The organism is Streptomyces sp. NPDC091376 (assembly GCF_044757085.1).
Classification (GTDB): domain Bacteria; phylum Actinomycetota; class Actinomycetes; order Streptomycetales; family Streptomycetaceae; genus Streptomyces; species Streptomyces pratisoli.
On sequence record NZ_JBIVUF010000022.1, the window covers coordinates 57,444 to 99,774 of the forward strand.

Genomic DNA, 42,331 nt, shown 5'->3' on the forward strand with positions numbered 1-42,331 from the left:
TGCCGACCGTGACGGCCATGTAGTACGTACCGCGCGCCTCGGGCGGCAGGGCTCTGGCGATGATGACACTGGCGACCACTCCCATGACGAGGGCGCCCGCGCGGGCCGCGATCATCCGGACGAACTGCAGTCTGCTGTCGGCCATGCCGCCGGATCTCCTCAACTGACCGTTCGCCGCCGGGCCGCCCCTGCCACTACGCCGTGAACCGGCGGTCCAGCAGCTGGTGGTAGAGCGCTACGTACCGGTCCACCATGACGTCGGCGGTGAGGTTGGCCAGGGCCCATTCACGTGCCCGCCGTCCCAGGAGGGCGGCGGCTTCCCGGTCGCAGAGCACCGACTGGAGGCCGTCGGCCAGGGCGCCCGCGTCGGCGGGGGCGACGAGCACGCCCCGTCCGTCCTCGAGGAGTTCCGGTGTGCCGCCCACCGCGGTGGCGACCACGGGCCGCCCCGCCGCCATGGCCTCCATCACGGCATTGCTGGAGCCTTCGTACAGGGACGGGAGGACGACCACGTCCGCCCGGGCCAGGAACCCGGCGACATCGGTGCGGAAGCCGAGGAAACGTACGTCGATCCTCAGGCACGCGGCCAGCTGTTCCAGCGCGTGGCGCTCGGCGCCGTCCCCGATCAGGACGAGGGTGCACGGCTTTCCTCTGCGCCGCAGCTCCGTGCACGCCTCCAGGAGGTGCCGGTGCCCCTTGTGGGTCGCGAGATTGGCGACGCACAGCACGACGGGCAGCGACGTGGCCACCTCGGCGGGCCGGGCGAGCTCGAACTCCTTGCGGGTCATCCCGTTGGGAATCACCGTGAGCTTGGTGTCGGGCACGCCCTCGTCCCGCCGGACGTCGTCGGCGACCGCCTGAGCGTTGGCGACCAGCAGATCCGTCCACCGGGTGGCGATCCGCTCCAGGGCCAGCGCCACCCGGTGTCCGCGCTTGAAGAAGCCGAGGCTGCGCCGGCCCGCCACCAGCACGGGTACACGGGCCAACCGTGCGGCGGGGGCTGCCAGCACGTAGGAGTGCAGGAGGAAGGCCTGCAGAACCTGCGGCTTCTCCCTCCTCAGCAACACCAGGAGGCGGGCGAAGGCGCGGGCGTTGCTCATCAGCGACTTCCAGTGCAACGTCACGCGCTGGAATCCGAGATCCACCAGGATCACTCCGGAGTCCCGCAGCTCAGCCTCCCGCGGGCCCTTGTGGAACAGGACCAGGAGATGGGTGCGGACACCACGCTGGCTTAGTCCCCGGGCGAGCAGGACGAGCTGCTTCTCCGCGCCCCCGAGCCCGAGCTGGCCGATCAACAGGCAGACCCGGGAGAGGGATTGTCGCGAGGGTGCGACAACGGAGGACTGGGCGAGTGGTGCTTGAGTGTGATCCATCATGTGCATATAGGGTGAAACTCGCTATTCGGCGTTAATCGGGTATGTCGTGGTTTAGTGTATGCCTGTGTTGATCACGGCCGCAGCTTTGACGGCCGCCGCATCCGCGTGTCAGGCCTGAGGAGGCCTGAGGTGAGTCGATCTTGCCACCACGTCGCCGCCCCGGACCCCCGACGCACTCCGGCTCCACGGCGCGATGGCGCCGACACACCCGCGAGTGTTGACGGAAGGAACGCCGAAATGAAGAACCGGCTCATGGTCTGGGGTGTGCGTTGCTTCTACAAGCTGATCGGCCAGCGGCTGCACTGGCGCACCCCCGGCGCCCGACGGCTCCGCGGCTGGTGCGCCCGCAAGATCTGCGCGGACGTGCAACTGCCGGTCACCATCAACGCCGGAGTTGGGCTCCCACCCACCCTGAGGATGGGGCCGTACGCCGGAATCGGGCAGGGCGCGATGTTTCTCGGCCTGGGCACCGTGTCCCTGGGCGCGCATCTGACGATGGGTCCGGAGTGCCTGTTCATCACGGGAGACCATCCCGTGCCCAAAGCAGGGGGAAACTTCCGCGACCACACGCCGGTGCACGCCGACATCGTCGTGGAGGAGGACGTCTTTCTCGGCGCCCGCGTGACGATTCTGCCCGGCGTGACCATCGGCCGTGGTGCCGCTGTTGGCGCGGGCAGCGTGGTGACGAAGGACGTTCCCCCCGAAGCGGTCGTCGCCGGAAATCCGGCCAGAATCGTTCGTGCCCGCGAGCAGGTATGAAAAGCACAGTGTTGACGGAAGGGACGCCGAGATGAAGAACCGGCTCATGGTCTGGGGTGTGCGTTGCTTCTACAAGCTGATCGGCCAGCGGCTGCACTGGCGCATCCCCGGTGCTCATCGGCTTCGTGCCTGGTGCGCCCACAAGATCTGCGCGCATGTGGAATTGCCGGTCACCATCCTCGCGGGCGTATGCCTGCCACCATCCTTGCGGATGGGGCACCACGCGGGAATCGGGGAGGGCGCCAGGTTCCTCGGCCCGGGCGCCGTGTCCCTGGGCGCGCATCTGTCGATGGGTCCGGAGTGCCTGTTCATCACGGGAGACCATCCCGTGCCCAAAGCAGGCGGTAAGTTCCGCGACCACACTCCGGTGTCTGCCGACATCGTCGTGGAGGAGGACGTCTTTCTCGGCGCGCGGGTGACGATTCTGCCCGGCGTGACCATCGGCCGTGGTGCCGCTGTTGGTGCGGGCAGCGTGGTGACGAAGGACGTACCCCCTGAGGTGGTCGTCGCCGGAAATCCAGCCAGGATGATCCGGGCTCGTGAGAGGGCGTGAGGAATTCGGGCGAATCCCGGACCGACGTCTCGGCTACTTCTCGAGAACCAGGGTGATGGACGAGACATGGCGCAGTGTGCAGAAAGCCAACCAGTCGATCACGGCACGCCTGGAACGGCGGTAGCCGGCCATGCCGCCTTGACCGAGCATCGCCGAGATCTTCTGCTGGTAGAGCTCTTGTGTGTACCGGTACGAAAGCTTCAGGCCCGCACGCTTCGACTCCTGCGAGAACTCCTCGAAGTAGCGGTAGGTTGTCCCCAGGTGTAGATAGGTCGAGATGCGCTCGGCCGTTTCCCTGATGTCCCCGGACCTGTTGTTCCCCACCCTCATCTGTCGCCACATGCGTGCCATTGCTGCACGCTGCTCATGACCGCGAACGCGGTGAATCAGCGGCATGAGGACGTGACCGTCGCACAGCGCGTTCCGCAGCGGGAACACATGCATCGAGCATCCGCGCGGCCCGAGTACGCGGCTGAGCTGAGTCAGGAACGAAGGGAGGCTGACAACGTGCTCCAGTACCTGGTTCGACACCACGATGTCGAACGCTCCGTCAGGGTATGGCCAGGCCTCATGCTGGGACACTGACGTGATGCGCTCGGCCCACGGGACACCCGGCATCAAACTCTCCAGTCGATCCACCGTCGATCCGGGGAATTCTGGGTACTCTGCCAAGGTGTCGGTGACGTCGAATCCGTGGACCTCGATATCGGCTCCGGGGTTCAGGTCGGTCAGCCCGGCCTGGAGAAACGCGATGAGGTCCCCTTTGCCACATCCCACGTCAAGAACTCGAAAGGTTTCTTGCCCTGCTCGGCCGGACAACTCGGTGTTCGCCGCCGCCAGAAGGTGCTGATGTGTGAGACTCTTCGGCGCCAGAGAGATGCTCATGCTGCCGTACTGTACATGCGCTATGGCGCGAAGTGGACGTGAAACGCCCCAGGTCTGCAACTGCTTGCGCGTTCCTCCAGCTCCGGGTTTGTGGCGCCGCTACCGATTCAAGCCCGTCGTGCCTCGTGCCCTTGACGAATACTTGGGTGCGCGCCACCTAGTATCTGTTCCATGTCGACCGCCACGTACCGAGCCGCAGGTTCGGAATTCCGTCGCCTTCGTGTGATGAGGGTGATCACGCGAATGAACATCGGCGGACCGGCTGTTCAGGTGTCGGCCCTGCTGCGAGGGCTGGATTCCGAGCGATTCGAGCATCGTCTCATCGCCGGATTCGTGGCACCGGACGAGGCGGACCATCTGGAGCAGCGGGCACCCGATCTCCCGGTCCAGCGGATCAACGGACTGGGACGCGCCGTGCGGCCCACGGACGACGCCCGTTGTCTCTACGAACTCGTCGCCGCCATGCGACGGTTCCGGCCCCATATCGTCCATACGCACACCGCGAAAGCCGGTGCTCTGGGCCGGACCGCCGCGGTACTGGCCCGAGTGCCGTCAAGGGTGCACACCTTTCACGGCCATCTCCTGCACGGCTACTTCTCCCCGGCGAGAACCAGAGTCGTGGTGGGCGCCGAACGCGGGCTCGCCGCGCTCACGGACCGGCTCGTCGCCGTCGGCGGACGGGTACGCGACGACCTCGTCGCCGCAGGAATCGGGAGGGCCGGCCAGTACACGGTGGTCCCGCCCGGCACCAGTCTCGCCCCGGCACCCGACCCCGCGAAGGCCAGGAGCCTCCTGGGACTGCCACAGAACTGCCCCGTGGTGGCGTACGTCGGACGCATCACCGGGATCAAGCGCCCCGACCGGCTCCTGGCCGTGGCCCGCGAGGTGCACCGGGTCGTACCGGAAGCGCACTTCGTGGTGTGCGGCGCGGGCGACCTGCGGCCGGACCCGGAAGCCGTCGCCGAACTCGGCGACCATCTCCATCTGCTGGGCTGGCGCGCGGACGTGGAGACCGTCTACGCCGCCGCCGACATGGTCCTGCTGACCTCGGACAACGAGGGCATGCCGGTCAGTCTGATCGAAGCCGGCCTCGCCGGGCTGCCCGCTGTCGCCACCGACGTCGGGAGCGTCGCGGAGGTGGTGCAGGACGGTGCGACCGGACTTCTGGCCGGACCACGGACCACGGAGATCGCCGGCCACACGGTGACCCTGCTGCGCGACGCGAAACTGCGCGAGGAGATGGGCGCACGGGCGCGCACGTTCACCGGGCGGCGCTTCGGCGAGGAGCGCCTGGTGGCCGACACACAGGCCCTCTACACCTCCATCGCCGTCGCCCGCGGCTGGTGGACCGCACCCCCGTCCGAAAGGTGAGCACAGTTGAACGTCCTTGTTACCGGAGGCGCCGGGTTCATCGGCGCCAACCTGTGCCAGGAGCTCGCATCACGTCCGAACGTGGGCCGGGTCATCGCCCTGGACGACCTGAGCACGGGCTCCGCGGCCAATCTCGCGGGAACGGACACCGAACTGATCGAGGGAAGCATCCTCGATCCCGCGCTCGTCGACAGCGTCGTCCCCCGAGTGGACGCCGTCGTCCATCTGGCGGCCCGTCCCTCCGTACCGCGCTCCCTTGCCGACCCGGTCGCCAGCCACCACGTCAACGCCACCGGCACGGTCAACGTCCTCGAGGCATGCCGACGCGCGGGCGTCCCCGTCGTCGCCGCCTCCTCGTCCTCGGTCTACGGCGCCACCGCGGTCCTGCCGAAGCACGAGAACCTCGCGACCCGGCCACTGAGCCCCTACGCCGCGAGCAAACTCGCCACCGAGGCATATGTCCTCGCCTATGGGGCCTCGTTCGGCCTTCCCACCCTGGCGTTCCGGTTCTTCAACGTCTACGGGCCCCTGCAGCCGGCCGGACACGCCTACGCCGCCGTGGTCCCGGCCTTCATCGACGCCATGCTGCGCGGCACCCCCGTACGGATCTTCGGCGACGGACTGCAGACCCGTGACTTCACGTATGTGGGCACCGTCGTCCGGGTGCTGGCAGACGCGGTGCTGCGCCAGGTGTCCTACGCCGGGCCGGTGAACCTTGCCTTCGGGACCCGGGTGACCCTGCTCGACCTCGCGCGGGAACTCGCCGACATCACCGGACTGCCGGCCGGCATCCGGCACGAGGCGCCGAGGGCGGGCGACGTACGCGACTCCCAGGCGGCCGACGGGCTGGTTCGCGAGCTGTTCCCCGACATCGTCCAAGTGCCCCTGGAGCAGGGGCTGGAAAGGACGGTGAACTGGTTCCGGGCGCTGCCCGACTACGCGAAGCGGCCGGCAGCCGCCGCAGCGGTGCCGGCCGACGTGGGCTGACAGTGATCTGACGCGGTACCGAGGGCGGTCACCCCCGACGGGCGGTGTCCGCCCTCAGTGCTGTTCGTCGGCGACCGCTCCGTAGACGGGGACTCTCAGGAGCCGCAGCCAGACGACGGCGGTCACCGCGACCACGGCGATCAGCACGGCGCGCTGCGGGACGATCTTGAACAGGACCAGGACGGCCGTGAGACTCGTCAGCGCGGCGAAGCCTCCGATGGCGACGGTCACCTGGCGGACCGTGAGGCCGAGGCGCCGCAGCCGGTGGGCGATGTGGTCCTTGCCGCCCTGCATGACGGGCCGGCCCTCTCGGCGCCTCGCCACCATGACCAGGCCGGTGTCCGCGGTGACCACCAGCGTGATGAGCAGCAGGCTGCCGTACCCGGACAGGGCGGTGCTGTCCCGGTGCAGGGTCATGCTCGCGGACGACACGAGGAAGCCGACGAACAGCGCGCCCGCGTCGCCGAGGAAGATGCGCGCCGGGTGCCAGTTGTGGAACAGGAACCCGGCACAGGCACCGGCGAGGGCGGCGGCGACCGACGCGGTGCCGACCAGACCGGCGGACAGCGCGGCGCAGCACAGGAATGCCGCGATGACCGCGGTCACCGTGGACACCACCCCGTCCATGTTGTCCAGCAGATTGAACGCGTTGGTGGTGAAGAGGATCCAGATCACCGCGAGTACCGCGTCGACCCATGTGCCGAAGAGCACGGGATGGCCGCACCAGGCGACGACCACGAGCGCTGCCGCCGCCTCGACGGAGAGCCGGATCCGGATGCTGAGCGGACGCAGGTCGTCGACGAGGCCGAGCACGGCGATGACCGCGGCACATCCGAGCACCACACCGAGGGTGGAGTCGGTCGCGCCCGCGCCGAACACCACCACACTCGCCGATCCGACGGTCGCCAGCGCGACGGCCATGCCGCCGAGGTAGGGGGTGGGGGAGGCGTGCACCTTACGAATGCCTGGCTGGTCCGTGTATCCGCGCCGCACAGCGAGCAGACGCAGGGGCTCGGTCAGCAGCGCGGCGACAGCCAGGGCCACCAGCCCGGCGAGTGCCGTCACCATCCACGGGCTCAGACCGGACATGGACCCGCCGCCACCGCCCGGCCGTCGGCGCCGCCGGCGTGCCCTTCGTCCGGGAGCCCGGAAACGGCGACGGGCGCCTGCTGAGGCACTTCGGCGCGGGCGTCCGCCACGGCGTCGATGAGGATGTCGCCGAGGTCGCGCCCCGGCAGCCAGCCGGTGAGGGCCCGCAGTTTCGTGGTGTCCGGGACCCTGCGGTCCATGTCCTCGAACCCGGGTCCGTACGCCTCGGTGTACGAGACACGGTGCACGGTCGACGTGCTGTTCGCGCAGGCGATGATGCGTTCCGCCAGATCGAGGATGCTGATCTCCTCGTCGCTTCCGATGTTGAAGGTCTCTCCCTCGGCCTCGGGACGGTCGAGCAGCGACACGAGCGCCGCGACCACGTCGGTGACGTGGAGGAAGCAGCGGCTCTGCCGACCCGTTCCGTAGACCGTGAGCGGTTCTCCCAGAACCGCCTGCCTGGCGAATCGCGGAATCACCATGCCGTACGCCGGGCTCTGCCGGGGGCCCACGGTGTTGAAGAAGCGCACGACGGTGGCACGCAGCCCGTACTCGCGTCGGTACAGCTCGGCGAGGATCTCGTCCACCGCTTTCGCCGTACTGTACGACCATCGAGGCACCGACGGACTTCCCAGAACGCGGTCGGACATCTCGGTCAACGGCCCGGAGGAGTTCTTGCCGTAGATTTCCGACGTACTGGCGAGGGTGACGTGACGGCCATGGCGGTACGCCGCCTCGATGACCGTTTCCGTTCCCTTGGTGTTGATGGTGAAGGACCTCAGCGGCTGTTCGACGATGAGCTTCACTCCGACGGCCGCCGCCAGGTGCACGACGCGATCGCATTCACCCACCAGTTTGTCGACCAGCGGCTCATCCAGCACCGAGCCGTGGACGAATTGAAGATTTCCCTGCTCGCGTGCGCCGGCGAGGTTCTGCAGACGTCCGGTGCTGAGATCGTCGAGTACGACGACCGGCCCGCCACGCGCCAGCAGCGCATCGACGAGGTGGGAACCGATGAAACCGGCTCCTCCGGTAACCAGGTACTTCGGATGGTCCGTCACGCCGTCACTCCGTGTCTGTGGGTGGGGCATTGCCGGGGTCATGTGCACCGGCGACGCACGGCAACGATATCCGGGAACAACATAAATACAGTGAATTGATAGATCAGTTAGTCCACTTGCCCCGCCGCTCGAAGGACGGGATGACGCTGTTTGCCTGAAGAGCCGTCACTCAGCAGGAGCACCGGGAGCGAACCCTGGCATACATCACACATATTCCACCGAAACATTCGGCTGGGCAGGCGAGAGGAGAGTGGGACCGTGTCGGTGTCAGCGCAGAAGGTGGTCGTCGTCGGCCAGGGGTACGTGGGTCTCCCACTCGCCGTTCGGGTGGTCGAGGCCGGGCACAGTGTCGTGGGTCTCGACGTGGACGAGATGCGGGTCAAGCGGCTGGCGGCCGGTGAGTCGTTCGCCGAGGACGTCTCGTCCCCCCGCCTCATGGCAGCCCTCAATTCGGGCCGTTACCTCCTCAGTGCGGACTACGCGGATGCCGCCGGCTTCGACGTCTGCGTCATCACCGTGCCCACGCCCTTGAAGGACGGCGCGCCCGACCTGAGTTTCGTGGAGAGCGCCGCGCGGTCGGTGGCGCCCCATCTGAAGGCGAACGCCACGGTGATCCTCGAGTCCACCACGTACCCGTGCACGACCGAGCACGTCGTGTGCCCGATCCTGGAGGCTCACAGCGGACTGCGCGCCGGCAAGGACTTCTTCCTGGGCTACAGCCCGGAACGGATCGACCCGGGAAACCCGACGTGGCAGCTGGAGAACACCCCCAAGGTGGTCTCCGGAATCGACGACCTCTCCCTGCAGCACGTCGAGAAGTTCTACAGCGACGTCGTGGAACGGACAGTGCCGGTGAGTTCACCGCGCACGGCGGAGCTGACCAAGCTCCTCGAGAACACTTTCCGCCACGTGAACATCGCGCTGGTCAACGAGCTCGCGATGTTCTGCAGACCGCTGGGCATCGACATCTGGGAAGTGATCGACGCGGCATCGACCAAGCCCTTCGGATACATGCGCTTCCTGCCCGGTCCCGGCGTGGGTGGTCACTGCCTGCCCATTGATCCGTCCTACCTCTCCTGGCAGGTCAAGCAGGCACTGCAGCACGACTTCCGCTTCGTGGCACTGGCCAACGACATCAACAGCCACATGCCCGACCATGTGGTTCTGCGCGTTGCCAGAGGACTCAACACGCGCCGCAAGCCGGTCAACGGAAGCCGGATCCTGGTTCTCGGACTCGCCTACAAAAGGAACACCGGCGACATCCGGGAATCGCCTTCCGTGGCCGTCGCCCAGGGTCTGCAGAAACTCGGCGCGCACGTCGTCGCGGTCGAACCGTACGTCGACGCCTCGCACCTGCCCCAGGACATTCTGTGCGTCCAGCTCACCGAGGAGCAGGTCGCCTCGGCCGACGCGGTGGTCGTCGCCACCGATCACGACATCTTCGACTACGCGATGGTGGAGCGGGTCGCTGATTACGTATTCGACGCCTGCAACCGGTGCCGTTCGGAAGTGGCCGAACGCCTCTGAGGCGGCGCACTTGCACTCCGCTGAGGGTACCGAATGGTCGAACCCGCATGCCGTGTGCCCGAAATTCCCGCTGCGAACCCTACGGTGAATGTCCATTTACCGCTCCGATCGGGGAAGACCTTGGATTTGCGCGAATACCTTCGAGTCCTTTCCCGCCGATGGCGCGTCATCGCCCTGGTGACCTTGCTGGGGACGGGGGCCGGTGTCCTCGCCACCGCCGTCGCCACACCGGAGTACCGGGCGACGACCACACTCTTCGCCTCCCTCCAGGGCGGCGACGACACGTCCCAGCTCAACCAGGGGAACTCGTTCACCCAGGCACGAGTTCAGTCCTACGCCGACATCGTGTCGAGCCCAGAGGTGACCACACCGGTCGTCAAATCCCTCAAGCTGGGCATGACCCCGGCCGAACTGGCCTCCCGGGTGTCGGCGGAGGCGCCGCTGAACACGGTGCTGGTCCGGCTGACCGTCACCGACACCCGCGCGGCGCGGGCCGCCAAGGTCAGCAACGCCCTCGCGGACCGCTTCGCGCAGGTGATCAGGGAGCTGGAGAGCCCTGACGGGGACACGGACGAGTCTCCGGTCCGGCTCACCGTCATCCAGCCCGCGGCCGTGCCGGTCGCCCCCTCGTCACCGAACCCCACCCTCAACGTCGCACTCGGCCTGGCCGTGGGCCTGGTCCTCGGACTGGGGCTGGGCGTCGCGCTGGAGACGGTGGACACCTCGATGCGGGACTCCAAGGCCCTGTCCGAATGCCTGGCGGCCGCCTCCGGGCCGCCAGTGCTGTCGAGCATCGTGCACGATCCGCGCGCCTCCCGGCGCCCGGTCTCCCTGCGCGACGACACGTACAGCACGCGCGCCGAGGGCTTCCGGAAGCTGCGGGTCAATCTCCAGTTCGCCGAGATGGGCAAACGGCCGAGAGTCATCGCCGTCACGAGCCCGCTGCCGCGTGAGGGCAAGAGCAGCGTCTCGGTCAATCTGGCGGCCACGCTGGCCGAGGAGGGGGCCAAGGTATGCCTGATCGACTGTGATCTACGCCGTCCGTCCGTCGCCTCGGCTCTCGGACTGGTCAGGGACGCCGGGCTGACCACGGCGCTGGTGGGCAAGGCCGGGGTGCGTGACGTACTGCAGTCGGCAGGATCGTTCTCCGTGCTCACCAGCGGGATGATCCCACCCAATCCGACGCAGATCCTCGGAAGCAGCCAGTTCGGGGCCGTGCTGCAGGACCTCGCGGAGGAGTTCGACCATGTCGTCGTGGACACCGCTCCGGTCCTTCCCTTCGCCGACACCCCGGCGATGGCGCACGCCGTCGACGGCTATCTGCTCGTCGCACGTGCCGGACGGACGAGCAGGAGCCAGATCCTCGACGCCCTGCGCATCCTCGACCGCGTCAACGTACCTGTGCTGGGAGCCGTTCTGAACGGCGCTCCGGCACGAGGCGACGGCGAGGCGCACGGCTACGCGTACCGGTACCAGCCGAAGCCGGACATGGCGGACCGGCTCACGGCGCTCGTGCCCACGCGTCTGGCGGCGGTGGTTCCCCGCCGGGGATCCTCCGCCAACGGACGCCCGGCGCCGGTGCCGGCCAAGACGCGGCCGTAGCACCGAAGGCCGCCGCCGGCGGCGCGGATTGCTTCCCTCGGTCCGGTCGCGCCCCCTGTTCGGGGCGCGGCCGGACCTTTCCGTTTCCGACCGGGCCCCGCCGCTCGGTCCGGGCGCCCGGACGGGCGACCACCGGCGAGCCGTGCCGTCGTACGGGCCGTTTCCGACCGGACCCCTGTGCCAGGGTGACGCCATGCGGCGTGTGTTCGTGATCCCTGTGGCGGCCGTCGTCCTGGTCGCCGGGCTGCTGGTCCCGTCGTGCGACACGGGCGGCGGATCCCCCGACCACGGGCAGGGCGTGCCCGGGCAGGCGGCAGGGCAGGTCGAACAGTTGAGGGTGGACGTCATCGAGACCCTGCCCCACGACCCGTCGGCGTTCACCCAGGGCCTGGAGATGGCGGGCGGCATGCTCTACGAGAGCACGGGCGTGTCCGGCCGCTCGACGATCCGGGCCGGAACGCCCGGGGCCTCGCCGGTGCTCCGCGCGGAGCTGCCCGCGCCGCTGTTCGGCGAGGGAATGACCGTCGTGGGGAGGACTCTGTGGCAGCTCACCTGGCAGAACGGTGTCGCCATCGAGCGTGACGCCGGAACCTTGGCCGAACTGCGCCGCGTCCCCTACCGGGAGGAAGGCTGGGGTGTGTGTCACCAGCGGCGCCGCGGCCGCCTGGTGACGACCGACGGCACCTCCCGGATCGTCTTCCGGGATCCCCGGACTCTCGCGAAGACGGGGGAGAGAGCCGTCACCGTCCGCGGAAAGCGTGTGGGGCGGCTCAACGAACTGGAATGCGTCGACGACGTGGTGTACGCCAACGTCTGGCCCACCGACCGGATCGTACGCATCGACGCCGACTCCGGTGAGGTGACCGGTGACATCACCGTCCCGGCCCTGCTGACCGCGACCGAGAGACGGCGCGCGGATGTCCTCAACGGCATCGCGGCGATTCCGGGAACGGATCAGTTCCTGCTGACGGGCAAGTGGTGGCCCAAGATGTTCCGGGTGGCATTCGTGCCCCGCTAGGCACTGTCTGAGGGTTCCCGTTCGAAGGAACCGCTGACACGGACTCGGTAGCAGTCCTCGGGATCTGAGGCCGGGCTCTGACGGTCAGGCAGGTTTCGCCTCCGCTGTGCCGTTCCCACTCCATAGCGGCCGGAATGAGCGGTTCAGGTCCATGGTGATCAGGAGTGACTGTTTTCGGTCAGGATTCGATCGGTGACGCTCTGTAGGCGATCGGCCGGATGTCTCGCCCGGTCATCGCCGCGTGGTCGCGTCCTGTGCCACCCCGCTGTGGCGGCATTCATCCGGGCGTACCCCTCGTACGGCGAAAGTTTTTCTGAGAAGGCGGCGAAGCGTCGCAGGAATCGTCCGAAACTGTGTGCGGCGCTTTGACTGCTGATCGGCGGTTCAGTGACTGTCGTTCACATGTCCGTCACATTCCGGGACGCCCCCGGCGGCCCGTTGCGCACGCGTGATTTCCGGATGCTGCTCGCAGGAGCCGCCGCCGGACAACTCGGCGCCCACGTCACGCTGGTGGCCCTGCCCCTCGTGGCCGTCCTCGAACTCGACGCGTCCGCCTTCCAGGTCGGACTGCTGACGGCCGCGGAGACCGCCGCCTTCCTGCTCATCGGGCTGCCCGCAGGGGCACTGACCGACCGGATGCGCAAGCGCCCCCTGATGATCGGGGCGGACCTCGTGCGCGCGGCGGCCATGGCGAGCATCCCCGCCGCCGCGGTCGCCGGCGTCCTGACCATGGCCCAGCTGTACGCCGTGGCACTGATCAGCGGTGTGGCGACCGTGTTCTTCGACGTGGCCCACCAGAGCTACCTGCCGCAGATCCTGCCCCGGGAACAGCTCGTCGCCGGGAACGGTGCGCTGGAGACGGTCCGTTCCACCGCGCAGGTGACCGGCCCCGGGATCGGCGGCGGGCTCGTCCAGCTGGCCGGAGCGCACCTCGCCGTCATCGCCGACGCCATCGGCTACGCCCTCTCCGCCCTCTTCATCCTCGGCATCGAGCGACCCGAGGAACGGCCCGCACCCTCGAACAGCGGTTCCCTGCGCAAGGACATCGGTGAGGGCGTCCGGTTCGTCATCGGCCACCCGTTGCTCCGCGTCATCGCGCTCACGACCGGTCTCGCCAACCTCTGCACGGCCATTCTCATGGCGACCCAGACCGTCCACCTCGTGCGCGTCGTCGGGCTGCAGCCGGGCGAGCTCGGGCTCGTCCTGTCCGCGTCGGCCGTCGGCGGGCTCCTCGGCGCGCTCTGCGCCGGGCGGCTCGCCGCCCGGGTCGGGCAGGCACGGCTCATCTGGCTGTCCGCCCTGGCGACCGGTCCGTTCGCCGTGCTGTGGCCCCTCGCCGGCCATGGCGTGGGCGGCGCGGTCCTCTTCGCCGCCGGATCCGGCGCCGTCTTCTTCGGCGCAGTCGTCTACAACGTCGCCCAGGTCAGCTTCCGCCAGGCACTGTGCCCGCCCCGGCTGCTCGGCCGGATGAACGCCACCCTGCGCTTCCTCATGTGGGGCACCCTGCCGCTCGGCGCACTCCTCGGCGGCGCCCTCGCCGAATCGTTCGGCCCTCGCACGGCACTGGCCTGGTGCGCCGCGGGATTCCTCGCCGTACCGCTGCCGCTGCTGCTGTCCTCGCTGCGCCGGATGCGTGACCTGCCGGTGCCCGAACACCCGCAGGAGGAATCCGCGCAGGCAGCCGGTGACGAGCCCGTGCCGTCCGCGTCGGCAAGCTGAACCGGTTCCGCCACAGGCCCTGTTCGCGGGCCCCGTGCGCCTCGGCCGACCGCAAGGACGCACCGTACGCGCGCACCGTACGCGCGCACCGTCCGCACCGATTCGTACCCGCCGATCCGTACGCACCAGTGCGCTCGATCGGCGCGCATGTCCGCCTGCCCGACACCTTTGCCGACTCCCGCCCGGCCCATCACCGAGAGGATCACGTGCTCAGCATCACGAGCCAGTACCTGGCCCGCTACCGGCAGCTCACCGCCGGGGAGCAGACCCACGACCTGCTGCCCGTCACCGGAGCACAGCGACGCTTCGTACTGGTGCGTTCCCTCGACCCGACCGGACGCCCCGACGTCGTGCCGATGTTCTTCGCCTTCCCGCACGGCACGGTCGACGCCGAACGCCTCGGCGCAGCGGCCCGCCGGGTCGCCGCACAGCACCCGGCCCTGCGCTCCCGGCCGGCGGTGCTGCGCGGAACACCCGTGCTGCGCGTCCACGACCCGGACGTACCCGTGACGTCGCTGGACCTCGCGCCGGGAGAGAACGCCGCCGACGCGCTGCGCCGCGCCCTGGGCGCGTGGGACCCGAACGGCTCGCCGCTGAGGATCTTCCTCGTACGCGAGGCACGGGAGGGACGCGACGCCGCGCACACCGGTGAGGAAGTGCTCGCGATCGTCCTGGACCACGCCGCGTGTGACGGCCGGTCACTCGCGCGCATCGTCGAGGATCTCGGTGCCGCCTACGCCGCAGGCACCACCGCGGAGCCGCCCTCGGCCGCGGAGACCGAGGCCGAACTCGCCGCGTACACGGAAGCCGTCCTCCTGCAGCTCGCCGCAGAAGAACGGGCGGACTCGCCCGCCGCGGCGGCCTACTGGGCCGACCGGCTGCGCGCCGTACGGGAACGGGCCCCGCAGCCGACGCCGGGACGCGTCCCCGACGGATCACTCCCGAGCGGCTCGGCCGAAGCCAGGCTGCCCGCCCACGACCACTCGGTGCCCTTCCCCGCGTTGCTCGACGCCTGCCGCTCCGCCGCACGTGCCCTCTACGGGCCAGGCAACGTCGTACCGATCGGATACCCCTGGGGCGGCCGCCCTCCGGGCGCCGCACCGGTCGTCGGCTGCTTCCTCAACACGGTCGTCTTCCCCGCCGCCACCGGCCACGGGCCCGACCCGGAGGTGACGGCAGACGCCTGGTGGGACGACCTGGACCGGGCCGACATGCCCTTCGACGCGGTGGTGAGCGCAGCGCGTGCCGCCGGCTCGGGCTGGACCGGGCGCCTCGACGGACTGCTGACCGTCGACGACACCAGCCTGCGCCCGCCGCTGCGGCTGGCCGGTGTCGAGGGCCGGGAGATCCACATCGGCGGAAGGCCGGTACGCGGACCGTTCGCCGTGTCCGTCACACAAGGCGCCGAACTCCATCTGCGCATGGTGTGGGACCGCGCGGTCCTCGACGACGGCACGGCGGAACAGGCGTTCACCGACCTCACCCATGCGCTGCGGACACCGGAGCCCACTGTGCCCTGACGCCGGCCGGCCGCACCCCCGCCCGACCTGCCGGCCGGCCCTGCACTCGCCTGGACCGCACCTGCCGGCCCCCGCACTCGCCCGGCCCGCACACCTGCGTCCGGCCTGAACGGGCAGACCTGGATCCGCCGGGGAACCCCCGGCGAACCCGATGCACCACCCCGTACCCGAGCGGCGCCGCGCGACCCGCGGACCGCCCGAACCACCGCGCCCGGCCACGACCGTGACCGGCTCGAGAACCCGACCCGACGACCTCAGGGATCGCCCATGCTTCCGCTCTCCTCCTCGCAGGAGATCGTCTGGCTGCACGAACAGGTGCAACCGGGCAGCCGCGCCTACAACTTCACCGCCGCACTCGACCTGTGGGGCACCCTCGACACCGAGGCCCTGCGCCACGGACTCACCGCCACCCTGGAGCGCCACCCCGGTCTGCGGCTCGAACTCGTCGCCGCCGAAGGCGCGATGCCGGGACAGCGGGTCGCACCCGCGTGCGCGCCACGGCTGCGTACGGTCGACCTCAGCGGGGGCGAGGACCCCGAAGCCGCCTTCCGGGACCTGCTGCGCGCCGAAGCGGAGACACCGCTCGACACCTTCGAGGCACCGCTGCTGCGCTGGACGCTCGTCCGCCTCGCGGAACGCCACCACCGGCTGATCCACGTCGAGCACCACCTCATCCACGACGGCCACTCGTTCGCGATCCTCCTCGACGACGTCTTCGGCGTCTACCGTGGCCACGTCCTCGGCGACCCCGTCACGCTCCCGCCGGCCTCCTCGTACGCCGACCACGTCCGCACCCGGGCGGAGGCGGCTTTCGCACCCGAGAGCCTGGACTTCTGGCGGACCGAGCTGCGCGACCAGCCGCACGACATGCCGCTGCCCGGACTGGCCCGCCCCGGAGCCCGGCGCAGGCACCACGGAGGACAGCTGCGCCAGTCGGTCGGCGCGGATCTCGCCGAGCGGCTGCGCGAGCACGCCCGCTCGCGCGGCCTCACTCCGTTCGCCACGCTCCTCGGCCTCTTCGCCGAGCTGCTGCGACGGCACAGCGGACGTTCGCGGATGGTCGTGGGAACGGCCGTCGGCAACCGGCCGCGCGGGTTCGAGGACGCCGTCGGCATGTTCGTCAACACCATCCCGCTGCCGCTGAGGCTGGACCCCGCCGCCCCGGCCGAGGACACCATGGACGAGGTGACCGACACCCTCATCCGCGCCCTGCCGCACCAGGACGTACCGGTCCAGGAGCTGACCCGCGCACTCGGCATGCACACCTCGGGCGCCGACAACCCGCTGTTCTCCGTCATGTTCAGCGCCCACGACGCCCAGCTGCCCGAGATCGACGTCCCCGGCCTGGAGATCACCCTCTTCGAGGGCTTCAACACCGGCACCACCCGCTTCGACCTCGACGTGGTGCTGCTGCCGGACGACCGGCGCGGCGTCACACCTCGCCATGGCGCCGCAGGCATGACACTCGTCTGGGACTACGACGCCGACCTGTTCGACGAGGACATCGCGCGGCTCCTCGCGAACCGGTTCCTCGACCTGCTGCGGTCCTATCTCGACGCCCCCGCCACGGCCCTGGCCGACCTCGCGCCCACCCCGCCGCTGCCCGCGGCAGAGCCCGGGCCCGGCAGCACGCCGTCGACGCGGAACCGGGACCCGTTCGACCCTGCCGCGGCCCACGACCCGGCGCTGCCCGCCCTGCTGTCCGGCGCCCGGCGCGTCACCTACGGCGAACTCGACGCCCGTGTGGGCTCGCTCGCCCAGCGGCTGCGTACCGCGGGGGTGAGGGCCGGACAGCCCGTCGCCGTCGTGCTGCCCCGAGGAGCCGACTCGGTCGTCGCCCTGCTGGCCTGCCTGCGCACGGGCGCGGTCTACTGTCCCCTCTCACCCTCCGACCCGCCGGCCCGTCTGGAGCTGCTGCTGAAGCGGCTGGCCCCGGCGCTGGTGCTCACCGACGGCAGCGGTGCCACCGCGGTCCCGGAGGGACTGCCCGCCGCGACCGTCGACGCGCCGGTGCTGCCGCGCGCACGCGAGGCCGGCGTCCTTCCGGGCACCACGTACGTCATCCACACCTCCGGCTCCACAGGCGTCCCCAAGCCCGTCGCCGTCGGCCGTGCGGCCCTGGAACACCATCTGACCGCGACCGCCGACCGGTTCGGGCTCGCCCCGGGCGACCGGGTGCTCATGTTCGCCCAGCCCTCGTTCGACGTGGCGCTGGAGGAGGTGCTGCCGACGCTGTACGCCGGGGCCTGCCTCGTGGTCCCCGAGCACGAGGTGCCCACCGGCGCTGAACTCACCGCGCAGCTCTCCGCCGCCCGCGTCACCGTCGCCAACCTGCCCACCAGCTACTTCCTCGCCACCCGCGAGGACATGCGGCCCGCGCTGCGCGACGGCGGCTGGGCGCCCCGGCTGCTCGTGCTCGGCGGTGAACGCCTCCCCGCCGACGTCCTGCGGGACTTCCTCGCCGACACCGGCGCCACCGTGCTCAACGTGTACGGCGTCACCGAGGCGGCCATCAGCTCCACCGTCCACGAGATCTCCCGCGACGCGCTCACCGACGGCGCCGAGGTCCCCCTGGGGACCGAACTGCCCGGCGAACGCATCCACGTCCTGGACGCCCACCACCGTCCGCTGCCGCCCGGCGCGGTCGGTGAACTGGCCGTCGCCGGACCCGGACTGGCCGAGGGCTACGCAGGCAACCCGGAGGCCACCGCCGCCCGCTTCGTGCACGTGCGGGCGCTCGACGGAGAGCGCGTCTACCTCACCGGCGACCTCGGCTACCGCGGGCTCGACGGGCTCCTGTACTTCCTTGGCCGCAAGGACAACCAGGTCAAGCTCCGCGGCCACCGCATCGAACTGGAAGAGATCGAAGCCGCGGCGTCCGCCGCACTCGGCGGCCGCTCCTGCGCCGTCGTGCTTGACCGTGAGACTCCCGGCGGGCCACGGCTCGTCGGATTCCTGGAAGGCGCCGGCGACAGCGGGACGTTCGACGAGAAGGCCCTGCACGCCGAGTTGAGCCGCCGGCTGCCCGGCCCCCTCGTCCCCGCACGCTGGGCCGCGCTCGACACCATGCCGACCCTCGCCGGAGGCAAGCCCGACCGTGTGGCACTCGCGCGCCGGGCGGTCGCGCTGCAACCCGCGGCAGCGGCCGCGTCCGTCGCCGCCTCCGCCGACGCCGCCACCTCCGCCGGCGCGACGACGGCGCCACGAACGGACGACCCGATGACCGCGCTGCTCACCGAGGGCTGGCGCGAGGTCCTGGGGCACAGCCGCTTCGACGAGGATTCCCACTTCTTCCGCAGCGGAGGCCACTCCCTGCTCGCCGCGCAGCTCGCGGCGTGGCTGGAGCCGCGGCTCGGGCAACGCCCGCCGCTCAGGCTGCTGTTCCGCCACCCGGTACTCGCCGACCAGGCCGGTGCACTCGCGGCCACCGACACCATCTCCAGGGATTCGTGATGACCCAGCCCCTGACCGTCTCCGATGCCGTCGTCGCCCGTGAGGCGTCCATCGCCCACGGCCCCGCCGCCACCCCGACAGCGGTGCTCGCCCGCTTCGAGGAATGGGTCCTGCGCACCCCGCAGGCCCCCGCGGTGATCGACGGCGACCACACCTGGACGTACCAGGACCTCGACACCGCCGCCACCGATGCCGCCGACGCGCTGCGGGACCGCGTCCGGCCCGGGGACCTGGTCGGCGTCTGCCTCGACCGCTCCGCCGCCCTCGTGGTGACCGCCGTCGCCCTCGCCCGGATCGGCGCCGTCTACCTGCCGCTCGGGCCCCGCCCCGGAGAGCGCCGTACCGACGCCGTCACCGAGGACCTCGACGTCGTCTGCGTCATCGGCGATCCGGCGGTCCTGCCGGCCCGGCACCGGGCAGCAGAACGCATACGCCTGTCCCTGCCACGCGACGGCGTCAACGCCCCTGGCACCGTGGTGGCCGCCTTCGCCGCCCCCGACCCTGCCGCCCCCGTCGCCGGTGCCCGGCGGCGCGCCCCGGAGGACGCCTTCTACGCCGTTCTCACCTCCGGCTCCACCGGCCGTCCCAAGGCCGTCGCCGTCGCCGAACCCTCGCTGTCGGTCCTCCTCGACTGGTATCGCGCCGAGACCGGACTCGCACCCGGTGACCGCCAGTCCCTGCTGATCGGCGTCGCGTTCGACCCGCACCTGCTGGAGCTGTGGGCAGGACTCACCGCCGGCGCCGCCCTCGTCCCCGCTCCCGACGACGTGCGCTGGGATGCCACCGTCCTCACCGACTGGTGGCGTGACGCCGGTGTCACCGTGTCCGTCGCGGCCACCCCGATGATCGAGCCCGTACTGGACCGGCCCTGGCCCCGGGACCTGTCGCTGCGTCACCTCGTGGTAGGCGGCGACCGTATGCGCCGACGGCCCGGCGACGACGTCAGGGCGACCGTCCACAACGCCTACGGCCCCGCGGAAGCCACCGTCGTCACCACGACCTACGCCATGCGAGGCGCGGACGCACGAGGGGATGGACGAGGAGACGCACCGGGGAACCCGCGGACGGACGCGCAGACGTCGCCGCCCATCGGCCTGCCGGTCCCCGGCGCCACCGTCGTCGTCACCGGCGCCGACGGCCGGCCCGTCCCCCGAGGGGAGGAAGGCGAACTCCGCGTCGGCGGTCACTGCCTGGCACTCGGCTACCTTGACCCCGAACTCACCGCACACCGCTTCACCGCCCCGCTGGAGGATCTCGGCCTGCCCGGCGTCGACCGGCTCTACCGCACCGGCGACCGGGTGCGGATGCATACCGACGGACACCTGGAGTTCCTCGGCCGTCTCGACGACCAGGTCAAGATCAGCGGCGTGCGCATCGAACCGGCCGAGGTGGAAGCCGCGTTCGAACACGACCCCTCGGTACGCAGTGCCGTCGTCACCGCGCTGCGTGACGACGACGGCCGCGCCCGTCTCGTCGCACACATCCGGCTCACCGCGGGCACCACGGCGAAGACCGGCGACCTGCTGGCAGCGGTCCGCGCCTGGCTGCCCGAGCAGGCCGTGCCCGCGGCGGTACGCATCGTCGACGGCTACCCGCTCGACGCCAACGGCAAGGTCGACCGGGCCGCGCTGGCGGACCAGGCGACGGCCGGCCCCGAGGGGCCGGAGGCGGAGGCCGTGCCCGGCGACGCCACACCCACCGAACTGCTCGTTCTCCGCGCCGTACGCGACCTCCTCGACCGGCCCGCGACCGCACTCACCGACAACTTCACCGACGCCGGAGGCACGTCCGTCGTCGCCGCCCGGCTGCTGGTGGCCATCGAGCGCGAGAGCGGCGTACGACTGCGCGCCCCCGAGCTGCTGCGCGCCCCCGATCTGCGGGCCCTGGCCGCTCTCGTCGAGCAGCGCCGGACCCCGCGACCGGCAGGAGCCTGACATGTCACCCAGCACCCCGAACATCTCCGACACCAGGAAGGACGGCGGCCCCGTGCCTGCCCTCAGCGACCCGACCACCACCGTGGAGCGCCAGGCGGCTCGCCGGGCCGGCCTGCCCGACCTCGTCGCCCGGCACGCCGAACGGACCCCGAACGCCCTGGCCGTGACCGACGGCGACAACACCCTCACCTACTCCGAGCTCGTCACGGCCGCCCGCGGTCTCGCCGCGCACCTGCGCGCGCACGGAGTAGGCCGCGGCGACCGGGTGGCACTGCTGACGACCCGTTCGGCCGGCACGGTGACAGCACAGCTCGCGCTGTGGTGGGCCGGAGCCGTGTGCGTACCGATCGACCCGGCGCAACCGCTGCCCCGCACCGAGGCCATGACCGCCGACGCGGGCGTGACCCTGACCGTCGGTGAGGCCAAGCTGCTCGAATCGGCGCGGCTCACCGGCCCCACCCTGGCCCTGCCCGAGCCCTCGTCGGTCAGCGGCGTGACTTCGGCCACGGAAGCCGTCGTCGGCGCCGGTGATGCCTTCGACGGCCCGGACGGCCCGGCGTTCATCATGTTCACCTCCGGCTCCACGGGCCGCCCCAAGGGCGTCGCCGTCCCGCACGGAGCGATCGCCGAGCTGGTCACCGATCCGCGCTACGTCACGCTCGGCGCGCGCGACCGTGTGCTGTTCCACTCGCCGATGACGTTCGACGCCTCGACGTTCGAGGTGTGGGGCGCCCTCGCCAACGGCGGCGCCGTCGTCGTGTGCACCGTGGACCGCCCCTCCTTCGAGGACCTGGCCCGCCATGTGGAACGCCACGGGGTGACCGTCGCCTTTTTCACCACCGCCCTCTTCCACCAACTGGCCGCCCGCCGCTCCCGCGTGTTCTCGCAGCTGCGCACCGTCGTCGTCGGCGGCGAGGCGCTCGCCGCCACCCACGCACGCGAGGTGCTGCGCGCCTTCCCGTGGCTGGAACTCGTCAACGGCTACGGCCCGACCGAGACGACCACGTTCGCCACCGCTCACCGTGTCACCGCGGCCGACTGCGACGGACAGATACCGATCGGCCGGCCCATCGCCGGAGCCACCGTCCACGTCCTGGACGCCGACCGACGCCCCGTCACCGGCTCCGCCCGCGGCGAACTGTGGATCGGCGGCAGCAGACTGGCCCACGGATACACGGGGCAACCCGCTCTCACCGCCGAACGCTTCATCGAGCACCCCGCACTCGGGCGGCTCTACCGCACGGGCGATGTCGTCTCCCGGCGGCCCGACGGAGTCCTCGACTTCCACGGCCGCACCGACGACCAGATCAAGGTGCGTGGCTTCCGCATCGAGCCCGGCGAGATCGAGCACGCCCTGCGCGAGCAGGCCGACGTGGACGACGCGGCCGTCACCGTCCACCGCTCCGGAGCGGACGACGCGCGCCTGGTCGCCTACGTCGTGGCCGCCCCGGGACCCGTGCCCCGGCCCGACGCGCTGCGCCGGCGGCTCGCCGACGTGCTGCCCGCCCATCTCGTCCCGGACGCGGTGACCGTCGTCGGCCGGCTGCCCCTCACCCCGTCCGGCAAGGTCGACCGCCGTGCGCTCGCGGGACTCGCCGACACGACCGTCCCCGGCCATTCCGGCACACCGACGGCGGTGGCACCGCCGGCGGCCCTGACTCCGCTGGAACAGGCCGTCGCCGATGTGTGGAGCCGGGCTCTGGGCAGCGAGGTCATGCGGTCCGACGCCGACTTCCTCGCCCTCGGCGGACATTCGCTGCTCGCCCTCGTCGTCACCGACGACCTCCGCGAGGAACTGGGCGTCGAGCTCACCCTCGCCGACTTCTTCGCCGCCCCGACGGTGGCCGGCCAGGCACACCTGGTCGAGCGCGCGCTGCTGGCCGCACACAGCGATCTGCGCCCCGAGGCCCCGGAGAACACCGTGGCCCCCGACAACACTGAATCCGTGCAGAGCGCCCTGGAGTGCACCGATGTCCACTGACGCCGGCGCCACGTCGATCGCACGACAGCAGGAGCTGCTGCGCCGGGCCCGGGCCGGATCCACCCGGCGCACCCCGGCCGCCTCGGGCGGCCCCGCCGCACCCCCGGCGCCGGCCGGCAGCGGGTCCGTCCCGCTCTCGCACGCCCAGCGCCGCATGTGGCTGATGGACCGGCTCGGCAGCTCAGGCGCCTCGTACCACGTACCGTTCGCCACCCGGATTCGCGGCCCGCTCGACCTGGCCGCGCTCGGCACCGCGCTCACCTCGCTCGTGCACCGTCACGAGATCCTGCGCACCCGCTACCTCCAGCGGGACGGCGAGCCGTACCAGGAGGTGCTCCCGGCACCGGCCACGATCCCCGTGCCGGTCCTGGACGCCGACGAGGCAGCCGCCGGTGACCTCCTGGAGAAGGAAGCCGCCCGTCCCTTTGACCTGTCGGCCGGAGCGGTCGTACGCGCCCTGGCCGTGCGCCACGGCCGACAGGACCACACGGTCCTGCTGACCTTCCACCACATCGCCGTGGACGGGGGCTCGCTGGAGACCGTCGCGGCCGAACTCGCGGAGCTCTACGCGGCTGCCATCGGCGAAACCGGCCGGCCGCCGCTGACGGCAGCGCCCCAGTACGCCGACTACGCACGGCGGGAACACGCCGAGGCCGGGCACCTCGACGGGGAACTGCGCCACTGGAGCGGCCTGCTCGCCGATGCCAAGCCGCCCCGGCTCCCTCGCCGGACCGAACCCCTTCCCGACGGGGAGTCCCGGCCGGCCGCCGTCCACACCGTCCCTCTCGCTCCGGACCTGCCCGGCGCGCTCCGCGCCCTCGGCGCGGAGCGGGGCGCCACCCTCTTCACCGTGTCGCTGGCCGCGGCCTTCGCCGCTCTGCGCGGTGTCACCGGCGAGGACGACCTCGTCATCGGCATCGCCGGCACCCACCGGCGCGGAACCGCCATGCGCGGGCTCGTCGGACTGTGCGTCAACACCCTGCCCATACGCGTCGACACCTCGGGCGACCCGTCGTTCGCGGAGCTGCTGGACCGGGTCCGTGAGGCGCTCCTGGCCGCACAGGAACACCGGCACATACCCTTCGACCTCGTCCTCGAACGGCTCGGCACGGGCGCCCGCGGCGCCGACGGCACCGCACTCGTGCGCGTGACCGCCGACGTCCTCGGCGAGCCGACGGTGCTGCGCCTCGCGGATACGTCGTCGGAGTACGTCGACGTGGACACCGCCGGCGCCAAGTTCGCCATGTCCTACGCACTGGGCGACGCACAGAACCCGGTGGCTCTCCTCCAGTACGACAGGAACGCGCTGGACGACACCACCGCGTCCGCCGCAGCGGCCCATTACGCGGCACTCCTCGAAGCCGTGGCAACGGATCCGGCCGTCCGGCTGAGCCGTATGCCGCAGCCGGATCCCCGCCCTGACGCCCGGGACGCCGCGGTTGTCCGCGACGGAGAGCATCCGGCGGGGCCGGTGTTGCGCTCCCACCCGCAGGTCGCCGACGCCTTCGTGCTCCGTCCCACAGCGGGCCGGCCGGCACTGGCCTATGCCGTCCTGCGCGACTGCGTCGGTCCTACGCCTCACGACCTGCTCGTCCATCTGCGGACCGCGCTCGCCCCCGAAGCCGTACCCGGCGCCGTCACCCTGCTGGACGCCCTTCCGCGTACGGCAGACAGCGCGGTCGACTCGACCCGTCTGCCCGGACTGCCCGCGTCCAGCACGCCCGTGGGTCCCCGCGCCGCTGCCGTCACCGACGGCTTCACCGCGTTGCTCGGCCTCGTCCCCGAGCCGGACGACGACTTCTTCGCCCTCGGTGGGCACTCCCTGGTCGCCGTACAGCTCGCCGAGCGCCTGCGCAGCGCGCTCAAACTGCCGCTGACCGGACTCGACGTCCTCCAGGCGCGCACACCGCGGGCGCTCACCGCCCTGCTCGACGCAAGGGCAGGGGAACAGGCGGCCGCCAAGGCCGCGACCACTGCCGTACGACCTCGCCGCACCCGCCCGGGGACCGTCCTGGTCACCGGGGCCACCGGCGGCGTCGGCGCGTTCGTCCTGCGTGAACTGGCCGCTCAGGGAAGGCCCGTGCTGGCGCTGGCGCGGCTCGAGTCCGCGCATCTGATCGCCGCCGAGGGGGTGGACGTCGTCGAGGGCGACCTCACCGACCTCGACGGACTGCGGGAGGCGGTCGCGAGCGCGGACGCCATCGTCCACGCGGCCTGCACGTTCACCCGTCCCGAGGTGGACGTGGCCGCCATGGAGGCCATGACCGGCGCCTGGCGACGCGGGCCGTTCGTCTTCGTCAGCAGCGTCGACGCCTACGGACACCCGGCCGGCGAGCGGGTCGCCGAGGAGTCCGCGTCGAGTGACCCGCTCAGCCCGTACGGGAAGGCCAAACTCGACTGCGAGGCCCTGCTGCTGCGCGCGGCGGGAACCGACGGCCGCGGCGGAGCCAGCGCCGTGCGCTCCCCGATCGTCTGGGGCCCGCACGACCGGCTGCGCGATCAGCTCCGGTGGGGCGCCACCGGAAGGCTCTACCAGGCCGCCTGCCGGGGCGGCCCGATCGAGCTGCCCCGGCCCGGCACCGCAGGACACCCCTGGTACGGGGCGGCCTGGGTGCACGCGGCCGCTCTCGCCCGCGCGGTCACGGCTTGTCTCGACCTGCCCGTGCACGGGGTGGCGAACGCTTGCAGCGGCCATGTGTCCTGGCGGGAACTCGCCCACGACCTGACCGAACTGCTCGGCAGCGACAGCGAGATCCATGAGACGGACGAGGTGCACCGCGACCTCGACCACCATTGGCACTACGACAGCAGCCGTCTCGCCGCCCCGCTGCGCGCCCTGTCGGGCGAGGAACGCCGCACGGTCCTGGCCGCCATGATCGAGGGCATGTCCGGCGCCACGGACGACGGTGTGTCCGACGGGGTGTCCGACGGCATCGGCTGACGTCCCGGTGGGGGCGGCCGGTGGTCATCACGACCTCCGGGCGCCCCCATCCGGTGCGGTCCGCAGGGTGTTCTCACCGGCCTGGTGAACGACCTCGTGGAAGGCGCCGGCGACCGTCTCACCCGTCGTGCGCGGTTCCCGACGTCCCGGTGGGGGAGTGCGCGGGAACGGCGCACGGCATGATCGGGCGGACCGGGTAGTGTCGGCGGCTGCGTCGTTGTGGCCGGTCGCGGCTGCTGTCGGAAGGAACGGGCCTGAACACCGCGCTTGCTGAGACCTTGTCGGTGGCCCTGCTGGTACTGGTGCTGGCCGGTGCGGTCGTACGCCCCTTCGGCTGGCCGGAGGCGGTGGTGGCGGTCCCCGCCGCCGCCGTGGTGATCGGCACCGGAGCGATCTCGCTGGAGCACGCCCAGGCGGAGGCCGAGCGGCTGGGGCCGGTGATCGGGTTCTTGGCGGCGGTGCTCGTGCTGGCCCAGCTCTGCGACGACGAGGGCCTGTTCAAGGCGTGCGGAGCCTGGATGGCGCGCAGCGCGAGGGGCCAACCGCGCCGGCTGCTGGTGCAGGTGTTCGCGGGTGCCTCGGCGATCACGGCGGTGCTGAGCCTGGATGCCACGGTGGTGCTGCTGACCCCGGTGGTGTTCGCCACCGCCGCACGGCTGGGCGCGCGGCCCAAGCCGCACGTGTACGCCTGCACCCATCTGTCGAATACGGCCTCACTGCTGCTGCCGGTGTCCAACCTGACGAACCTGCTGGCCTTCGCGGCAAGCGGGCTGAGCTTCACCCGGTTCGCCGGGCTCATGGCGCTGCCGTGGCTGGCCGCGATCGCCGCCGAGTACGCGGTGTTCCGTTACTTCTTCGCCACCGACCTGGACACCGGGGCACAAGCCCCGGTCGCCGCCGAGCCGCTCAAGGTACCCGTGTTCGCGCTGGTCACGGTGGCCTGCACGCTGGCGGGGTTCGTACTCACCTCCGCCGTCGGGATCAACCCGGCGTGGGCGGCGTTCGCGGGCGCACTCGTCCTCGCCGTCCGGGCCCTGACCCGGCGCCGCACCACCCCGGCCGCGCTGGTGCGTTCCGCTTCGCTGCCGTTCCTCGCGTTCGTCCTCGCCCTGGGCATCGTGGTACGCGCGGTGGTCGACAACGGCCTCGACACGGCCCTGGGCCGGCTGATCCCGGACGGCACCGGGCTGGGCGCACTGCTCGGCATCGCAGTCCTGGCCGCCGTGCTGGCCAACGTCATCAACAACCTGCCCGCCGTCCTGGTCCTGCTGCCGCTGACCGCACCGTCCGGTCCCGGCGCCGTCCTCGCCGTGCTGCTCGGAGTGAACGTCGGCCCCAACCTCACCTACGCCGGCTCGCTGGCCACCCTGCTGTGGCGGCGTATCGTGCAGGCCCACGACACTGAGGTGGACCTGCGGGAGTTCACCCGGCTCGGACTCCTCGCCGTACCCGCGAGCCTGCTGCTCGCCGTGCCGGCCCTGTGGGCCTCACTGGCCGTGATCGGAGGAGGCTGACGCGATGGCCGTCGTCGTCTGGATCGTCGAAGGCACCTGGTCCACCTGCGTGGACGCCGCCCGCGCCCACGCCCCCGACGGCACCGAGATCGTCCTGCTCCACGTCAGCCCGCCGGACGTCCCCGGCGCCGCACATGGCGCGTTCGCGGGGCTGCTCGGCCGCGGCCACCCCGAACGCGACCCCGGCACGGCACTGGAACACCTCGCCGCCGCCTCCGCCGAGGAACTCCTCACCCACGCGGCCGAACGGCTGGGACGCCCATGTACCCCCGTGGAGCGCACGGGACGCGTCGAACGGGAAGTGGTGGCCGTCGCGGAAGGCGCCGACCTGCTCATCCTCGCCCGCGACGGCGACCGCACCCACCTGGGACCGCGCAGCCTCGGCCCCGCCAGCCGCTTCATCGTCGACCACGCCCCCTGCCCCGTCCTGCTCGTGTGGCCCGAGACCGCTCCCGATGTCGCCACCATCCCGCCCCCGCCGCCGCACCCGCCCCACCATCCGTAGGTCCCGAACGCCACAGCACCAACCGTCGACGTGCCCTGAGGGCCTCGCGGCCGGCCCGCCATGTGCCCAGTGGGCCCCGGTAGCTGGAGCGGACTACTCCAGCACGTCGATCCTGCCTGCTTGCGAGTGAACGGCAGAGCTTGATGCTCGCGCCGGACCCGGCTGGAAGATCCGGCCCGTTAGGTTGCTCCCGTGCCGCTGAGCTGTGCATTCGTGAACCTCAAGCCCGGAGTCGGCAAGACGACCAGTGCCGTATGGCTGGCTCACGCCCTCCATGAGTCGGGCTACTCGCCGCTCTTCGTCGACGGCGATCCAGCCTCCTCCGCGCTGCGCTGGAGCGAGTTGGCGGACGGCTTTCCGTTCCCTGTCATCGCCCTGCCCGTGGGAGACGTGCACCGCCGTGTGAACGACTTCCTGGGCAGCAGACAGGCCGTGGTGCTCGACGCGCCCCAGTTGGAGGACCATCCGCGCATCGCCCGCAGCATCATGAAGTACGCGGGCGAGTGGATCATCCCCGTGACCCCCGCGCCCATCGAACTGGACCGGATGGCACCCATCCGGTCCGAGATGGACGAGGTGCAGTCCCTGCGTGCCGAGCCGGCCCGAGCCGTGGTCCTGCTGAATCGCACCAACCGTCCCGATGCCACGCGTACCGGCCCCGACGCCGACGCTCGTGAGGCACTCACCGAATGGGGCTTCACGGTGCTGGCCACCCAGATCGCACGGCTCGACCTGTATGCCCAGTCGTTCGGAAGTCCGGTCCGAGCCAAAGGCTCGGCGTTCATGGACCTCGCCGAGGAACTCATCAAGCGTCAGGAAGCCGAATGACGGAGCGCAAGGACCGGTACCGCGCGGCACTGGAGCGCGGAGGGGAAAGCGCTGCCCGGCCTTCCGCTGCCCGGCCCGCGAGGGTCACCACGCTGCAGAGCAGGTACGTCAGCGTGACCATCGAAGTGGACCCGGATCTGGAGAAGTCCGTGACGCGATGGGTCGGGCCGCCACTCTCCGCGCTGGTACTCGCCGGCACGAACGTCCTGCGGGTCGTCGTCGACACCGCCGCCAGGATGCCCCTTCTCGCGGGCCGTGCCCGTTCCTGACGACCGCCGCCGCTAGAGTCCGAGGCACCGCTCGGGACCGAGGCCGCAAGCTCACCGTCTCAGTGCCGCTGGTACGCGGCGAGGAGGAAGAGCCAGATCTCGCTGACCGTCGGGAAGCAGGCGACCGCGTGCCTCAGACGCTTGAGCGGGACCTCGCCGGCGACTGCCACCGTCGCCGAGTGCAGGAGTTCGCTGACCCCGGGCCCGACGAAGGTGACACCGAGCAGGACGTCCCGGTCGAGGTCGACGACCATCCGGGCATGGCCCCGGTAGCCGTCGGCGAAGAGGTTGGCACCTTGGGCGGCGTTGAAGTCGACATCGACGGTCCTGGCGCGGTAGCCGGCGCGGGCCGCCTGGTCGGAGCTCAGGCCCACGGCGGCCGCTTCGGGGTCGGTGAAGAAGACCTGGGGTACGGCGTGCTGGTCGGCGGTGGTGGCGTGGTCGCCCCAAGCGGCGTCGTCGAGCGGCCGGCCGGCGGCGCGGGCGGCGATCGCGTCGCCCGCCGTCCGGCCCTGGTACTTGCCCTGGTGCGTGAGGAGCGCCCGGTGGTTGACGTCACCCAGGGCGTACAGCCACTCGCCTTCGACGCCTTCGACTAGGCATGTGGTGTCCACGTCGAGCCAGGAGCCGGGGGCGAGGCCGACCGTGTCGAGGCCGATGTCGTCGGTGAGGGGAGCCCGGCCCGTGGCGAACATGACCTCGTCGGCCTCCAGTTCGCCGCCGTCATCGAGGGTGAGGCCGACCGGCCCAGCGGGGTCCGGCCGGCGCAGGGCGGTCACCTGGGCGCCGATCCGCACGTCAACACCCGCCTCGGTGAGGCCGCGTTCGACCAGCTCGCCCGCAAAGGGTTCCATACGGGGCAGCAGGGCGCGGCGGGCGAGCAGGGTGACCTGTGAGCCCAGGCCCTGCCAGAGGGTGGCCATCTCCACGCCGACCCCGCCGCCGCCGATGACGACGAGCCGTGGGGGCACCGTGCTGGAGTCGGTGCCGTGCCGGTTGGTCCAGGGCCGGGCCTGCTCGATGCCCGGGATGTCGGGGAGCAGGGGCCGGCTGCCGGTGGCGATGGCCACCGCGTGCCGGGCGGTGAGGGTCAGGCGCACGCCGTCGCCCCGGGTGACGGTGACGCGGCGGGGGCCGTCGATCCTGCCGTGGCCGCGGAACAGGTCGGCTCCGATGGACTTCACCCACCGCGCCTGTCCGCTGTCGTCCCAGTTGGTGACGTAGCGATCGCGGCGGGAGAAGACACGGTCCGTGTCGAGCCGGCCGGTGACGGCCTCCCGGGCGCCGTCGACCCGGCGGGCGTCGGCAACGGCGATGACCGGCCGGAGCAACGCCTTGCTGGGCACACAGGCCCAGTATGAGCATTCCCCGCCGACGAGTTCCCGCTCCACCACGGCCACGCTGAGGCCGCCCCCGCGCGCGTGGTCCGCGACGTTCTGGCCGACCGGACCGGCACCGAGCACGATCACGTCGTAGATGCCGTTTTCCTGTGGTTCATGCACCTCGCTCATGGTTTGTTTCCTACCATGAGCGGCGATGGCGCATTCGCTCAAGGACATGCTCGTCGCCGCTGGTCCGGCCCGGGCGGTCACGTTCGAGGTCCGGCCGCACTCTTGCTCTACAATTGCAAGTGACCTGCGATTGGGGACAGTGATGAAGCGCCGTGACCTTGGCACGTCACCCTGTCCCATCGACCGTTCGCTGTCCGAGGTCGGCGACACCTGGACGCTTCAGATCCTCCGTGACGCCATGCACGGCGTCACGCGGTTCACGGACTTCAACAAGCGCATCGGCCTCGCCTCCAACATCCTGTCCGCCCGACTGCAGAAACTCGTGGCGGTCGGGATCTTCGAGATCCAGGATTCGGCACTCGGCAATTCCCACGAGTACGTCCTCACCGAGAAGGGGCGGGACTTCCACGCCGTGCTCTCGGCCCTGCGCCAGTGGGGCCAGAGGCACCTGTTCGAGGACGACGAGCAGATGACCCGTGTCATCGACGCCCGCACCGGTCAGCCACCCCGGCACATCTCGCTCACCGCCGAGGACGGCAGGGAACTGTCGCCCGAGGACATGCTCCTCGTCCGCTCGCGCGCCGCGGACCCCATCGAGGCTGCCGTCCCGATCGACACTCCTCATCGCCGAAAGGCCTGACCCGCGGCCCGTGTCGACGCCTGGTCCGGACGAGCGGCCATCAGTGCCTCCACGAGACGGACAGAAGCGATCGAGCAAGCCGAGCGCCTGTTCGTGAAGTGGCTGATTCGGAGCGGGTGCTGGAGTGGGCCCTCTAGGGTGCGTGGCCGTGACAGTCTTTTCAGGTGGATCGCCGCTGTGGCGTGATCAGCAGTTCGTCCTGCTCATCTCCGCGCGGGTCGTCTCCGTGTTGGGCAACGGCTTCGCGCGGGTGGCGCTGGCGTTCGCGGTGCTCGCGCTTCCGGGAGCCGGCCCGGGGCGGTTGTCGCTGGTCCTGGCCTGTCAGGCGGTGCCGCAGCTGGTGTTCATTCTGGCCGGTGGGGTGATCGCGGACCGGATGTCGCGGTCGAAGCTGATGGTTGTGGCGGATGTTCTCGGCGCCGGGGCGTATGCGGGGCTGGCCGCGATGGTGCTGACGGGTCATGCGCCGCTGACGGTGATGTGCTTGCTGGCGGTGGTGGCCGGAACGGCGACGGCCGTGTTCGCTCCGGCGATGGACGGCATGGTGCCGCTGGTCGTGCCCGCCGAACGGTTGCAGCAGGCCAACGGCCTGCTGAGGGTGAGCATCAACAGCTCCATGCTGTTCGGGCTGGCGTTGTCCGGAGTGACGGTGGCGCTGGTCGGTGCCGGCTGGGCGCTCGCGCTCAACGCCGCGTCCTTCGTGGTGAGTGCGGCGCTCACGGCCCGGCTGCGCGTGAGCGCCCGGCCACGCAGGAAGACGTCGGGCTGGGCCGATCTGCGGGAGGGATGGCGGGAGTTCGCCTCGCGGCAATGGCTGTGGGTGGTGGTGGCGCAGTACGCGATCGTGGTCGCCGCTCTCAACGCGAACGTCGGGGTCCTCGGCCCCGTGACGGCAGAGGAGCACCTCGGCGGCGCACGGGCCTGGTCGGTCATCGTGGCCGCGCAAGCCGTGGGCACTATCGCGGGCGCGGGGTTCGCCGCCCGCGTGCGGGTGAAGCGTCCCGTACTGGTGGCCGTCCTGTGCACGTTTCCAGCCGCCGTACCGATCGCTCTGCTCAGCGCCGAAGCCCCGGTATGGCTGATCGCCGTGGCCATGTTCTGCGCCGGGATCGCGGGGGACGTCTTCGGCGTGCTGTGGGCCACCACCATTCAGAGGGAGATTCCGGAGGAAGCCCTTTCCCGCGTCAGCTCCTACGACTGGTTCGGGTCCCTGGCCCTCGCCCCACTCGGCCTGCTCGTCGCCGGACCCGTCGCCGACAGCGTGGGCACCAGCACCGCCCTCGCCGGCTGTGCAGCCCTGGTCGTCCTGGCCAGCGCGGCGGCGTTGCTCGCACCACAGGTACGCAACCTGCGGGCCGCTGGGGAGCCGGTCTCCGGGGACGAGGCACTTTCGACGGAGGCCTCGAAAGCCCCGGAGCATGCGGTCGGCGAGCAAGCGACCGGCTGACGCGGATCTCGCCGGGCTTTAGCTGCCGGAGCCGGAGCCGGAGCCGGAGCCGGAGCCGGAGCCGGAGCCGGCCGCGGGCAGCTGGGCCGCCATCGCGTCCTGACCCTGCGCGAGCCCGGACGCCTGCGGGCGGGTGGGCGTGGCGGTGGCCCGGTCCTCGGAGGAGGCGATCACCGTCGAAGCCGTGACCGTGGGCGTACGGACCGTGGCTGCGGAGACGGTGGCCAGCAGTGCGAGGACGATCACCACGGCGCCGTAGATCGTCGTCGTGGCGTGCAGGCCGAGGGACGGTACGGCGACTCCGGCGAGCACGGCGGGGACGCTGAAGGCCAGGTAACTGACGATGTAGACGGTGGCGAACAGCTTGGCTCGTTCCGTGGGGCCGGCCAATGCCGCCAGCGAGCTGAAGGCGCTCAGGAAGGAGCTGCCGAAGCCGGCGCCGGCGAGGGCGGTCGCGACGAAGAACAGCGGCGTCGAGGGGCCCGCCAGGGCGAGCAGGGTGAGACCGGTCCCGGCGGCGAGAGCCACGGTCCCGAAGGCCAGCACCCGCCGCGGCGCCCGGTTGCGCACGACCAGCGATGCGACGGCTCCCGCGCCGAAGAGGGTGGTGACCACCAGGCCGCCGACCAGATGGTTGTCGATGCGCAGGACCTCTGTGGTCAGCGAGGGGCCCAGCGAGAGGTGGAGACCGCCCAGCGCCCAGGTGGCGACGAAGCTGGGTACGGCCGTCAGGAAGGTCCTGCGGGCCTGGGGCGGCACGGCGACCCGCGGACGCAGTGATGCCAAGGCACCCGGCCTGGGTGTGACCGGCTCCGGAAGGAAGAACACCGCGGCGGCCAGCAGCACGAAGACCGCGGTGAACAGGGCGAAGACCAGCGCGGTGGGGGCCGGGGCGTACTGCACCAGCAGTCCGGTGCCCAGCGCCCCGGCGGCGAGGCCGACGGCCGGTGTCACGGTGTTCAGGAGGGGCCCCAGGGGCGAGGTGGGCGAGGGTTGCAGATCCAGCAGCCCGGCGCTGATGGCGCCGACCGCGGCGCCGGTCGCCAGGCCCTGCAGGACGCGCGCCAGCAACAGCGGCCCGACGCCGTCGGCGGTGAGGAAGACGATCATGGACGCGGCCTCGACGATCAGCGCCGCAGCGAGCACGGGCCGCCTGCCGATGTGGTCGGACAGTCCTCCGACGATCAGCAGCGCGATCAGAAGGGCCAGGACGTAGACCGCGAAGATCATGGTGAGCACGGTCGCCGAGAAGCCCCAGCGCTGCTGGTAGACCACGTAGAGCGGGGACGGGGCGGCGGACGCGGCCAGGATCGCGAGCAGTGCGACGGCCAGTAGCCAGAAGCCGACCGGGCGCGGTATTCGCCTCACCGGGTGCCTGACGTGCATAAGCGGTTACCCCTTCAACCCATCACGCTTGCAATTTGCAAGTAGTGTCGACAAGCTTGCCCGCTTAGCTTGCGAATTGCAAGTGAGGTGGAAGGGTGCAGGCCACGGGCATCGACGGCGGCCATCGGTCTGGTTCCGGCGGTGCTGCCGCTGGGGCCGGTAGGCATCGGAGCCTTGTGCAGGTGTCGACTCGTCGGGGCGGCATGCGACGATCGCGGCGTGGAGATCCCTGGCCCTTTGTTCCGCCGGCGTCTGCTGATCGAGTCGTTGATCGTGCTGGCGGCTGATTCCGGGCCCCAGGTGTCCTGGCTGGTCGCGCATGGCGTGATGCCGGATGAGATCGCCTTGGACTTCGATCACGCCTTCGGCATGGCCGAGGCCCTGGTTGCCGACGGGCAGCTCACCCGCGATGTTCTGCCCGATCTGCGGGAGATCGATGAGGTCCTCAGCTCGATGAGCGGTGCGGAGCACGCTGGTCGATGGACAACCGGTGCCCTGGACACCGACGAAGGATGGGCTCTGGCCCGAGGGTTGGCTCGCCGGGTCCTGGTTGCGGAGCTGGGGGAGTGGCAGCATCCCCTTCCGGAGATCGTTGTCATCCGGTGACGGACCCCGGAGCTCTCGCTCGTGAGACGAACCGGCCGTTCACGGAAATGGACACCGCAGTGCCCAGGCGGCGGAGGAGAAGAGTCGTCGGGTGACCGGCTGTGCTTGGCTCGGTTGGCGTGAGAATCTCAACCGAACGTGATCCGTTGATTTCTGCTGGTCAGGCATGGTGTAGCTCGGAGTGCAGCTGGGCCTTGACGCGACGTCGGCGAAGGTCGAGGGGCTGCGGTCGAAAGCCCGGCGCCTGGCGGAGCGCGGGTGGCTCCTCCTGGAGGCGTCGGGGGCATTCAGTGCCGGTCGATGGCCCGAGGCCGCGCCAGACGCCGGCTCATCCGCGTGACCATCGACCACCGGGTCATCATGGGACCGCACCCCCGAGCTACCAGGCGGCCCTGCTTCCACGCGCGGAAACCGCCGCAGTCACCCGATCGAGACTCCCGTTCAACCGACAGCCTTCGAGATCGGTACGGGTGACAACCACCTACGTGCCGGGATGCTGCGGCAGGGCGAGCCAGTCCGACCAGGAGATCTCACGGCCGAGGAAGCGCGGCTGCTCGAACGGCCAGTCGGCGGCGATCCACTGCGGCACCAGCGCGTCGAGGGCCTGCTCGACCTTGCTGCCCACCAGCTCGTCCACCACCCACCAGGAGATCTCGCCGTCCGCGCCGGCCCTCTCCGGCGGGTCGATGTAGACACAGCCGAGCAGAACTGTCTCCGCCGCGTCGAACAGCGCGTAGTTGAAGGACTGGTGCGCGGCGATCTCCTTCTCGTGCCGCAAAAGGTCGGCCTGGTCGGCCTCGTAGGTCATGGTGTCCGCGGGCCAGCCCCAGGCCGGGCCGAAGATGGTCCACAGCCGCTCGCGCGAACCCATTACAGCCGGATAGTCGAGCGGGGTGTCCACCTCCCGGATCGGCCGCAGGTGATGACCACCGCCCGGCAGCGGTACCAGGACGGGGTGGACGAAGTCATCGGGAAGCCAGCTCATGGCGCCCGACCGTAGCAGCGCGCGGCCGTCCGCTCCCCTGGATTTTCCCCGCATACCGCCAGGCTCTGCTCTCATGCCGGGCGAGGCCCGCGAGCACCCGATCGAGATTCCCGTTCGGCAACGGCTTCTGAGGTCAGGGCGGGGTGAGGGACTGTTCGGTCCAGATGGTTTTCCCTGTCGCGGTGTGGCGGGTTCCCCAGTGCTGGGTGAGTTGGTGGATGAGGTAGAGACCGCGGCCGTTCTCGTCATTGGGATGGGCGTGCTGGAGGTGGGGGGTGGTGTGGCTGGTGTCGTGGAGTTCGGTGATGAGGGTGCCGGTGTTGTGAATGAGGCGGAGCTGGATGGGGGGCTTGCCGTAGCGGATGGCGTTGGTGACGAGTTCGCTGACGATGAGTTCGGTGGTGGACGTGTGGTGGCTGAGGTTCCAGGCGGTGAGTTGGGTCGTGGCGTGGTGGCGGGCGCGGGCGACGGTGGCGGGGTGGAAGGGGAGGTCGAAAGTGGCGATGCGATGGGTGGGGAGGGTCTTGGTACGGGCGACGAGGAGGGCGATGTCGTCGGTGGGAGGGTGGGTGAGAAGGGTGGTGAGGATGCGGTCACAGGTGGTGTCGAGGGAGGGACTGGGTTGGGCGAGCGCGACGAGGAGGGAGCTGAGGGTTTCATCGGGGTCGGTGTACTGAGGGTTGAGCAGGCCATTGGTGTAGAAGGCGAGGAGGGTGCCTTCGGGGAGTTGGGTGGTGGCGCTTTCGAAGGGCGGTGTGCCCAGGCCGAGGGGTGGGCCGGCGGGGAGGTCGAGGAAATAGGCATGGCCGTTGGGGTCGACGGCGGCAGGTGGGGGGTGGCCGGCGCGGGCGAGAGTGCAGATGCGGGAGATGGGGTCGTAGATGGCATAGAGGCAGGTGGTGCCCGTGCCGCTGGTGGTGTCGGTTTCCTCGGTGGTGAGGTGGGTGACGAGGTCGTCGAGGCGGGTGAGGAGTTCGTCGGGCTGGAGGTCGACGTCGGCGAGGGTGCGGACGGCGGTGCGGAGGCGGCCCATGGTGGCGGAGGCCCGGATGCCGTGGCCCGGGACATCGCCGACGACGAGAGCGACGCGTGTGCCGGAGAGGGGGATGACGTCGAACCAGTCGCCGCCGACGCCGGCTTCGGTGTGGGCGGGGAGGTATCGGGAGGCGATGTCGAGGGCGTTCTGGTCGGGGAGGGTGTGGGGGAGGAGGCTGCGTTGCAGGGTCATGGTGGTGGTGCGCTGGCGGGGGTGGCGCGCGATGTCAGGCTCGGCGGTGTGCGTGCCGCTGTCGTTCATGACGTGCATCTGCTGGTGGTGTGAAGGGTGTTCGTGGCTCGGGTGATGGGTGGCCAGGCACAGAGCACGGGTGTGGCCGCGGGGGTCTTTCAGGGGGGTGAGGGTGGCGGGCGGGCAGGGATCGGTGCCGTCCGCTGCCGGGAGGGGGGTGTGGGCCTGCTGAGGGTGGCCGGTCCGAAGCGCCAGACGCATGGTGTGTTCGGTCTCCTCGGCGGCCGGGCCGGGGGCGATGTCGGTCAGGCGGAGTCCGCGTATCTGGTCCTGGGTGCGGGACAGGGCGTCCTGCATGCCGGTGTTGGCGCGGATCAGACGCAGGTCCGTGTCGAAGATGGCCTGGAGGCACGGTGACTGCGTGAACGCCCACTCCCCGAGCAGTTCCTCCCCGAGAGCCCCTTCCCCGGCCATCTCCTCCCCGGCTGCCTCTCGCGAGTCGTCCTGGCGAGCCTGGGCGCCGGGAGCTGTGGTGCTGGGTGCGTCGGTCTCGGCTATCGGGCGATCGGGGGACTGGTCGGTGGGGCCTGCCGTGGTGGCGGTCACGAGCCATTCGGTGATGCCGCCGGTGGTGGTACGGCGGTGTGCGTGCACGGGGAGCGGGAGGGCATGCCCGTCGTGGTGCCGCAGGGTCAGTGTGCCCGTGAGATGGTCCTGCCCCGGCATGGGGGGAGCCGTGGGGGCGGAGGTGTCGGCCAGGAGCTGGGTGGCGGGCCGGCCCATGATGTGCGCGGCGTTGTAGCCCAGGAGGTGCCGGGCTTCCTGGCTCCAGCCGGTGATGATTCCCTGCTCGCTGATGGTGGCCGTGGCTGTGGGGGGAGGCTCGGTCCTGGAGCCGTCGCCGGTGGGCTGGTCCAGAGGGTCACCGAGGGCTGGGGTGGCGGGCGGTTCCGGCGTGTCGGGCCGTTCGCCGGGAGTGGGAGGTAGCTCCATGGCCGGTCATCTCACCCTCGCGTGTTCCGTGGCTCCCGCTGTACGTGGGGGATGCGCAGGGTCGGGGTTCTTGTCACAAGCATGATCCTGCGGCGCGTGGAGTACCAGCGCGGCGGTGGACCGGGCTCGCCGGTCGCCCACTGGGCGGCGCGCCGGCTCGTCGGCTCGACGGGGTTCGAGTGCCTCATCACCTTGCGGTGCTGCTCGCGGTCGCGCGGGGCGAGGGAGCCGGGGCGGTGCGGGCCGCCGGAGTGGTGGGTCGGTGGTGGGTGAGGACGTCGTCTCCGTAGAGGTCCTGGACCCAGTTGGTCTGGTAGATGGTTTCGAGGTAGCGCTCGCCGAGGTCGGGGGCGATCGCGACGGCGGTGGGGCTGTCGCCGGGGTGGCGGGCGAGCCAGTCCATGGCGCCGCTGACGACGGTGCCGGTGGAGCCGCCGAAGAGGAATCCGCGTCTGGCCAGGTGGTGGCACGTCCGGATGGTGTCGGCTTCCTCGACGCGGATCACTTCGTCGACGTAGGACGTGTCGAGCAGCGGGGGACGAACGCTGGTGCCCAGGCCAGGGATCATGCGCCGGCCGGTGGGGCCGCCGAAGGTGACCGAGCCGGCGCTGTCGACGGCCACGATGTGTACGGGGCGGTGCCACTCGCGGAAGTAGCGGGCGCAGCCCATCAGTGTGCCGGTGGTGCCGGCGCCGACGAACAGGACGTCGAGGTCGGGGAACTGCCGGGCGATCGCGGGGGCCGTGCGGCGGTAGTGGGCGAGGTGGTTGTGGGGGTTGGCGTACTGGTTGAGCCATACGTAGCGCTTGTCGGAGGCGACCCGGGCGCGGACGTGGTCGATGCGGGCGCCGAGGAAGCCGCTCTCGCCGGGTTCGGTGATGACGTGGACCTGGCTGCCGAGGGCTTCCATGAGGAGCCGGGTGGACAGGTTGCAGCGTGAGTCGGTCACGCACAGGAAGCGGTAGCCCTTGCTGGCCGCGATCATGCTCAGGGCCACGCCCAGGTTGCCGGAGGAGGACTCGATGAGGATCGAGTCCTTTGTGAGCAGGCCGTCGCGTTCGGCGGCCTCGATCATTTCGCCCGCGGCTTTGAGTTTGATGGAGCCGGCGAAGTTGAATCCTTCGCATTTGAGGAACAGCGAGTGTCCGAACATCGCCTCGAGGTCGACGTAGAGGTCGTCTTCGTTGAAGGCCTGGGGGGTGGATATGACGGGCACGGTAGTCTCCTCGTTCTTTTCGGGGTGCGTTCTCTTCTGCGCTGTTCCGGGCCGGCCCCACTCGACTCAAGGACGTGATGACGCGGGTCCCGGAGGTCGTATCCGGGTGGCCGGAGGCTTCCCTTTCAGTACGCCGGGTCCGGGCGGCACTGTCATGCCACCGGAATTCGGGACTTGACACCCGCCGCCATTGCGGATAAAGAAATGCCGCTGTGCCTGCTTCTTCGCCTGTGCGGGCAGGCGGCGGTCGCCCGGATAACGGGGCCGTGCACGGTCGTGCGGTGGCTGTCGGGGACTGTCCAGCAGTGAGCCGTGGCGGCGAGGCGCAGGGCGGCGTGGGTCCCGCACTCGGAGATCCAGAGCCAGGAATCCGAAAGCCGGGGATCCGATAATGGGAAATCTTCCGGCCTGGACGGCGGCGGTTTTGAGCAGGGCTTGTCTGTGGCGTCAAGTTCCGAATTTCAGGGGCAGGACAGGGGCTCTCCCGTCCGGCCTACTGGAGGAGCGTTCGGTACCAAGAGCCGTGGCGGTTTCTAGAGTGACGGCTGCTTACGCCCCGTGCGGGTCATGGCGGGGTCCGGACGATGCAAGGCAATCCGACAGTGGACCGCACAGACTGCAGGTGGAAGACCCATGTTCTCGTTGCTTTACAAAAGGGCAAGGGCCTATGGCCTTGATGTTTCAGGGTGGCATGTTCCGGCTGGTTCCCTACGGCGCCTCCGGATAAGGGCCGCACGGGCTGCACGGGCCGTATCCAACTGGCGCATCTTCGGAGGGCTGCCGTGCTGAGCGATATCGCAGGATCCCGGCGGCGCCCGGGGCGACAGCAGCCGGCAGGCCCCCCGGGTGCGCCGGGTGCCGCGGACGCTGCGGGCGCCCGCGCCGAGTCGCTGATGGCCGAAGTGCTGGCCGGGGTGCTCGGGGTCGAGGAGGTGCCGGTCAAAGGTGACTCTTCACCGAGCTGGGCGCTGATTCCTTGGTCATGGCCCGGTTCTGCGCGCGGGTCAGGGAACGCGACGATCTACCGACGGTGTCGATGACGGACGTCTACCGGCATCCCACGGTCCGGAGCCTGGCGGCCGCGTTCACGGACGCCACCTCCACCCCCGGCCCCACCCCGGCTCCGGCACCGGCATCGGTTCCTGCCTCGCCGGCGGTCCCGGCGCAGGCCGAGGCACCGTCCGGAGAGGTGTCATGCGCATCCTCCGCCTCGCCCGAGCCGTCGCCGGAGCCGCTGTCGGGGTCACCGGACGAGCCGGGGCCGGCGGCCAGGGCACGGTCCGGGGCCCGTGTGCCCGATGGCACGCGGGCGGTAATGCCCGGCACATGGCAGTCACCCTGCTGTTCGGGGACACCTCGGCGATCGTGCACTACCTGCGCCACCTCGGCTACGACCTGCGCCGTGTCGAGCAGACCGGGTCGAACTTCGGTTCGCTGGTCAAGCACGACACCCCGTACCTGAGCGACGTCGGCAGCGGCACGGTCGTCGCCGACGGACTGTCGATCGTCAACGCCGACTTCTCCAGCACGTCCTTCCGACTGTCCCGGCCCTCGACGAGAACTGCCTGCTCGCGACCAAGGTGATGGTTCCCATCGACGGACCGGTGCGCGAGGGTGTGGGCCTGCTGAAATCACCGGCCTTCGAGATCCCCCGCACGGTGCTGCGCGACACCCGGTTGGGCCACCTCTCCGGCGCGGAGCTGCGCGGCCGTCTGACCGCCAAGAACCGGCACAATGCCGTCACGGCACGGCGGACCTGAAGCCACTCGCCTGCTCGATCTACGAGCCCGCCTTCTGGCAGCACGAACGCTTCTGGAAGCTGGCCTCCCACACCTACATGCAGGCCTTCAACGGCACACCTTTCAAGCCCCTCGTATGGCGGATGCTGAGGGTCCGGATCGGCCGCAGGGTCTTCGACGACGGCTGCTCCCTGATCGAGCGGACGCCCGTCACCATCGGGGACGGCTGCACGCTCAACCAGGGCAGCGTGATCCAGTGCCACTCGCAGGAGGACGGCGCCTTCAAGCGGGACGACGCCACGATCGGCGCCGGCGTGACGCTCGGGGTCGGCGCGTTCGTCCATTACGGCGTGACGGTCGGCGACCATGCGCAGCTCGCCGCTGACTCGTTCCTGATGAAGGGCGAGGAAGTTCCCTCTAACGCTCGGTGGGGCGGAAACCCGGCACGGGAAGTACGGGACAACAGGGCCCGCAACGGCCACGACGCCGCCGTCCCGGCACGCGTCACCTGAAACCACGGCAGCACACAGCACGACACACGACACGACACACGGGAGGAACGACACGATGCAACGGGATATGGACACGGACATGGGCGTGGATGTGCGGGTGGATGCGGGTCGGGAGTTCTGGCGTGGGGTGGTGGGTGGGGGTGGGTTTGCTTCGGTTCCGCGGTGGGTGTCGGCGCCGGCTGTGGTGGCGGGTGTGGGTGAGTGTGAGGTGCGGGTGCCGGGTGGGGTGGTGGCGGGGTTGCGGGGTGTGGCGGGGGAGCTGGGGGTGTCGGTGGGTTCGTTGGTGCTGGCTGTGCATGGGCGGGTGCTGGGGGTGTTGTCGGGTGAGGACGAGGTGGTGACGGGTTATGTGTCGGCGCGGGGTGGGGTGGTGCCGTGCCGGTTGTCGGGGCGGGCGGGTTCGTGGCGTGAGCTGGTGGACGGGGCGCGGTGGGTGGAGTCGGGGTTGTGGGCGCATCGGGACGTTGCGGTGGGTGTGGTGGTGGAGGAGTTGGGGTTGTCGGGGCCGTTGTTCGAGGTGGAGTTCGATCCGTCCGGTCTGGCGGGTGGGGTGACGGTCGCTGCTGGTGTCACCGGCGGTTCGGGTGGTGTGGGTGGGGTTGGTGGGTTGGTGGAGGGGTCGGTGTTGCGGGTGGGGGTGGTGGAGGACGGGCGGGGTCTGGTGGTGCGGTTGTGGTTCAGGACTGTGGTGATGGATGCGGAGGCGGCGGAGCGGGTCGCGGGGTATTACGTGGCGGGGCTGGGGCAGTTGGCGGCGGGTGTGGACGGGGTGCCGGGGTCGTTGGTGTCGGGTGGGGAGCTGGCGTTTCAGGTTCAGGGGCTGGCGGGGCGGCGGCGTGAGGTGCCGGGTGTGCGGGTGCATGAGTTGTTCGAGGGGTGGGTGCGGGAGCGTCCGGGTGCGGTGGCGGCGGTGTGGGGTGGGCGGGAGGTGTCGTACGGGGAGTTGAATGTGCGGGCGAACCGGCTGGCGCGGGCGCTGGTGGCGCGGGGGGTGGGCCGTGAGGGTGTGGTCGCGGTGGTGATGGAGCGGAATCTGGACTGGCTGGCGGCGGTGCTGGCGGTGTTCAAGGCGGGTGGGGTGTATCTGCCGGTGGAGCCGGGTTTCCCGGCGGGGCGGATCGCGGCGACGCTGGGGCGGGCGGGGTGTGGGGTGGTGCTGAGCGAGGCGGGCAGCAC

Annotated in this window: 31 protein-coding genes and 2 pseudogenes (1 of these 33 running past the window's edge); 23 read left to right on the top strand and 10 right to left on the bottom strand. The window is 70.8% G+C overall.

Annotated features, from left to right (window positions below):
* Both ACIQMR_RS33110 and ACIQMR_RS33115 read right to left on the bottom strand, forming a co-directional pair.
* Positions 1 to 145, bottom strand: partial view of a lipopolysaccharide biosynthesis protein gene (locus ACIQMR_RS33110; protein WP_401395279.1) — the 5' end (the start) only. The gene continues 1,160 nt to the left of window position 1, outside the view; the window shows 145 of its 1,305 coding nt (coding positions 1–145); it begins with the start codon at positions 143 to 145; its stop codon lies off the left edge, out of view.
* A gap of 49 nt (positions 146 to 194) precedes the next feature.
* Positions 195 to 1,376 carry a glycosyltransferase gene (locus tag ACIQMR_RS33115; protein WP_401395282.1) on the bottom strand — a complete coding sequence of 394 codons (1,182 nt, stop codon included), beginning with the start codon at positions 1,374 to 1,376 and terminating at the stop codon, positions 195 to 197.
* A 237-nt stretch (positions 1,377 to 1,613) separates the two neighbouring features.
* Here ACIQMR_RS33115 and ACIQMR_RS33120 point away from each other — a divergent pair, with 237 nt between their 5' ends.
* Both ACIQMR_RS33120 and ACIQMR_RS33125 read left to right on the top strand, forming a co-directional pair.
* Positions 1,614 to 2,135 carry an acyltransferase gene (locus ACIQMR_RS33120; RefSeq protein WP_401395285.1) on the top strand — a complete coding sequence of 174 codons (522 nt, stop codon included), beginning with the start codon at positions 1,614 to 1,616 and terminating at the stop codon, positions 2,133 to 2,135.
* A gap of 31 nt (positions 2,136 to 2,166) precedes the next feature.
* Entirely contained in the window at positions 2,167 to 2,688 is a 522-nt protein-coding gene (locus ACIQMR_RS33125) for an acyltransferase (protein WP_401395288.1), read from the top strand.
* Between the two features lie 33 nt (positions 2,689 to 2,721).
* Here the strand turns inward: ACIQMR_RS33125 and ACIQMR_RS33130 are convergent, their stop codons facing one another.
* A complete protein-coding gene (locus ACIQMR_RS33130; RefSeq protein ID WP_401395291.1) occupies positions 2,722 to 3,573 on the bottom strand; it encodes a class I SAM-dependent methyltransferase in 852 nt (283 codons plus the stop codon).
* A gap of 243 nt (positions 3,574 to 3,816) precedes the next feature.
* Here ACIQMR_RS33130 and ACIQMR_RS33135 point away from each other — a divergent pair, with 243 nt between their 5' ends.
* Both ACIQMR_RS33135 and ACIQMR_RS33140 read left to right on the top strand, forming a co-directional pair.
* The gene (locus ACIQMR_RS33135) at positions 3,817 to 4,944 is read left to right on the top strand and encodes a glycosyltransferase (RefSeq protein WP_401395294.1); all 1,128 of its coding nucleotides are present in this window, start codon (positions 3,817 to 3,819) and stop codon (positions 4,942 to 4,944) included.
* Positions 4,945 to 4,950: 6 nt separating this feature from the next.
* Positions 4,951 to 5,931, top strand: coding sequence for an NAD-dependent epimerase/dehydratase family protein (locus ACIQMR_RS33140; RefSeq protein ID WP_401395296.1), 981 nt, complete (start codon positions 4,951 to 4,953; stop codon positions 5,929 to 5,931).
* Positions 5,932 to 5,985: 54 nt separating this feature from the next.
* Here ACIQMR_RS33140 and ACIQMR_RS33145 read toward each other — a convergent pair whose 3' ends face one another.
* Positions 5,986 to 7,020 (bottom strand): MraY family glycosyltransferase, encoded by a 1,035-nt coding sequence (locus ACIQMR_RS33145; protein ID WP_401395299.1) that lies wholly within the window; start codon positions 7,018 to 7,020, stop codon positions 5,986 to 5,988.
* The gene (locus tag ACIQMR_RS33150) at positions 7,008 to 8,081 is read right to left on the bottom strand and encodes an NAD-dependent epimerase/dehydratase family protein (protein WP_401395302.1); all 1,074 of its coding nucleotides are present in this window, start codon (positions 8,079 to 8,081) and stop codon (positions 7,008 to 7,010) included. The genes ACIQMR_RS33145 and ACIQMR_RS33150 overlap by 13 nt, the downstream gene beginning before the upstream one ends.
* A gap of 258 nt (positions 8,082 to 8,339) precedes the next feature.
* Between ACIQMR_RS33150 and ACIQMR_RS33155 the strand changes: the two genes are divergently transcribed.
* From ACIQMR_RS33155 to ACIQMR_RS33215, 13 genes are all read left to right on the top strand, one after another.
* Positions 8,340 to 9,608 (top strand): nucleotide sugar dehydrogenase, encoded by a 1,269-nt coding sequence (locus tag ACIQMR_RS33155; RefSeq protein ID WP_401395305.1) that lies wholly within the window; start codon positions 8,340 to 8,342, stop codon positions 9,606 to 9,608.
* A gap of 177 nt (positions 9,609 to 9,785) precedes the next feature.
* A complete protein-coding gene (locus ACIQMR_RS33160; RefSeq protein WP_401395307.1) occupies positions 9,786 to 11,210 on the top strand; it encodes a polysaccharide biosynthesis tyrosine autokinase in 1,425 nt (474 codons plus the stop codon).
* Positions 11,211 to 11,403: 193 nt separating this feature from the next.
* Positions 11,404 to 12,228 carry a glutaminyl-peptide cyclotransferase gene (locus ACIQMR_RS33165; RefSeq protein WP_401395310.1) on the top strand — a complete coding sequence of 275 codons (825 nt, stop codon included), beginning with the start codon at positions 11,404 to 11,406 and terminating at the stop codon, positions 12,226 to 12,228.
* Between the two features lie 402 nt (positions 12,229 to 12,630).
* Positions 12,631 to 13,947 (top strand): MFS transporter, encoded by a 1,317-nt coding sequence (locus tag ACIQMR_RS33170; protein WP_401395313.1) that lies wholly within the window; start codon positions 12,631 to 12,633, stop codon positions 13,945 to 13,947.
* A gap of 206 nt (positions 13,948 to 14,153) precedes the next feature.
* Complete coding sequence (locus ACIQMR_RS33175) at positions 14,154 to 15,467, top strand: condensation domain-containing protein (protein WP_401395315.1); 1,314 nt, start codon at positions 14,154 to 14,156, stop codon at positions 15,465 to 15,467.
* Positions 15,468 to 15,734: 267 nt separating this feature from the next.
* Positions 15,735 to 18,920 (top strand): amino acid adenylation domain-containing protein, encoded by a 3,186-nt coding sequence (locus ACIQMR_RS33180; RefSeq protein WP_401395318.1) that lies wholly within the window; start codon positions 15,735 to 15,737, stop codon positions 18,918 to 18,920.
* Positions 18,920 to 20,854, top strand: a complete 1,935-nt coding sequence (locus tag ACIQMR_RS33185) for an AMP-binding protein (RefSeq protein WP_401395321.1) — start codon at positions 18,920 to 18,922, stop codon at positions 20,852 to 20,854. The genes ACIQMR_RS33180 and ACIQMR_RS33185 overlap by 1 nt, the downstream gene beginning before the upstream one ends.
* A 1-nt stretch (position 20,855) precedes the next feature.
* Positions 20,856 to 22,835, top strand: a complete 1,980-nt coding sequence (locus ACIQMR_RS33190) for an amino acid adenylation domain-containing protein (protein WP_401395324.1) — start codon at positions 20,856 to 20,858, stop codon at positions 22,833 to 22,835.
* Positions 22,825 to 25,776: a condensation domain-containing protein gene (locus tag ACIQMR_RS33195; protein WP_401395327.1), complete on the top strand. Its 2,952-nt coding sequence runs from the start codon at positions 22,825 to 22,827 to the stop codon at positions 25,774 to 25,776. The genes ACIQMR_RS33190 and ACIQMR_RS33195 overlap by 11 nt, the downstream gene beginning before the upstream one ends.
* A 254-nt stretch (positions 25,777 to 26,030) precedes the next feature.
* A complete protein-coding gene (locus ACIQMR_RS33200) occupies positions 26,031 to 27,290 on the top strand; it encodes an SLC13 family permease (protein WP_401395363.1) in 1,260 nt (419 codons plus the stop codon).
* A gap of 4 nt (positions 27,291 to 27,294) precedes the next feature.
* On the top strand, positions 27,295 to 27,795 hold the full coding sequence (locus tag ACIQMR_RS33205) for a universal stress protein (RefSeq protein ID WP_401395330.1): 501 nt from the start codon (positions 27,295 to 27,297) through the stop codon (positions 27,793 to 27,795).
* Positions 27,796 to 28,008: 213 nt separating this feature from the next.
* Complete coding sequence (locus ACIQMR_RS33210) at positions 28,009 to 28,623, top strand: hypothetical protein (RefSeq protein WP_401395333.1); 615 nt, start codon at positions 28,009 to 28,011, stop codon at positions 28,621 to 28,623.
* Positions 28,620 to 28,892: a hypothetical protein gene (locus tag ACIQMR_RS33215; protein WP_401395336.1), complete on the top strand. Its 273-nt coding sequence runs from the start codon at positions 28,620 to 28,622 to the stop codon at positions 28,890 to 28,892. The genes ACIQMR_RS33210 and ACIQMR_RS33215 overlap by 4 nt, the downstream gene beginning before the upstream one ends.
* A 59-nt stretch (positions 28,893 to 28,951) precedes the next feature.
* On the opposite strand, the gene ACIQMR_RS33220 is transcribed toward ACIQMR_RS33215, so the two are convergent.
* The gene (locus tag ACIQMR_RS33220; RefSeq protein WP_401395339.1) at positions 28,952 to 30,403 is read right to left on the bottom strand and encodes a dihydrolipoyl dehydrogenase family protein; all 1,452 of its coding nucleotides are present in this window, start codon (positions 30,401 to 30,403) and stop codon (positions 28,952 to 28,954) included.
* A gap of 25 nt (positions 30,404 to 30,428) precedes the next feature.
* Between ACIQMR_RS33220 and ACIQMR_RS33225 the strand changes: the two genes are divergently transcribed.
* Together ACIQMR_RS33225 and ACIQMR_RS33230 are read left to right on the top strand one after the other, a co-directional pair.
* The gene (locus ACIQMR_RS33225) at positions 30,429 to 31,043 is read left to right on the top strand and encodes a winged helix-turn-helix transcriptional regulator (RefSeq protein WP_401395342.1); all 615 of its coding nucleotides are present in this window, start codon (positions 30,429 to 30,431) and stop codon (positions 31,041 to 31,043) included.
* Positions 31,044 to 31,191: 148 nt separating this feature from the next.
* On the top strand, positions 31,192 to 32,490 hold the full coding sequence (locus tag ACIQMR_RS33230; protein ID WP_401395344.1) for an MFS transporter: 1,299 nt from the start codon (positions 31,192 to 31,194) through the stop codon (positions 32,488 to 32,490).
* 18 nt (positions 32,491 to 32,508) lie between these two features.
* Here the strand turns inward: ACIQMR_RS33230 and ACIQMR_RS33235 are convergent, their stop codons facing one another.
* Positions 32,509 to 33,876, bottom strand: coding sequence for an MFS transporter (locus tag ACIQMR_RS33235; protein WP_401395345.1), 1,368 nt, complete (start codon positions 33,874 to 33,876; stop codon positions 32,509 to 32,511).
* 219 nt (positions 33,877 to 34,095) lie between these two features.
* Here ACIQMR_RS33235 and ACIQMR_RS33240 point away from each other — a divergent pair, with 219 nt between their 5' ends.
* Positions 34,096 to 34,482, top strand: coding sequence for a hypothetical protein (locus ACIQMR_RS33240; RefSeq protein ID WP_401395348.1), 387 nt, complete (start codon positions 34,096 to 34,098; stop codon positions 34,480 to 34,482).
* 481 nt (positions 34,483 to 34,963) lie between these two features.
* On the opposite strand, the gene ACIQMR_RS33245 is transcribed toward ACIQMR_RS33240, so the two are convergent.
* The 3 genes from ACIQMR_RS33245 to sbnA all read right to left on the bottom strand — a co-directional run bounded on the left by ACIQMR_RS33245 (position 34,964) and on the right by sbnA (position 38,904).
* Positions 34,964 to 35,467: an N-acetyltransferase gene (locus ACIQMR_RS33245; RefSeq protein WP_401395351.1), complete on the bottom strand. Its 504-nt coding sequence runs from the start codon at positions 35,465 to 35,467 to the stop codon at positions 34,964 to 34,966.
* 133 nt (positions 35,468 to 35,600) lie between these two features.
* On the bottom strand, positions 35,601 to 37,688 hold the full coding sequence (locus tag ACIQMR_RS33250) for a SpoIIE family protein phosphatase (RefSeq protein ID WP_401395354.1): 2,088 nt from the start codon (positions 37,686 to 37,688) through the stop codon (positions 35,601 to 35,603).
* Positions 37,689 to 37,875: 187 nt separating this feature from the next.
* The gene (sbnA, locus tag ACIQMR_RS33255) at positions 37,876 to 38,904 is read right to left on the bottom strand and encodes a 2,3-diaminopropionate biosynthesis protein SbnA (RefSeq protein WP_401395357.1); all 1,029 of its coding nucleotides are present in this window, start codon (positions 38,902 to 38,904) and stop codon (positions 37,876 to 37,878) included.
* Positions 38,905 to 39,865: 961 nt separating this feature from the next.
* Here sbnA and ACIQMR_RS33260 point away from each other — a divergent pair.
* From ACIQMR_RS33260 to ACIQMR_RS33270, 3 genes and pseudogenes are all read left to right on the top strand, one after another.
* Positions 39,866 to 39,976: pseudogene (locus tag ACIQMR_RS33260) on the top strand (acyl carrier protein); the annotation flags it as partial.
* Positions 39,977 to 40,245: 269 nt separating this feature from the next.
* Positions 40,246 to 41,155, top strand: a pseudogene (locus ACIQMR_RS33265) (peptide synthetase); the annotation flags it as partial.
* A gap of 67 nt (positions 41,156 to 41,222) precedes the next feature.
* Positions 41,223 to 42,331, top strand: a 1,109-nt coding sequence (locus tag ACIQMR_RS33270; protein WP_401395360.1) for an AMP-binding protein, incomplete at its 3' end; no start/stop codon positions are given.

Excerpts from the sequence above, each read along its gene's own strand:
- ACIQMR_RS33250 (WP_401395354.1), bottom strand. The coding sequence starts at position 37,688 with ATGGAGCTACCTCCCACTCCCGGCGAACGGCCCGACACGCCGGAACCG.
- ACIQMR_RS33180 (WP_401395318.1), top strand. The coding sequence starts at position 15,735 with ATGCTTCCGCTCTCCTCCTCGCAGGAGATCGTCTGGCTGCACGAACAG.
- ACIQMR_RS33165 (WP_401395310.1), top strand. The coding sequence starts at position 11,404 with ATGCGGCGTGTGTTCGTGATCCCTGTGGCGGCCGTCGTCCTGGTCGCC.
- ACIQMR_RS33235 (WP_401395345.1), bottom strand. The coding sequence starts at position 33,876 with ATGCACGTCAGGCACCCGGTGAGGCGAATACCGCGCCCGGTCGGCTTC.
- ACIQMR_RS33190 (WP_401395324.1), top strand. The coding sequence starts at position 20,856 with ATGTCACCCAGCACCCCGAACATCTCCGACACCAGGAAGGACGGCGGC.
- ACIQMR_RS33195 (WP_401395327.1), top strand. The coding sequence starts at position 22,825 with ATGTCCACTGACGCCGGCGCCACGTCGATCGCACGACAGCAGGAGCTG.
- ACIQMR_RS33215 (WP_401395336.1), top strand. The coding sequence starts at position 28,620 with ATGACGGAGCGCAAGGACCGGTACCGCGCGGCACTGGAGCGCGGAGGG.
- ACIQMR_RS33205 (WP_401395330.1), top strand. The coding sequence starts at position 27,295 with ATGGCCGTCGTCGTCTGGATCGTCGAAGGCACCTGGTCCACCTGCGTG.
- ACIQMR_RS33120 (WP_401395285.1), top strand. The coding sequence starts at position 1,614 with ATGAAGAACCGGCTCATGGTCTGGGGTGTGCGTTGCTTCTACAAGCTG.
- ACIQMR_RS33225 (WP_401395342.1), top strand. The coding sequence starts at position 30,429 with ATGGCGCATTCGCTCAAGGACATGCTCGTCGCCGCTGGTCCGGCCCGG.
- ACIQMR_RS33130 (WP_401395291.1), bottom strand. The coding sequence starts at position 3,573 with ATGAGCATCTCTCTGGCGCCGAAGAGTCTCACACATCAGCACCTTCTG.
- ACIQMR_RS33185 (WP_401395321.1), top strand. The coding sequence starts at position 18,920 with ATGACCCAGCCCCTGACCGTCTCCGATGCCGTCGTCGCCCGTGAGGCG.
- ACIQMR_RS33135 (WP_401395294.1), top strand. The coding sequence starts at position 3,817 with ATGAACATCGGCGGACCGGCTGTTCAGGTGTCGGCCCTGCTGCGAGGG.
- ACIQMR_RS33115 (WP_401395282.1), bottom strand. The coding sequence starts at position 1,376 with ATGATGGATCACACTCAAGCACCACTCGCCCAGTCCTCCGTTGTCGCA.
- ACIQMR_RS33170 (WP_401395313.1), top strand. The coding sequence starts at position 12,631 with ATGTCCGTCACATTCCGGGACGCCCCCGGCGGCCCGTTGCGCACGCGT.
- ACIQMR_RS33125 (WP_401395288.1), top strand. The coding sequence starts at position 2,167 with ATGAAGAACCGGCTCATGGTCTGGGGTGTGCGTTGCTTCTACAAGCTG.
- ACIQMR_RS33245 (WP_401395351.1), bottom strand. The coding sequence starts at position 35,467 with ATGAGCTGGCTTCCCGATGACTTCGTCCACCCCGTCCTGGTACCGCTG.
- ACIQMR_RS33220 (WP_401395339.1), bottom strand. The coding sequence starts at position 30,403 with ATGAGCGAGGTGCATGAACCACAGGAAAACGGCATCTACGACGTGATC.
- ACIQMR_RS33145 (WP_401395299.1), bottom strand. The coding sequence starts at position 7,020 with ATGTCCGGTCTGAGCCCGTGGATGGTGACGGCACTCGCCGGGCTGGTG.